Origin of the sequence: Pectobacterium carotovorum, assembly GCF_900129615.1 — a bacterium.
Taxonomy (GTDB): domain Bacteria; phylum Pseudomonadota; class Gammaproteobacteria; order Enterobacterales; family Enterobacteriaceae; genus Pectobacterium; species Pectobacterium carotovorum.
In genome coordinates, this window is record NZ_FQWI01000004.1 from 288,191 (window position 1) to 345,861 (window position 57,671).

Consider the following 57,671-nt stretch of genomic DNA (forward strand, 5'->3'; position numbering starts at 1 on the left):
TGCCTTAGCCTTGCGCAGGCGAGCCTGAATCAAGTAGGCATGAGGCGTAATCCCCACCACCGCTTTAAACTGTCGTAAGAAGTGCCACACACTGAGTTCAGCCAGCGCGGCTAATTCAACGAGAGCCAGTTCTCTCTCAGGATAGCTGTCCATAAACGCTTTAACGTTCAGTATATTTTGGGTCGCAACGGGCAGCATCTGTGGCGTCAGGCGCGTCTTGCTATAGCGCATCGTCAGCCAGGTTAATGACGACAACAGCAGCGTTTCTTTCAAGAGCATATTGCCCGGCTGAGCGAGCATATTGAACGTCATGAGCAGCTGATCCGACAGCCCAGGGTCGTGAACAACCGCGTCGGGAAACCACGGAATGGAATCCTTTGAGCGTTGAAGATCCTGATTAATCGAACGAAAAAGATCGGGATGCGGATAAATGGCGCGATAGGCCCAGCCTGTTTCTACTTCGGAGCTCCCCGTGTGTACATCGTCCGCGTTCACAAGAATGATGTCACCTTTGGGGGCAACATGCTCTGCACCAGAGCGATAAAAACGCTGAGCCCCCTGCTCAATCACGCTGATACAATACGTATCATGCACATGGCGAGGAAAGCGCTGCTGATAGTACTGCGCCTGCAACATATCCAGACCACCTAATGCTTCCAGATGCCTGAAATGTGTCTGCTCTTGCACTACCGGCTTTTTCTGCACGCGTTAACCCTCTTATCATTTGTACAAAATTGCTCTGGCGGAAACGACATCTGCGTACTTCTTTATAGATAGCCAGAAACAGCGTACCTGTTTCACTGATTCTATCAGAAGCGGATTCACATCCCCATGCTGGAAAAAACTGCAAAAAAAGCCAGCGACAAAGCCGCTGGCCATTGATGATACATTCTTGTCTTTTTACGGCTCTTGGCTTTTTACCAACCGGGTCACATCAGATGAAACCGGGACACGCCAAGATTCAATCGCTCGGCCTGCTGCTCCAGCGAGGCGGCAGACGAGGAAGCCTCTAGCACCAGCGTCGCGTTTTGTTGCGTAACCCGATCCATTTCTGATATCGCTAACGACACCTGATTGATACCGCTGCTCTGTTCATCAGACGCCAGCGCAATCTCATTCATGATGCGGGTGACGTTATTAATTTCAGCCACAATCTCGGCCATCGCTTTACCCGCTTCGGATGCCAGCGTCGTTCCCTCTGTCACTCTGGCTTCGGATTCTTTAATCAGTGCGGCAATTTCTGTTGCGGCGTTAGCCGAGCGCTGTGCCAGATTACGTACTTCTCCTGCCACCACCGCAAATCCTTTACCCTGCTCGCCCGCTCTCGCTGCTTCAACCGCCGCATTCAACGCCAGAATATTGGTCTGAAATGCAATCCCGTTAATGAGCGCGATAATCTCAGAAATCTTATCTGAACTCTTGGCGATATCCGCCATAGACCCCACAACCTGTTCAACAATGCTGCCACCGTTCACCGCTTTGGTTGAGGTCTCCGTCGCCACAACGCTTGCATGATGCGCATTATCGGTATTCTGCTTCACCGCAGCCGTAAGTTGCTCCATGCTGGCCGCCGTTTCCGCCAGCGCTGCGGCCTGCTGTTCAGTTCGTGCAGACAAATCCGTATTACCGACGGCAATTTTCGTCGAACTGCTGTGAATCGACTCTGCGCTGTCACGTACCGAGCCAACCGTTTCGGAGAGCGAGTCCTGCATTTGCTGGATGTTGTTCCCCAAAATACCGATTTCATTCCGCCCGACATCTACACTCGCGCGCGTTAAATCTCCGTGCGCGATTGCCTGTATGCGCGACACCCAATACTGCACTGGGTTAATAATGACTCGACGAATTAATAAGAACGTCATGCCCGTTAATACGATCGCCAGAATAAAGGCACCTATCATGAGCGTATAGCCCAGAGTGGAATTCCTTTCAGCCGTCACATTAATATTTTTTGCCATCTCAACCCGATAAAGATAGGACGCCTTCAACGGCACATCATATTCATCATCCAATTTAGACAGGGTCGTCGACTCAAACGCATTGAGTTCTTCCACATTGCCCTTCTTCGCTATGTCAAACATAGGTTTAATACCGCGTTCAACATAATCGCCATAGCGCGCTTTTAATTCGTTATCGCGGGCGAGTTCAACATCAGCGCGAACCGACCTATTTTGATAGCCATTAAACATTTGCTGAGACAGCGACAGGCGTTCTTCAGCCGCTTTCATACTCGCATTGTAGTTATCAGTAAGACCATTACGTAAGTGATTCACAGCATGTAGCAAATTCATACGCGCTGCACGCATATGATTAGCACTATCAACAAGTTCCATTCGAACATTCAATTCCAGCGTCGAACTATTTAACGACTGTTCAGCCTGCTTAAGAAAATAGGACGATGTGGAAACTGCCAAGGCAAAAAGTAGTAAAACACCAGAAAAAACAACGATAAAAAGGGGTGTCAGTTTGATGTTGTGCACGCCGGGTGCAGCGTGCCAAGGTTCTGGTTTTTCGTAAATCGCTATTGACTGATAAGGAACATCGCTCATTTTTACACCCGTCGAGTTATTCAAAAAATTGCTGTGAAGTAAATTGCTGGTAAGCAAGAAAAAATAAAACGCCGCTACATGTTACATAATATTTAAAGGTTGTAACAATGTGCGTTAAACACAAGATAAAAAAAAGTGGACTATAAAAAATAATTTTATTCATAGGACCGCCATCACAAAAAAACCGCCTATAATTTCAACTAAAATAGTTTCTCAAAAAAACAATTTAGAATGAAAACCATTACACTAAATTAGTGAATTATTTTAGTCATTATTCTTACATTAATATTAATTATAAGAGAAAAAACAGATTAACGGAGTCATTCTTTTTTATTGAAAATAAACACGCTTTAACATTCAACATTACTGATTGATTTATTATTTCGTCATTCGGAATATAAAAGCATCACGCTACGGCACGCCCGGATTAACGTTCACCTATGCCCTCGAGCTTCGGCACGCTGTCGCCCGTCTAAAACCGGTGGAGTAACCCGCCGTAAGCATGCCCGGTGTCTTTCTCTGCGGGCATGCTTCCTCTCCAGTCTTCTTCTTCAATTTGCTTTTGCGAAGCTGCGCGCAGGCCGCTCACGCCGTTTAAATGTCAGCTAAATAAGCAGGTATATTTCATTCTCGACTAGCGCTCATGTTGACATTTGTCAACGCATGAACATACCATGACCCTATATCGCGATGAAAAAACATCCAAATAAGCATATTCAGGCAGCCATTGAATACGCGTTAGCGCAGGGCTGGCATTTTTATCCCAGCAACGGGCATGCATTTGGCAGGCTTATCTGCGGCACGCCGGACCACAGTACCCATATGATGAGTATTTGGTCCACGCCATCAGTCCCGGAAAATCACGCAAAGCAGATCCGCCGCAACGTCGATAGCTGCCTGACCATGTTGAAACAATAGAAGATATATATGGCTTACCGAGGAATTTATGACAACGTATCACTTTTCTCTCACGCTATCGGGCGTTTCCGCAGACACCGCAGGACTGGAGGATGCGCTTTTTACCAGCGGCTGCGACGATGCCTTGATCTGCTTCTATGGCAGTGCCGTCTATCTCGAATTTGATCGAGAAAGCCCGCGTTTTTCTACCGCAGTCATTAGCGCTATTCATGATATTGAATCCGCGAGCATCAAAGCCAAAGTCCACTCCGTCGATGCAGCCTGGGTTGGGATCAGTGACATCGCGGCCTTGTCCGCGCTGTCTCGTCAGGCGATTGCGCTTCTCAAAGACGGAAAACGTGGTGCAGGTGATTTCCCCTCTCCGGTCCAGCGCTTACGCGGTACATCACCGCTGTGGGAATGGAGCGATGTTGCCGATTGGCTAGCCAAACAAAAAAAAATACCACAAGAATTAGCCGACAATGCTCAGGAACTTGCCACGATTAATCTAGCCTTGCAGATACGCAATACCCGTCAGCAGGACGAATTAGCACGTTATTGCGCATTGCTCAGCGAAGGTCTGCCATTACGTGAACAAAGCATCACGTAAACAACACCTCTGAGACCTACCTACCATGCAAACCACCCGCAGCAGCCAAAGCTAGCAGCAGGTAAACACCATAAAAAAAGCCAGCGAAAAAACTCGCTGGCTGGTGAAACGTCACCATTACTCAGAATTCTTTTTCTCACACCACCTAGAACCAATGACGATATTCGTCGTCGGACATGTCTTTCAGGTGCCACTGCGTCGCCTGCTGTAGTAATGCAATGCGCTGTTGGGTAGACATCCATCGCAACCACTTCGCTTTACAGGTCGATAAGTAGGCTCGATAGAACTGGGACAAACGGGAAATTGCCATAAGCCACCTCCTCTCTTTCCTTGTTAGAAAGTATCGACGTAATATAGGGAAAGATAAATTGATGACTTTAGTGCAGGGAGTTCCTCTTTTATGTCTTCTCCTCGATTGCAGCAACAGTTCATCCGCCTGTGGCAACATTTTCAGGGACAAACCACCGACACCACGCTGCAAGAGCTGACTGGTGTGTTGAATTGCTCACGCCGCCATATCCGTTCGCTGCTGAACGCGATGCAGCAAGAAGGCTGGCTGGTCTGGCAAGCCGAAGCCGGAAGAGGAAAACGCTCGCAGCTCTCCTTTGTGTATACCGGATTGGCGCTACAGCAACAGCGTGCCGAAGATTTGCTGGAACAGGATCGCATTGAACAACTGGTGCAGTTGGTGGGTGACAAGGAAGCAGTACGCCAGATGCTACTTGCCCACCTTGGGCGGAGCTTCCGGCAGGGAAAACACATTCTGCGTATCCTCTATTACCGTCCTTTACGCAATTTACTGCCCGGCTCGGCGCTACGGCGTTCAGAGATGCACATTGCCCGGCAAATTTTCAGCGGACTCACCAATATAAATGAGGAAAATGGGGAAATTGAACCCGACCTAGCTCACCATTGGCAGATGATCTCCCCCCTGCATTGGCGCTTTTATCTGCGCCCGGCTATCCGCTTTCATCATGGGCGCGAGCTCACAATGGATGACATCACCACGTCACTCTCTCGTCTTATTCCGCTTCCACTCTTTTCTCATATTGAAGCCGTAACGTCGCCGATGCCGTTCGTGATCGATATCCAGCTAAACAGCCCGGATAAATGGCTGCCGTGGCTATTAGGCAGCGTGCACGCCATGATTTTGCCGCAAGAGTGGAAAACGCTACCGGATTTTGCCCAACACCCAATTGGCACTGGCCCTTACGCCGTGGTGCGTAATAACAGCAATCAACTGAAGATCCGCGCCTTCGATGATTATTTTGGCTATCGAGCGTTGATTGATGAGGTCAATATCTGGGTCCTGCCGGACGAACCGGAGGAAATGCCGGTGTCCATCCAACTCCAGTCTGACAATTCTCGTCACGAACAGTTGGAAAGCCGGATGGAAGAAGGCGGCTATTTCCTGCTATTCGACAAGCGTTCGCCGTTAGCATCACGGCCAGAAGCTCAGCAGTGGCTCAGGCAGGTATGTAACCCGATTTCGCTACTCAACCACGCCAATACCAGCAATCAGCGTGACTGGTCACCGGCCTACAGCCTGCTCCCGCGCTGGCACCATCACCATCCCGATGTGCCGCAATCCCTTCCGAAAGGGCTGACGGAGGTCACACTCACGTTCTATCAGGCACACCCTGAATACCGGATATTAAGCGAGATTATGCGCACGCTACTGGCGCAGCACGGCGTCACGCTGCATATCCAGACGGTCAGCTACGAAGACTGGTATCAAGGCAATGCCGAGAGCGATATCTGGTTTAGCAGCGTGAACTGTTATTTGCCGCTCGAATTCTCCCTGTTCGCGATGATCTACGAGCTCCCGCTGGTGCAGCACTGTCTGGATGACGATCTGCATGCGGACGCGCAGCAGTGGCGCAATCACTCACTGCCGATGGCGGAATGGTGTGAAAAACTGATCGATAGCGGCCAACTGTATCCGCTGTTGCACCACTGGCTGCAACTTCAAGGGCAACGCAGTATGCGTGGCGTCAGGATGAATATGTTGGGCTGGTTTGATTTTAAATCAGCCTGGTTTGCACCGCCGGAACGCTGAGAGCCTTTCGCTGCCCGACTTAACCCTTTACAATGTGCCGTTCTCAACGGGGTGCGGAAAATTTTTCGCTGAGAAGATACCCGTCGAACCTGATCCGGTTAATACCGGCGAAGGGATTTGAGAGTGCGGCTTATTGCTGCCTCAAAGTCCTTTGCCACCCTATGATTCTCAGGAGTGCAAAGTGTTAAATCAATTACTACACCGTTCAGCCACCGCGCTGAAAATCAGCCTGCCTTGCCTGTTACTGCTCTCTGCTTCGGCTTTCGCCAAGCCTGCGCTTACCGTTTATACCTATGATTCATTCGCTTCCGAATGGGGTCCGGGCCCTGTCATCAAGACCGCATTTGAAAAAGAGTGCGAGTGCGAACTGAATTTTGTCGCACTGGAAGACGGTGCCTCGCTGCTGAACCGTCTGCGTATGGAAGGCAAAAACAGCAAAGCGGACATCATTCTGGGGCTGGACAACAATCTATTGCAGGCAGCAGAACAAACCGGCCTGTTTGCGCCACACGGTCAGGACACCCATGCCGTCACGGTGCCAGGCGGCTGGAGCAATAAGACGTTCGTTCCTTACGACTACGGCTACTTTGCATTTGTGTATAACAAAGACACGCTGAAAAACCCGCCGAAAAGCCTGCATGAGCTGGTGGACAGCAATGCACCGTGGAAAGTGATCTATCAGGATCCACGCACCAGCACGCCGGGACTGGGCTTACTGCTGTGGATGCAGAAAGTGTACGGCGACGATGCGCCGCAAGCGTGGCAGAAGCTGGCGAAGAAAACCGTTACCGTAACCAAAGGCTGGAGTGAAGCCTACGGTCTGTTCCTGAAAGGGGAAGCGGATCTGGTGCTGAGCTACACCACGTCACCGGCCTATCACATCATTGAAGAAAAGAAAGACAACTACGCGGCGGCCACCTTTAGCGAAGGGCACTATCTGCAAATTGAAATCGCCGGGCAGTTGGCTTCCAGCAAAAATCCCGAACTGGCAAAACGCTTTATGCAGTTCATCCTGAGCCCAACCTTCCAGCAGGCGATCCCTACCACAAACTGGATGTATCCAGCGGTTAAAACCGACCTGCCTGCGGGCTTCGCGGCGCTCGCGGTTCCTGAGAAAGCCATGCAGTTCAGCGCACAGGACGTTGCCGACCAAAGGACGCAGTGGATTCAGGCATGGCAACGCGCCGTCAGCCACTGATCGGCGGACGCCTGTGGCCGGGGCTACTGGCCACAACGCTGTTAATTTCCGTTGCCGTCCTGGCTTTCGGCGCGCTGTGGCTACAGGCGCCCGAAAGCCAGTGGCGCACGCTATGGCATGACAGCTATCTCTGGCATGTCATTCGGTTTACCTTCTGGCAGGCCTTTCTCTCTGCGCTGTTTTCTACCGTTCCGGCGATCTTCCTTGCCAGAGCGCTGTATCGACGGCGCTTTCCCGGCCATCGCTGGTTGCTACGCCTGTGCGCGATGACGCTGGTGCTGCCCGTGCTGGTAGCCGTTTTTGGCCTGCTCAGCGTTTATGGTCGGCAAGGCTGGCTGGCCTCTGCGCTGGGCTGGTTTGACCTGAAATACACGTTTTCGCCCTATGGGTTGCAGGGCATCCTGCTAGCGCACGTCTTCTTCAACCTGCCGCTGGCGACCCGATTGCTGTTGCAGTCGTTAGAAGGCATCGCTACCGAGCAGCGTCAGTTGGCAGCGAATTTGGGTATGAACAGCTGGCAGCATTTCCGTCTGCTGGAATGGCCTGCCCTGCGCCGGCAGATTTTACCCACTGGCGCACTGATTTTTATGCTCTGCTTCGCCAGCTTTGCTACGGTGCTGTCGCTGGGCGGTGGCCCGCAGGCGACCACAATTGAGCTGGCTATCTATCAGGCATTAAGTTTTGATTACGATCCGGGGCGCGCGGCACTGCTGGCGTTAATTCAGATGGTCTGCTGTCTTGGTTTGGTGCTGCTGAGCCAGCGGCTGGGGCGCATTCTGCCCGTCGGTAGCACGCAGCAACTTGCCTGGCGCAACCCGCAGGATAGCGCCTTAAGCCGCCTCACCGATGGCCTGCTGATTGGTGCGCTGTTGCTGCTGGTCGTCCCCCCTTTACTGGCCGTGGTGGTCGATGGTGTGAACCGATCGCTGGTTACCGTGCTGCAACAGCCTGTGCTCTGGCAAACGCTGTTTACCTCGCTGCGCATTGCCTTAGGCGCGGGACTCCTGTGTCTGGTGCTAACCATGATGCTGCTCTGGAGCAGCCGCGAGCTAAAATTACGCCAAAAACCACTGTACGGGCAGTTGATGAACCTGAGCGGTATGCTCATCCTCGCCATGCCGGGCATTGTGTTGGCAACCGGCTTTTTTCTGCTGCTGAATAACAGCATCGGGCTACCGCAATCCCCTTACGTGCTGGTGGTGTTCACCAACGCACTGATGGCAATTCCTTACGCGATCAAAGTGCTGGAAAACCCGATGCTGGACGTTGCCGAACGCTACAACCGACTCTGCACGTCGCTGGATATTCGCGGCTGGCAGCGGCTGAGACTGATCGAACTCGCCGCGCTGAAACAGCCGCTGGCGCAGGCGTTGGCTTTTGCCTGCGTGCTGTCGATCGGTGACTTCGGCGTCATCGCGCTGTTCGGTAATGAGCAGTTCCGCACGTTGCCATTCTATCTGTACCAGCAAATTGGTTCCTATCGCAGCGCCGACGGCGCAGTCACGGCGCTACTCTTAATGCTGCTGTGCTTTATGTTATTTACCCTGATTGAGAAACTGGCAGGCCGTCATGATCGCGCTTGAGAAATTAACCTACTTCTATCAACACTTGCCCATGCGTTTTGATTTCCACGTCAAACCGGGCGAGCGCATCGCCATCCTCGGCCCCAGCGGCGCAGGGAAAAGCACGCTGCTGAATCTGGTTGCTGGCTTCCTGATGGCAGACAGCGGGGAATTACGGCTTAACGGCACATCTCACCGCGAGACGCCTCCCGCTAAACGACCGGTTTCGATTCTGTTTCAGGAAAATAACCTGTTTCCTCATCTGACAATCGGGCAAAACATCGCGCTGGGGCTACACCCCGGCCTGCGGCTTAGTGCAGAACAGCGCGAGACGTTACGGCAGATTGCCGATCGGGTCGGTCTGGCCGATCTTCTGGATCGTCTACCCTCGCAGGTTTCCGGCGGACAGCGCCAGCGCGCAGCATTGGCACGCTGTCTGGTGCGCCATCAGCCGATTCTGCTATTGGATGAGCCGTTCTCGGCACTCGATCCCGCGCTGCGTCAGGAGATGCTCGATCTGGTTGAAAGCGTGTGTCAGGAACGTCAATTCACGCTGTTGATGGTATCCCACAATCTGGATGATGCCATGCGAATCGCAAAACGTACGGTGCTGATCGTAGACGGGCAGATTTATTATGATGGGCCGACTCAGGCGCTACAGGATGGCAGCGCCGAGGCGGCCGCCATCCTGGGAATTTCACGTCCGCCTTCGGATTGAAGAATTAAGGCAAAGCCTGATAGCGCAGGTTGCTAAACGTGACGTCGCCCTCGCCTGAAGCATACAGGGCAGGCCGCAGACTGAGGAAATCATACGCGACGTTGTGATGGTAGCCGGACACTTCCATCTGCACCGGATATTTCTTCCACGGTTCCTGATCCGAGGTGCGGGTGTAGAACGTCACAATGTGGCGATCGTTTTTCATCAGAATCTGCACCTCATTGCCCGTAATATGCGGCAGTTTCTTCTCCGCCCTTTCCAGTCCGTAGCGATGCATGACGGTGCCGTCCTGATTAAACGACAGCCCGACGTATAGCTTCGCGTTATAGAACAACAGCAACCCTGCCTGTGCGCCGGGGGAAAAATTCGCCGTAACCTCAATCTGATAAGCCTGATCGCCAGGAATCATCGTGAGCGGCGCGCTGTCCTTCGGCGACGTGCCTTTTGCCTTCAGGTGCAGCTTGCCGTCGCTAAGCGTGACCCGCTTCAGTTCCTCCGCATTGGCGCGGTAGAAATGCCAGCGAGCCGGAAATTTCTCGTCGGTAAAGCTATCAGACCAGCCGATGCCGTGAGGCACTGCCTCGCCGCCTTCCGGCTTGCGAATCGGTTTGCCGGTATCGAATCCAGCGGATGTAAACCAGCCATCATCACCCCAGACGATCGGCTCCAGCATCGCCTGCCGCCCCAGTGTCATAAAGCCGTTTTCATAACCGTGATACACCATGTACCAGTTTTTATCCGGCCCTTCGATCAGCGTCGCATGGCCGCGCGACCACCATTTTTCTGAACGATCCTGCGTGCGGATAATCGGGTTATGCGGCGAGTTTTCCCACGGTCCGTTGATCGATTTCGATCGGGCGGCAATCACCATGTGTCCGGTCGGAGGCCCAGCCGTTCCACCTTCCGCCAGCACCATGTAGAAGTAGTCACCGTGGCGCAGCATCTTCGGCCCTTCCTGCGAGAAGCTTTCCACATCCCACTCTTCCGGGTACTGCCATCCCTGATAGACCACCGCCATTTCACCGACCGTCGATAGCCCGTCGTCCGTCAATTGCACGCGGTTGCCGCCAGACATAAAGATGTAACGCTTACCGTCCTCGCCTACCACATGGCCTGGATCGCTGGCCGGATTTTTCAAGCCGGTATCTTTCGGCGGCGTCCACGGGCCATGAATATCATCGGCGGTAATCACATACAGCGTTTTCTTTTTCGTCCCTTTGGCGTCGATAATCCGGTTCGTGGTGAAGTAGATATAGTATTTGTCGTTGTGCTTCACCAAATCCGGCGCCCAGATGGCATCGACGGGCGTCGTGATCGCAGGACTCAGCGGCTCCCAGTTCACTAAATCACGCGAGTGCCAAATCAGCAGTCCGGGGATATCGTCAAATGACGAGAACGTCATGTAATAGTCATCTCCATCCTTGATAATCGTGGGGTCAGGATGATCGCCCGCAATAATCGGATTGAGATAACAGCCATTGCCCAAATCCGCCTGACGCTGCTGTTCAATACCCCGCATCCATTCATTGGCAGGGCCAGCCTGACAGGCTATCGCCTGACCAATACCCACTGCCATCAATAAGATACCGCTCAATACGCCTTTCCCTACCACTCGGGACACGCCCATTTGTCACCACCCACTATCCCAATGATTATTTTATAATTTATAACATTGAAACCCTGTTCCAATTGTGAAAGTAATCACGCTTCTCTCGGTTATACGGCGAAAAATCAAGCGGTGAAATTTTCAATATACTGTGACCAATTCGACATATTCAGTTTTTATCCCTTGTGGGTATTGTGTCTTTTTGTACTGCTGTGCTTATATGGATTGACGATTGATTACTCATTCGAACACAACACTCGACCGCAATTAGTTCGAACATAAATAACTCGAACATAACGAATATAAATAGGATTCCCGTGACACACTATTCTTCTTCCACTTCAGCACTACTACACACCGCGCATGTTGACGCGGTCGTCGTCGTGCGCGTGGTCGTCGTGGTCGTCGTCGGCAGCGCGCCGTAACGGGTTCCGAATCGAAGATTCTCAAACCCCGCCGGCGCAAGCCGAGCGGGGTTTCTTATTTCTACCCTCCCCGCTCCGACACCGCACCGGCCCTGATGAAGGATGTAAACATGCGTTATACAGGCGCTCAGTTAATTGTTCGGCTGCTCGAACAGCAGGGCATCACCACCGTAGCGGGTATTCCCGGCGGCGCGGCCCTGCCGTTATATGATGCACTGGGTCAAAGTAAGACGATTCGCCACGTTCTGGCTCGCCACGAGCAAGGCGCGGGATTTATGGCACAAGGCATGGCACGTGCCAGCGGACGCGCCGCAGTTTGTATGGCTTCCAGCGGACCGGGAGCGACCAACCTGCTCACCGCCATCGCCGATGCCAAACTGGATTCGATCCCGCTGGTGTGTATCACCGGTCAGGTGCCTTCCAGCATGATCGGTACCGATGCGTTTCAGGAAGTTGATACCTATGGCATTTCTATTCCCGTCACCAAACATAACTACCTGGTTCGCGACATCAACGAACTGCCGCGCGTGATCCCAGAAGCCTTTCGTATTGCGCAGTCGGGCCGTCCCGGCCCCGTATGGATCGATATTCCAAAAGACATTCAGAACGCAACCATTGAGCTGAGCGAACTGCCGGGTGTCTTTCCTCTCGATACGCCACCCGCCATTGCCCAGCAAGAAATCGAGCGTGCTGCGGCCATGATTAATGCGGCTCAGCGACCAGTGCTCTATCTGGGCGGTGGGATTATTAGCAGTGCCGCGCACGAACAAGCAGTTCAACTGGCGGAACGTTCTAGCCTGCCAACCACTATGACGCTGATGGCGCTGGGTACGATGCCTGTCGATCATCCCCTGTCGCTTGGGATGCTGGGCATGCACGCCGCACGATCAACCAATCTGATCTTACAGCAGGCAGATTTGTTAATTGTGCTGGGGGCACGTTTTGACGATCGCGCGATTGGTAAAGCGGAACAGTTTTGCCCGAATGCCAGCATCATTCATATCGATATCGATCCCGCCGAACTGGGCAAGATCCGACAGCCGCACGTGGCGATCAACGCGGATGTCGCGCAAGCGCTGGATCAGCTGCTGCCACAGATTACGCCGCAGCAGCGTGACGTATGGCGTACCACCGTCCGCGGGCTGCAACAGGAATTTCCGTTCAGCATGCCGGGCGCTGACGATCCATTGAGCCATTATGGTCTGGTTCAGGCGACGGCACAGGCGCTGACGGATGATGCCATCATCACGACCGATGTCGGCCAGCATCAGATGTGGGTCGCGCAGTCTTATCCTCTGCGTCGTCCACGCCAATGGCTGACATCCGGCGGGTTTGGGACGATGGGTTTTGGCCTGCCTGCGGCGATTGGCGCGGCGCTGGCTGAACCGAATCGCACCGTGGTGTGTTTCTCGGGTGATGGCAGCCTGATGATGAATATTCAGGAAATGGCAACCGCGGCAGAAGAAGGACTTAACGTAAAAATCGTCCTGATGAACAACCAGTCACTCGGTCTGGTTCACCAACAACAGGATATGTTTTTCCAGAAGCGTATCTTCGCGGCCGATTACCGCTACAGTGCGAATTTCCTCGCAATTGCCGCAGGTTTTGGCTTTGCAACCTGCGATCTGAACGCCGCTGCCGATCCACAGGCCGCGCTGCAAGAGATGCTCAACCAACCAGGCCCTGCGCTGATCCACGTACTTATTGACGCCAATGAAAAAGTGTTACCCATCGTGCCACCGGGCGCCGCGAACATCGATATGATCGGAGATTAATGACTATGTCAATTCAACCCACTTCGCCAACGCAAGCAACGTCAAATCAGGTCACGCTGGAACTCTCGGTGCGCAACCACCCCGGCGTCATGTCACACGTTTGTGGCCTATTTGCCCGCCGGGCATTTAACGTGGAAGGCATTCTATGTATGCCGCTGGCAAACGGCGAGGAAAGCCGGATCTGGCTACTGGTCAAAGATGACCAGCGGCTACAGCAAATGATCAGTCAGGTGGAAAAGCTGGAGGACGTCCTTCAGGTTCGCCGTCACGGTGAAGAAATGCGTATTTTCGAGCAGGTCGCTGAGTTTTACTGCTAAATGGCTTGGCCGGGTCTTTCCCGGCCTGCCCAACCTTAACCGTTTAACACCTGCCATAGCAGATGGCGGTAAACGGGCATCAGCGGGTGCTGTAGTAGTACGATCAGCAAGGCAACCGCCGCCACGGACATCACGGGCGCGACCCAACGCAGACGTCTGAGCGGCATCTTTCTGCTAAACCAGTCATGATGTTTACGTTTATCACTGCGCCACCAGCGCCAGTTTAGCCAGCCTGCGCCCCACACCATGATGGCAGTAATCAGCAGCAGCCACTTAAATCCTGCGCTATTCGTCCCCGCGGGAATATCAATCGCAACGCCAGCCAGAATGCCGGGTAAGAAATAGGCCGGCGGCCACAGCAGGCAGCCGATGATATTCGGCACGGCAAATTTATAAGGCGGTAACCCCAGCATCCCCGCCACCATCGGGATAAGCGGACGCGTCGGGCCGACAAAACGCCCGATCAGTATCGTCGGCATCGGGTGCTGATACAGGGCATATTCGGTTTTACTCAGCAACGCCTGATGCTTTTTCAGGAAAGACCAGTTATGCAGCGGTGCCTTAAAACGCATGCCAATGAAATAGGAAATCCAGTCCCCTAGCAGGCAACCGATAATCCCTGCCGCCCACACCGGGTAAAGCCCCATTTGTCCGCTGCCGATCAGTGCACCCAGCGTCGCCATCATCACCGTTCCCGGCAACAGCAGCCCTACTAAAGCCAGAGATTCGAGAAAGGCAACCAGCATGACGGCGATCAGTGAATACGCTAGCGATTGAGTAACCAGATGATCCAGCCACGCTTCCATAAAATCTACCCGTACGTTATAAAAATAAGGATTGTCTGGATCATAGCAGAAGCCGTCAACTCCTGATTTCACCCCATCATTCGATTGTGGCTACGGTAAAAATCAACACGACGTATTACCACACGATTTCGTCCCTCAGGCACGAGCGCCCCCGTCTGCTAGCACGAAACCCTGCAATATCCTACTGAAAATATGTAGCATAGTTTATCTATTCCGCGTTGAAGCGATCTCAGCTCGCAGGTATAGAGAGCGTGTACGTTCTGATAAATATCAACTATTCCCCTTATCAAAGTACACGCAATATCATTTTTCAATTCAAGCCGTTAGCCCCACTTCAGTAATGTAGTTTTATGGTCAATTCTTTTGCACCGACGGGCATCAACACTTATGATAGCGGTCATTTTTTACCACCGTGCCACGCTGCCACTATGTTTTTTAAACTACTCAACCATTTCGGATTACGACGTCTTATCCTACTCTTGGCAGTGGCGAGCGCCTTGGTAACACTGGCAAACAGTTTTTATGCCAGCTATCGCGTTCAGCGAGAGCTTCTGATTGATAACACCCTTGAAGCCAACCGTGTTTACGCCACCAAGCTTGCGGCGATGACCCATTCTTTCTTTAAAGAATCCCAGCAGCAGTTAGCCTACAGCGCCACTATCGTCGCTACCCAAATGGATGATAAGGCCAGTCTGTTTAAAGAAGCCGACCGCCTGCGGCTACAGACCAGCCATTTCAACTCAGTTGTCATTGCAGATGAAAAAGGGATCGTCAGAGCCACATCACCGGATACGTTCCAATTAATCGGGAGAAGCCTGACAACAGAAGGCGCTCTCGAAGCCCTGAAAGAAAAGCAGCCGCTTATCAGCCAGCCCTATGTCTCTGCCGCCAATAACCTCATTGTGCTGATATCTTCGCCGATCTTCACACGGGATGGCCGCTACAAAGGGTTTATCGGTGGATCCATCTATCTTAAGCAGCCCAGCGTTCTTAATACGCTCTTAGACAAACACTATTACCGCGATGGTTCTTACATTTATGTCACCGATAAGAACAAAAAAATGCTGTATCACCGTGACATGGAGCGTATTGGCAAAACAGAAACCAATAATCTGAAGATCGATGCGTATCACGAAAACAATGGCAGCCAGCATATGGTGAACTATCTGGGTGAAACCATGCTAGCGGGTTACGCCGTTGAAGCCACTTCACAGTGGCAGATTGTGGCGCTCCGCCCGATAGACATCACGCTGAAGCCTCTCGATAGTCTGATGCTGAACGTGCTGCGTCACACGCTCCCGCTCGCGCTTTTAACTATATTCTGCGTCTGGCTGCTTGCCCGCCTCATCGCCCAGCCGCTGTGGCTACTGGCACGCAGCGCCAATAAGATGGATGCGACGGACGTCTCAGACGACATCAGAAATATTCACTCCTGGTATTTCGAAGCCTCGCAGCTCAAACAGGCCATGCTGCTGGGTATCGATTTACTCCAGCGCAAAATTGGTAAGCTGCGTTCTGAAGCACACTCAGACCCGATGACCGAACTGCTCAATCGCCGTGGGTTAGATAGCGTGCTCCGCTACTGGCAAATGGGGCAGAAAAGCTTTGCCGTCATCGCGCTGGATATCGATCGCTTCAAGCGCATCAATGACACCCACGGCCACGATGTCGGCGACAACGTCATTCGCTATCTCTCACAGCTTATTCGCACCAGCTCACGCGATGCCGACATTCTGTGCCGCAGCGGCGGTGAAGAATTTTTGATTCTACTGCCGGAAACCAGTCTCGACGTCGCACTCAGCATCGCTGAACGGCTACGGCAGCGCGTACAGGAATCGACCATTCCTGTCGTGGGCAATATCACCATCTCACTAGGCGCTGCCCTGTGGGAACCAGGCGTCAGCGATATGCCAATCGATCGCACCTTCAAACTGGCAGATGAAGCCCTGTATCAAGCCAAGCAAGAAGGCCGCAACCGCGTGGTCTCTGCCTCCGGCAGCGAGCAGTAATCCATTTTCCCTTTCTTTTATATACCCTAAATAATTCGAGTTGCGTGAAGGCGGCAACTGCGCGACAAATCGGTTCCAGACCGATTTGAACAGCGCTAGCGCTGGCCCGCAGGGTGGGCCTCATTTATGAGGCTCATTAATCCCCAGGAGCTTACTCAAGTAAGTGACTGGGGTGAGCAAGAGCAGCCAACGCACAAGCAGCTTGAAGTATGACGGGTATACAGGTGATGTCGCTGGACATCACCTGTATAAATAACCATACTTACTCCTACCATCCTTCCCTATCTCGCTTGCTATAAAAGGCCGCTTAGTGACTCAGGTTCGTCAGGGGTTTCTACTGACCCGCCACTGGAATGACACACCAGCCGGCACGCAGGTTGAATTCTGGCTGGCCACCGATGAGGGCCCGCTGCTCGCACGGCTGCCAGTACAAGAAGCCGTTGCCTTTATTCCTGCACAACAGGAAGCCCGCGCAAGAATGCTTTTACAGCAGGAAAAACGCTGGCAGTTAAAGCCGCTCGCTATGCAGGATTTCCACCATCAGCCGCTACTGGGGCTGTATTGCCCGCAATACCGACAGCTACTGCGGCTGGAGAAATTGCTGCGTGAGGGAGGCGTTCAGGTCTACGAAGCGGATATTCGCCCAACGGAACGCTTTCTGATGGAGCGCTTTATCACCGCGCCCGTGTGGTTTAGCGGTAACCCAACGTCAGGTAGCCTGCTGACGGAAGCCCGCATGAAACCGAATCCCGATTACCGTCCGACGCTCAAACTGGTGTCGCTGGATATCGAGACCACCCGCCACGGCGAGCTTTACTGCATCGGACTGGAAGGCTGCGGACAGCGTCAGGTTTACATGCTCGGCCCGCCGAACGGCACGCCTGCCGAGCACGAAGATTTTAATCTTGAGTACGTCGCCAGCCGCCCGCTGCTGTTGGAAAAGCTGAATACCTGGATGCAGCAGCACGATCCCGATGCCATCATCGGCTGGAATCTGGTGCAGTTTGACCTACGCGTCTTGCAGAAACATGCCGAGCGCTACAACATTCCGCTCAAGCTAGGGCGCAATGGGCAGGCGTTAGAATGGCGGGAACACGGTTTTAAACAGGGGCATTTTTTTGCCAGTGCCACTGGCCGTTTGATTATTGACGGCATTGAAGCGCTCAAGTCTGCGACGTGGAATTTTGCCTCGTTTAGTCTGGAGTTTGTCGCGCAGTCGCTGCTGGGGGAAGGCAAAGCTATCGACACGCCCTATCAGCGAATGGATGAAATCGACCGCCGTTTTGCCGAAGATAAGCCCGCACTCGCTCGCTATAACCTGCAAGACTGCGAACTGGTCACGCGTATTTTCGACAAAACCGAACTGCTGCCTTTCTTACTAGAGCGCGCCAGCGTCACCGGTCTGGCAGCCGACCGCAGCGGCGGTTCCGTTGCGGCATTTTCCCACCTTTATTTACCGCGCATGCATCGCATGGGCTACGTTGCCCCAAATCTGGGTGACGTCGCGCTTGAAGCCAGCCCCGGCGGATTTGTGATGGATTCGCGTCCCGGTCTGTATGACTCGGTCTTAGTGCTGGATTACAAGAGCCTCTACCCTTCCATCATCCGCACGTTCCTGATCGATCCGGTCGGGCTAGCGGTAGGAACACAGAATCCTGACGCTCAGCACGCCGTCCCCGGTTTTCGCGGGGCATGGTTTTCCCGCGAACAGCACTGCCTGCCAGCGATTGTCGAGCAAATCTGGCAAGGGCGTGAAGCGGCGAAGCGTACCAATAATAAGCCACTGTCTCAGGCGCTAAAGATCATCATGAATGCCTTTTACGGCGTGCTGGGTGCGACAGGCTGCCGCTTCTTCGATCCGCGTCTCGCCTCCTCCATCACCCTACGCGGCCATGAAATCATGCGCAAAACGCGCGAACTGATCGAGGAACAGGGTTATCAGGTGATTTATGGCGATACCGACTCCACCTTTGTCTGGCTGAAGCACGCGCATAGCGAAGAAGAAGCAGCAAAGATTGGCAACGCGCTGGTGCAGCACGTTAACCAATGGTGGACACAGCACCTGCAAGACACTCAGCAGTTGACCAGCGCGCTGGAGCTGGAGTTTGAAACGCACTTTCGCCGCTTCCTGATGCCAACAATCCGCGGCGCGGAGCAAGGCAGTAAAAAGCGCTACGCCGGCATGATCGACACGCCACAAGGCGAAAAAATGGTGTTCAAAGGGCTGGAAACCGTGCGTACCGACTGGACACCGCTGGCGCAGCAGTTTCAACAGCAGCTCTATCTGCTTATTTTTCAACAACAGCCTTATCAGGAGTGGCTGCGGGATTATGTCGATCGTACCCTGAACGGTGATTTTGACGATCTGCTGATCTACCGTAAACGACTACGCCGTCGGCTCGATGATTACCAACGCAACGTACCGCCACACGCCAGAGCCGCGAAAATCGCCGATGACTATAACCGCCAGCAAGGACGGCCTTTGCAATACCAAAACGGCGGCTGGATCAGCTATGTGATGACCGTCAACGGCCCCGAACCATTGGAAACCCGGCATTCTCCGCTGGATTACCAGCATTATGTCGAACGTCAGCTCCAGCCCGTCGCGGACGCTATTCTGCCTTTCCTGCACGACGATTTTGCTACACTGGTGACAGGCCAGATGGGCTTGTTTTAAATGAAAGCTATTAATGCTTTAAATAGCAGATAATGTTTTAAATGGCAGATATTCATGTTTTTAGATGAAAGGGGTTAATTCGCGCGACAGCAAGTTTGAGGGGTGACGAACGCACCGTCATCCATTACCATAACGCCCTTTCTGAATTTGCATCAGCAGCATTATCGGCACCCGATAATGTAATCAGACATTCCTCCGACACAGACGAACATCGAGCTAAGAATTTATGCCTTTTACACTTGGTCAGCGCTGGATCAGCGATACGGAAAGCGAACTTGGACTGGGAACGGTTGTTGCCGTCGATACGCGTATGATTACGCTGCTTTTCCCTGCCAGCGGTGAAAACCGACTTTATTCCCGCAGCGACGCCCCCATCACCCGCGTGATGTTCAATCCCGGCGACACCGTCACCAGCCATGAAGGCTGGCAGCTCAAAGTTGATGACGTGCGAGAAGAAAAAGGGTTGCTGGTGTATTGCGGCCAACGCCTGGACGATGAAACGTCGGCGGAACTGCGTGAAGTCTTCCTCGACAGCAAACTGACGTTCAACAAACCGCAAGATCGCCTGTTCGCCGGGCAGATCGATCGTATGGATCGCTTTGCCCTGCGCTATCGCGCCCGCAAGCATCAGAACGAGCAGGCGCTACAACAATGGGGCGGATTGCGCGGTATGCGTGCCAGCCTTATCCCCCATCAGCTTCATATCGCTCACGAAGTCGGCCAACGCCACGCGCCACGCGTTTTGCTGGCGGACGAAGTCGGTCTGGGAAAAACCATTGAAGCAGGGATGATCATCCACCAGCAGTTGCTCGCGGGTCGTGCCAGCCGCGTGCTGATTGTCGTGCCGGAAACCCTGCAACACCAGTGGCTGGTCGAAATGCTGCGCCGCTTTAACCTGCTGTTCTCCCTGTTTGACGACGAGCGCTATGCCGAAGCCAAGCTGGACAGCAGCAATCCATTTGAAACCGAACAACTGGTGATCTGCTCACTGGGATTTGTTCAACGCAGCGCCCAGCGCTTTGCGCAGCTCGTCAACGCCGACTGGGATCTGCTGGTGGTGGATGAAGCCCACCATCTGGTCTGGAGCGAAGAGAGCCCTAGCCCGGAATATCAGGCCATTGAAACGCTGGCACGCGCCACGCCGGCCGTTTTGCTGTTAACCGCGACGCCGGAACAGCTCGGCCAACAGAGCCACTTTGCGCGCTTGCGCCTGCTCGATCCCAACCGTTTCCACGACTATCATGAATTCGTTGCTGAACAGCAGCAGTACCGCCCGGTTGCCGATGCCGTCACGCTGCTGTTAGCGGGCGAAAAAGCCCAAACGGCTGAACTGAATGCGCTGAGCGACCTGCTGGGCGAGCAGGACATTGAACCGCTGCTGAAAGCCATCAACAGCGACAGCGATGACAATCAGAAGGCGCGTCAGGAACTGATCACCATGCTGATGGATCGCCACGGCACCAGCCGTGTGCTGTTCCGTAACACGCGTCAGGGTGTTAAAGGCTTCCCGCAGCGTGTCCTGCATCAAATCCGTCTGCCGCTGCCAGCGCAGTACCAAACGGCGATTAAAGTGTCCGGCATTATGAACGCGAATAAGGCGCTGGAAGTCCGCGCTCGCGACATGCTGTACCCGGAACAAATTTATCAACAGCTCGAAGGGGACGATGCCACGTGGTGGAACTTCGATCCGCGCGTGGAATGGTTACTGAACTACCTGACCGCCAATCGTGATGAAAAAATCCTGGTGATCTGTGCACAGGCAGCCACCGCGCTACAGCTGGAACAAGTGCTGCGCACGCGTGAAGCCATCCGCGCCGCCGTCTTCCATGAAGGGCTGTCGATTCTGGAGCGTGACCGCGCCGCCGCCTATTTTGCTTCTGAAGAAGAAGGCGCACAGGTGCTGATCTGTTCAGAGATCGGTTCCGAAGGCCGTAACTTCCAGTTCGCCAGCCATTTAGTGATGTTCGATCTGCCGTTCAACCCCGACCTGCTGGAACAGCGTATTGGTCGTCTGGACCGTATCGGACAGGCCAAAGAAATTCAGATCATGGTGCCGTATCTGGAAAATACCGCACAGGCCTTGCTGGTACGTTGGTATCATGAAGGCTTGGACGCGTTTGAGCACACCTGCCCGACAGGTCGCACCATCTATGATGCGCACCACACGCAGCTGATCGAGCGACTGACGACCGTCGGTGAACAGCAGGGGCTGGATGAGTTTATTCATGTTTGCCGTCAACAGCACGACAGCCTGAAGCAACAGCTTGAACAAGGCCGCGATCGCCTGCTGGAAATGCATTCTAACGGTGGCGAACAGGCTCAGTTGTTGGCGCAGGCCATTGCCGAACAGGACAATGACGTCAATCTGGTGACGTTCGCCCTGAACCTGTTTGATATTGTTGGTATCAATCAGGAAGATCGCAGCGATAACCTGATCGTCCTGACGCCATCCGATCATATGCTGGTGCCGGATTTCCCGGGCCTGCCGCAGGACGGCTGTACGATCACCTTCGATCGCGATCAGGCGCTCTCTCGCGAAGACGCACAGTTTATCAGTTGGGAACATCCGCTCATCCGTAACGGACTCGATCTGGTGCTGTCCGGCGATACCGGAAGCTGCGCAGTGTCGCTGCTGAAAAATAAAGCGTTGCCGGTCGGCACGCTACTGGCTGAGTTGGTTTACGTTGTGGAAGCACAAGCACCGAAGCACCTGCAACTGACCCGCTTCCTGCCGCCAACTCCGGTTCGTCTGCTGATGGATCGTAAAGGCACCAATCTGGCGGCACAGGTTGAGTTTGAGAGCTTCAACCGCCAGCTCAACGCGGTAAACCGCCATACGTCCAGCAAGCTGGTGAATGCCGTACAGCCCGATGTTCACGCCATGCTGCAACAGGCGGAAGCGCTAGTCGAAACGCAGGCGCGCCAGCTCATCACCGAGGCTCAGGAGCAGGCTGACCTGCAATTGCGCCGCGAGCTGGAGCGTCTGGAAGCGCTGAAAGCCGTCAACCCCAACATTCGTGAAGATGAGCTGACCGCGCTGGAAAACCAGCGCGAGCAGGTGCTGAGCAACCTGCACGAAGCCAACTGGCGTCTCGATGCTATTCGTCTGGTTGTGGTGACACACCAGTAATGTGCTGCCCGTACTATGCCTTATCAGACCGTTGACAAACCTATTCGCCGAATGAAAACGGGAGTAACGGAATAGAAGAGTAAAGCGTTTGCGCCATGGATGGCGCAAGCCGAGCTTACATGGACGTACTTGCAGCGTCTTTACGATCTATCCGTTACCCCCGCTCTGCGGACTTTGTCAGCAACCTCTTATGCATATATGGGCAGTCAGACTTTTCAGCACACGGATAGCTGCATATTAGGGAAAGCACGGGGATGAGGTTTCCGCAGGAACACCTCGCCCCGTGATAAGCCCGTGTATCTCGGTCAAACAGCAACGACGTCCCTGTTTCTTGCCTATTTTTGGAGCGTGAATGGAACCCTATAATCCGCCTACCGATCCCTGGTTACATATTCTGTATCAGGATCAGCACATCATGGTGGTGAATAAACCCAGCGGTCTGCTGTCGGTTCCCGGCCGTGCGCCAGAACACAAAGACAGCGTCATGAACCGCATTCAGGCTGACTACCCGACGGCTGAATCTGTGCATCGTCTAGATATGGCAACGAGCGGCGTGATTGCCGTTGCACTCACGAAAGCCGCTGAACGCGAATTAAAGCGTCAGTTTCGCGAGCGCGAGCCCAAGAAATCCTACCTTGCCCGCGTCTGGGGACATATGGCGCAGGATGAAGGCGTCATCGACCTGCCACTGATCTGCGACTGGCCGAACCGCCCGAAACAGAAAGTCTGCTTTGAAACAGGAAAATCAGCACAGACGGAGTATCAGGTACTTTCGCGTGACGCTGACGGTACAACACGCGTCAAGCTGATGCCGATTACCGGTCGCTCTCATCAACTGCGAGTCCACCTGCTTGCGCTGGGTCACCCTATCCTCGGCGATGGCTTTTATGCGCATCCCGATGCCAAAGCGCTGGCCCCACGCCTGTTACTGCACGCACAAGAACTAGCCATCACCCACCCAGAGTTCAATACCCCGATGCACTTTCGTTGCGAAGCGGATTTCTGACGCAAACGCGCTGACAGTATTTTCAAATCGGATTTGGTGGAGCGGTAAAACGGGGAAGTAAGTAAGAAGAGAAAGGATGCGGATTATTTTGTCTGATTCGCGCTTTTCAACAGTTCATAGGCGGCCTGAATATCCTGCGCTTTGCGCTTGGCCATCTCCATCATCCTCGGCGAAAGCTTCTTGGCGACCAGCTTATCAGGATGATGTTCGCTCATGAGTTTGCGGTAGGCGCGCTTAATCGTCACGGCGTCATCGCTGCTGCGCACGCCCAGCGTACGACAGGCACTTTCGACCGTAGGCCCTCGCGGCGGTGAGGCCGGGCGTTGGCCACCATAAGAGTGCCCGTTAGAGTAGCCCCCGCTGGAATGGCCGTTACTACGTCGCTGATGCGATTTACCGTTCTGGCGTGACTGATTCTGCCGCGACTGCTGCCCCGTGGTACTTTCCATATTGCGCAGAAAGAACTCAAACTGCTCGCGCGTCACACCCAGCTCATCGGCAATCACGTACAACACGCGCCGTTCGTTCGGATGCAGAACGCCATCAACAAACGCGACCTGAAGCTGAATTTCCAGAAACATCTTAATTAAATCAAAACGTCCCAGACAGGCATCACGTAGCTTGCGTAATTTTATTCGCAGAGGGAAATGGCTGGTCTTTCCTTCACGGAAAGCCCGTTGAGCGGCGGTTCTGGCCTCACCAAACAGCTCAAGGCGATCCATCATTTTGGTCGCGATCTTGATATCGGCTTCCGTCACCCGACCTTTGGATTTAGTCAGGTGTCCCATGGCCTGGAAGGTCGTGAGAAAGAACAATGACTGACGGGTAGACTGAGCGGAGAAATAGTCACGGCGACGCGATGCCCGGGCTTTGTCAATCCAATGCCCCATCAGTAAGCCCATGATCATTCCCCAGATGCCAGCGCTTGAGACGATTCCCAGCGCCAACCCCAGCAACTTTCCCCAATACCGCATATACTCCTCAAATCCTCATGCCGTCAGCCAAAAATTGCTTTATCATACCTGTCATTTATCTTTGCACCTAACGGCGGTGCGTATAGGCGGTGGGGATTTAACACTGGCGCAACGCTAACGAGTGATATAGTCTCTGACCGTTTGCCGGCATGATGCCCCTGATGACGGAACACCTGATACCACGTATGAAAAAAAGTTTCCCAACTCTGCTGGCCACTCTGGTTTGGTCGGCGCTTTACAGTCAGCACGCGCTGGCCGATCTCGCTGAACAGTGCATGCTGGGTGTACCTACGTACAACAGACCGCTGGTAACAGGCGATCCTAATCAGCTGCCGGTCAATATTCAGGCCGACAAAACCGAAGCCAACTATCCCGACAACGCCAAATTCATCGGCAATGTTAACATCCAGCAGGGCAATAGCGTCATGACCGCCGAGCAGGTGGAACTGAACCAGCTGGATCCGGCAACGCAGGGTAGCACGCCAACGCGTACCATTACTGCGACGGGAAATGTCCACTACGACGACAATCAGGTTATCCTGAAAGGCCCTAAAGCCTGGGCCAACCTGAACACCAAAGATACCGACGTCTATGAAGGCGACTATCAGATGGTGGGCCGTCAAGGGCGTGGTTCCGCCGACAAAATGAAAATGCGTGACAGTAATCGCTACACCATTCTGGAAAACGGCTCCTTCACTTCCTGTCTGCCGGGAGATAATAGCTGGAGTGTCGTCGGTTCGGAAGTGATTCAAGATAGAGAAGAGCAGGTTGCTGAAATCTGGAACGCGCGTTTCAAGATTGCTGGCGTACCTGTGTTCTATAGCCCGTATTTACAGCTTCCTATCGGCGATAAACGACGCTCTGGCTTCCTGATCCCCAATGCGAAATATGGTAGCAGCAATGGCTTCGAACTGCTGACGCCCTATTATTGGAATATCGCCCCTAATTTTGACGCCACGATCACACCGCATCTGCAAACTCAACGTGGTATGCAGTGGCAGAACGAATTCCGCTACCTGACCACACCGGGCCTTGGTGTCATTCAGTTCGACTGGCTGCCCAGCGACAATGAATACGCCAAAATCTCCCCGCAAGATAGTAACGACAACCGCTGGCTGTTCCACTGGGGTCACAGCGGTGTGATGGATCAGGTGTGGCGTTTTAACGCGGACTACACAAAAGTCAGCGACGACCGCTACTTCACCGATCTGGAGTCGAATTACGGTTCAACGACCGATGGTTACGTCACTCAAAAATTCAGTGCGGGCTATGCGAACCAAAACTGGAACACCTCGCTGTCCACCAGACAATTCCAGGTCTTTTCCAATGCGACCAGCCGAGATGTCTACCGTGCTGAGCCGCAGCTCGATATCAATTATTACCAGAATGATATCGGCCCGATTGATATGCACCTTTATGGTCAGGCGGTAAAATTTACCAACGTCAACGACAATCGGCCGGAAGCCACTCGTCTGCATGCTGAGCCAACGCTAAATCTTCCGTTGGCAAACCGCTGGGCCAGCCTGAATACCGAAGCTAAGCTGTTAGCGACGCACTACCAGCAGGACAATCTGGATCGCTATCGTGCCGATCCTACCGTCAGCGACATCAATAAAAATGCACTCCAGAGTTCCGTTAACCGTGTCATGCCGCAATATAAAGTCGATGGCAAAATGGTCTTTGAACGCGAAATGGACTGGTCACAGGCCTATACCCAGACGCTGGAACCTCGCGCGCAATACCTGTATGTCCCTTATCGCGATCAGAGCGGCATCCATACCTATGATTCTACGCTGATGCAGACCGACTATTCCGGCCTGTTCCGCGATCGCAGCTACAGCGGCCTGGATCGCATCGCGTCCGCAAATCAGATTGCGACCGGTGTCACCACGCGTATTTATGATGATGCGTTGGTTGAACGTTTTAACGCTTCTATTGGTCAAATCTATTACTTCGATCGTCCGCGCACTGGCGACCGCAATACGTCGCTCGATAAAAGTGATAACAACGGCAGCCAGGTGTGGGCCGGTGATTCATTCCTGAAGATCGATGACAGATGGGGAGTTCGCGGAGGTCTGCAATATGACAATCGTCTGAACGAAGTCGCACTGGGTGATGCCGTGTTAGAATACCGTCGCGATGCAGAGCGTCTGGTGCAGTTAAACTACCGTTACGCCAGCCCTGAATATATTCGCGACATGCTGCCGAACGTAACAAACCAAGGCTCACAGCAAGGTATCTCGCAGGTCGGTGTCACCGCGAGCTGGCCTATCGTCGAACGTTGGGCGGTGGTTGGGGCTTATTATTACGACACCAAGGCTAATCAGCCGGCAAACCAGCTGATTGGTTTACAGTACAATACCTGTTGTTGGGCTGTGAGCGTCGGTTATGAACGTAAAATTACCGACTGGAACAGCGCCAGCCGCAGCAGCGAATACGACAACAAAGTGTCGTTTAATATCGAATTACGTGGTTTAAGCAGCAATTACAGCCTGGGTTCCGAAAAAATGCTTCGTTCGGGTATTTTGCCTTACCAGCGCGCATTCTGATGTCACCCAGAGTGCTTAGCCGATAAGGATGTAGCAAACAGGCTGTCTCGCTGAAATATTGGAACTTTTAACCCGCCTTGCGGATGAAATAATGGGAAAGGTATGAAGAACTGGAGAACGCTTATTCTCGGATTGGCACTGAGTGCCTCTACCGCGTTCGCAGCACCACAGGTGGTTGATAAAGTCGCAGCAGTGGTCGACAACAGCGTCGTGTTGGAAAGTGATGTAAACAGTCTTTTGCAGTCGGTAAAACTGAACGCCCAGCAGGCCGGGCAGCAGTTGCCGGATGACGCCACACTGCGTCATCAGATTACCGATCGCCTGATCATGGATAACATCATCCTGCAAATGGCGCAGAAGATGGGTATCCAGGTGACGGATGAGCAACTGGAGCAGGCAATTACCAATATTGCCGCTCAGAACCGGATGTCTCTGGACCAGCTAAAAAGCCAGCTGGCTTATGAAGGTCTGAACTACAACACCTACCGTAACCAGATTCGCAAAGAGATGCTGATTTCGGAAGTGCGTAACAACGAAGTCCGCCGTCGCATTACCGTGCTGCCACAGGAAGTCGATACGCTGGCTAAGCAAATCGCCACCCAGACCGGTGAAAACGATGAGCTGAATCTGAGCCACATTCTGATCCCATTACCGGAAAACCCGACTCAGCAGCAGGTTGATGAGGCGGAAAATCTGGCAACGTCGCTGGTGAAACAAATCAATGAAGGCGCGGATTTTGGCAAGTTGGCCATTACCTATTCCGCAGATTCTCAGGCGCTGAAAGGCGGCCAGATGGGCTGGGGCAAGTTGCAAGAGATCCCAACACTGTTTGCTGAACGCTTAACACAGGCGCAGAAAGGTCAGGTCGTTGGCCCGATCCGTTCTGGTGTGGGTTTCCACATTCTGAAAGTGAACGATATTCGCGGCGGTAACAAAAGCGTATCGGTAACCGAAACGCATGCTCGCCATATTCTGATCAAACCGTCTGTCGTCATGACGGACAGCCAGGCGCAAGCCAAACTGGCAGAAGTGGCACAGCAGATCAAAAACGGCAGCACTGATTTCGCTTCACAAGCCAAACTGCTCTCTCAGGATCCAGGTTCAGCAAATCAGGGCGGCGACCTTGGCTGGGCTTCTCCAGATATGTACGATCCGGCCTTCCGCGATGCGTTGCTGAAACTGAAGAAAGGCGAAATCAGTCAGCCTGTTCATTCCTCTTTTGGCTGGCACCTGATTCAGCTGCTGGATACCCGTCAGGTTGATAAAACCGACGCAGCGCAAAAAGAGCAAGCGTACCGTATGATCTTTAATCGTAAATTCGCTGAAGAAGCGCAAACCTGGATGCAGGAACAGCGTGCAGCGGCCTATGTCAAAGTGATTAATGGTGCCAGTAACTAATGCAGATTGAAACTCATGCAGACTGAGAGCAATACGCCACGCGTTGTGATCACCCCCGGCGAACCCGCCGGGATTGGCCCCGATCTGGTGATTGCTCTGGCTCAGCAGGCCTGGCCTGTAGAGCTCGTGATCTGTGCGGATCCTGACCTGTTATTCAGTCGCGCATTGCAGTTATCGATGCCGCTGACGCTGCGTGACTATCAACCCGGTCAGCCCGCACAGCCACAGCAGGCAGGTAGCCTGACCATTCTGCCGATCGCCGCATCAGCAACCATCATTCCAGGTGACTTAAATGTCGCTAACAGCGCTTATGTCGTTGAGACACTGGCGCGCGCGTGTGATGGCTGTCTGAACGGCGAATTCGCCGCGCTGATTACCGGCCCGGTACATAAAGGCATTATCAACGATGCTGGTGTCCCATTCAGCGGGCACACTGAATTTTTCGCCGATCGCAGCTGCTGTGACCGTGTCGTTATGATGCTGGCAACAGAAGAACTGCGTGTTGCCTTAGCGACCACGCATCTTCCGCTGGCCGCTGTTTCTGCAGCGATTACCCGTCAGAGCCTGCACGAAGTCATCACGATTTTGCACCATGATTTGCAGACAAAATTCGGCATCGCTCAACCGCAGATTTATGTGTGTGGGCTAAATCCCCATGCCGGTGAAGGCGGCCATATGGGCCGTGAAGAGCTGGATGTAATTAACCCCGCGCTGGACGAACTCCGGCAGCAGGGTATCACGCTGGTTGGGCCGTTGCCTGCCGACACGCTTTTCCAGCCCAAGTATCTGCAACACGCTGACGCCGTTTTGGCGATGTACCACGATCAAGGGCTCCCGGTTCTGAAATATCAGGGCTTCGGGCGCGCCGTTAATATCACGCTGGGGTTACCTTTTATTCGTACGTCGGTCGATCACGGTACAGCGCTTGAGCTGGCCGCAACCGGCAGCGCCGACCCCGGCAGCTTCATCACGGCATTAAATCTTGCCATTAAAATGATAAAACACAGTAATGAATAATCGCGTACACCAAGGTCACTTCGCCCGTAAACGTTTTGGGCAAAACTTTTTAAACGATCACTTCGTGATCGATAGCATCGTTTCGGCGATTCATCCTCAGCCAGGTCAAGCGATCGTTGAGATCGGTCCCGGCCTCGGCGCGTTGACCGCGCCCGTTGGCGATCGAATGGATCGTTTTACCGTTATTGAGCTGGATAGGGATCTGGCCGCGCGGTTGGAAACGCATCCGACGCTGAAAGACAAGCTGACGATTATTCAGCAAGATGCCATGACGATCGATTTCGCCGCGCTCGCGGAACAGGCTGGGCAACCGCTGCGTGTTTTTGGCAACCTGCCGTATAATATTTCCACACCGCTGATGTTCCACTTGTTCACCTATACTCAATCTATCCGCGACATGCACTTTATGTTGCAGAAAGAGGTGGTTAACCGCTTGGTGGCAGGACCGAACAGTAAAGCTTTTGGACGCCTGAGCGTCATGGCACAGTATTATTGTCAGATAATCCCAGTGCTTGAAGTACCACCAGAGGCATTCAAGCCCGCGCCTAAAGTTGACTCCGCCGTAGTGCGACTCGTTCCTCATGCCGAGATCCCCTACCCAGTCAGCGACATTCGCGTGCTGAGCCGCATCACGACGGAAGCGTTTAACCAGCGCCGTAAGACACTGCGTAACAGTCTGGGCAACCTGTTCACCCCGGACGTTCTCACGGAGTTGGGGATCGATGTCAGCAGCCGCGCAGAGAATGTGACGGTTGAGCAATATTGCCGACTGGCGAACTGGTTAAGCGAGCATCCTGCAAAACAGGAATAACTGGAGTTCATCATGATTAATGCGCCCCGTGTTTGTGTACAGGTTCAGAGCTTCTACGTGGAATCACAATCGGAGCCTGATGAAGAACGTTTCGTGTTTGCTTACACGATTACGGTTCGCAATCTGGGGCGTCATGAAGTCCAGCTTTTGGGACGTTATTGGCTGATCACCAACGGTAACGGTCGCCAGACTGAAGTTCAGGGTGAAGGCGTAGTCGGCGAACAGCCGATTATCCAGCCCGGTGGCGAATTCCACTATACCAGCGGTGCCGTCATAGAAACGCCTCTCGGCACGATGGAAGGCCACTACCATATGGTTGACCATCAGGGTAAAGCGTTTCAGGTTTCCATCCCCGTTTTCCGTCTGGCTATTCCTTCACTGATACATTAATTATGTCTACCTATTTAGTTGGCGATGTTCACGGCTGTTTCGTGGAACTTAATGCACTATTGGCGCAAGTTTCCTTTAATCCAGAGCAAGATACGCTTTGGTTAACGGGCGATTTAGTCGCACGCGGGCCGGATTCGCTTCAGGTTCTGCGCTTCGTTCGTTCCCTCGGTCCCTCTGTCCGCATGGTGCTTGGCAATCACGATCTGCACCTGTTGGCCGTTTATGCGGGTATCAGCCGCAATAAGCCGAAAGATCGACTCAATGAACTCTTCACCGCTCCCGATGCAGACGAGCTCATCAACTGGCTACGCCGCCAGCCGATCTTGCAGGTTGATGAAGATCTAAAGCTGGTGATGGCGCACGCGGGCATCACGCCGCAGTGGGATCTGCCGACGGCACTCATGTGCGCACGTGAAGTCGAATCGATCCTGAGCAGCGACAGCTACCCGCTTTTCCTCGATGCCATGTATGGTGATATGCCAAACCACTGGAGCCCAGAACTCAGCGGCCTGGCCCGTCTACGCTTTAGCACCAACGTCTTTACCCGTATGCGCTACTGCTTCTCTGGCGGGCAGTTGGATATGCTCTGCAAAGAGCCGCCGAGTCAGGCACCTTCTCTGCTAAAACCGTGGTTTGAGCTGCCAAGCCAGATTGCCGGAGAATACGCTATTGCATTCGGCCACTGGGCATCTCTGGAAGGGAAAGGCACGCCGGAAAACATTTACGCACTGGATACCGGGTGCTGTTGGGGGGGAGATTTGACCATGCTGCGTTGGGACGATAAGCGCTATTTCACGCAACCGTCACTCTCATCAAACACCGAACTCTCTGGCGATACCGCGCCCTTATCGGGTGAGTAAAGGCTCGAAAGTATTCACTCTATCGCCAGCCGTGCCCGTGTCATAGAAGTGGGAAGGCCGTCCCAGACTGAGCCTTTTGGGATGATGGCACAGCCAACTCCTCGGTGGGAATCGACCAGATTCCACCGCCAAGAAACCCAGCCAGACCAACGGCTTCTACGCCGCCTGACGGTAATTCACGGCGGCGTGGATCGCTCAAACGGTCAGTATTCAGATTACGGTTTCTATTCGTCATGCGTACAGTCTCCTATCTATCAAACACAGCGGCTTAACGACATCTCAATTGAACGACGGAAGCCGCTACCCGTTTTCATACTAGCGATGATAGATGACGGAAATGTGACCCATTCGCGCGACAAAATGGAGAGATAGCTTCCTTACTGTGGTTGATTATTAGTTTCAACGGCGGGTTTTGTCAGCGGTTGAGAAGCCGCAGAATATTGCACTACCAGCATCCCCATCACGATTAACGCGACACCCGCTATTCGCCCCAGCGTCGCAGGCTTTACCGCCAGTCCCATCAAACCAAAATGATCGATCATCAGCGATGCCACCACCTGACCAGCAATCACGCAGACAATAAAACCTGAGGCACCGAGCTTTGGCGTCAGCAATAACGCGGCGGTGATATAAGCCACACCCGCCACCCCGCCCAGCCAGATCCACCACGGCCCCTGCAAGGCATTACCAAGCGCTGGTGTGGGCACCCGAGCAGCAAACAGAATCGGCAGCAGCACGCAGATACTTACCAGCAGTGATACCAGCGTTGCCCAAAGCGGATGGCCTAACGATCGCCCCAGTGCCGCATTACTGGCAGCCTGAAAAGGCACAATGCTCCCAGCAAGTACTGCAATACCCAGCGGCAACAGCAATGAGAGAGAGAAAGAAGAGAATAACGACATGGAACCCCCGAGTTCACACTATAAAATTCACAACATAATTGGGATGTTCCAATATTCAATCATCCATTAAACTGATGGAAATTCGTAATTCATACGGAAGGTATTCATACAATGGATGATTTACGTCGTATCGACATGAATCTGCTGCTAACGCTTCACGCGCTGTTGACAGAAAAACACGTCACGCGAGCAGCGCTTCGCCTGCACCGCAGCCAGCCTGCGGTCAGCCATTCCTTATCACAGCTACGCCAGATTTTTAACGATCCGCTGTTAGTTCGGCGTGAGGCTGGTCTGACGCTAACGACCCGTGCTCAGGCGCTACTCGGCCCGCTGGAACAGACGCTTGATCAGTTGAACGAGCTTATCCAGGCACCGCAGTTCGATCCGCGTCATAGCACGCGACATTTCCGTTTGGCGCTCTCCGATTACGGTACGAATGCCGTCTTGCCAACGCTCATGCGGCATCTACGTATGCAGGCTCCCGGTATTTCGCTAGCCGTCAGCCATGCCGGCCGTGAAATGATGCTGGCACAGTTGATCGATGGAGAAATCGACTTAGGCCTTGGCGTGTTTCCTGAGCGCCCATCCGAGGTACACGCCGAGCTTCTCTTTGAAGAACAGTTCGCCTGTCTGGCCGACCGCACCACGCTGCCGGAAAACGGTACGCTGTCGTTTGAGACATGGCTGGAACGGCCACATGTTCTGGTCACGATGCATCCCGATTCTGCCAATGAAATTGACAGCGCGTTGGCTGCAAGCGGCCTAGCGCGCAATGTCGTGCTGACCCTGCCCCACTGGCATGCCGCCATCAATCTCATTGCCGATACTGATCTGATTCTAACCGCTGCACGGCGCAGCATGGCCCGCATCACTACGCCAGATTTGCACATTTTTCCGCCTCCATTCGTGATACCCGACTTTGCCTTCCAGCAGGTGTGGCATACGCGACGCGAGAGCGATCCTGCGCATCGCTGGCTGAGACACGCCATTTGGGAAAGCTGTCAGGCGGGGAAATAAAGCATCAGCTCAGAAACGAAAAAACCCGCAACAAGGCGGGTTTAGCTCTTCATCGTATTACCGACAGAATGTTATCGCAGGAAAGGTGCTTAGCGACGTTCCAGAATTTCGAAGCAGTAACTGTGTGAGTTACGCTCGTCAGCATCATGGAACTCGCTGAAAACAGACTGCCATTCATCCGGCTCATAGTCAGGGAAATGCGTGTCGCCTTCCACTTCGGCATCAATGTGCGTCAGATAGAGGCGGTTAGCCTGCGCCAGCATTTGCTGATAGATACTGCCGCCGCCAATCACCATCACTTCCTCGACGTCGCCCGCCGCCGCCAGCGCAGCGTCCAGCGAGGAGACCCAGGTCACACGATCGTCATCACCGGGATGATTGCTGACGACAATGTTCAGTCGGCCGGGCAGCGGCTGACCGATAGAACGGAAAGTGTTACGCCCCATAATAATCGGCTTATTAAGCGTATTACGCTTAAACCATGCCAGATCGGCTGGCAAATGCCACGGCATCGCGTTTTCCATACCAATCACGCGATCCACTGCCAGTGCAGCAATCAAACTAATAACCATGGTGAAAAAACCCTGTAGGTCAGAAAATTGCTGACACTATACGGAAAGCCCTTTCGCTCGTCGACATAGATACAAGACCGAAACGTAATATAAGAGTTTTATACTCCCGGTCGTTTACGGTAGAGCCAGATCCCCGGTAAAGACAGGCCGATAGAGAGCGCCCCGACGATAAAACTCGCCTTCAGGAAATTGCTCATCATGACGCTCATCAACGCTTCGCTATAGCCAAGATGCGAAATTTCTACCACCGAAATCATCGCCGTATAGGCAGAAATACCGGGAAACATTGGGATCACGGCCGCTACGGTAAAGACTTTCGGATGTGCCAGCAGCCAGCGCGACCAGCGAATACCGATGATGCCGATCAGGATCGCCGCCAGAAACGATGCCCACTCGATATTCATGCCGAAATGTATCGCCAGAAACCGTACACCATGCCCGACGCCACCCAGCAGCGCGCAGTAAGGCAGCACTTTCAGCGGTACGTTGAAGACCATCGCAAACCCCAACGCAGGGACTGCCGCCAGCACCATATCCTGCAACAGTGCCCACAGTAAACTTAAGCCCATCCGCGTAACCCCCACAGCGACATCGCCATCACGACCCCAATACAGGTTGCCAGCGTCAGTAAACTCGCAACCGTCCAGCGTGCCAGACCGGTATTTACGTGCCCTTTAAACATATCGGCCACGGCGTTAATCAGCGGGAAACCGGGAACCAGCAGCAGCACGCTCGCTGCCATCGCCACCGTCGAGGTCTGAGAAAAAGCAGGCAAACGCATCAACAAACCTGATGCCGACGTCGCCACAAACGCCGTAATACAGAAGTTGATCAACGGATTCAGATGTCGCGCCGTAAACACCTGTCGGACATACATCGCCAGTCCGCTGGCAATCAGCGTGACGATAAATGCATCCCACCCGCCTCCGTTCAAACGGCTGAAGCAGCCGCAGGAGAGCGCGACAACGGAAACCATCAGCCAGCGCGGATAGCGCAGCGGTTTGATATTTCCCAGACGCTTTTCTACGCCCGCTACATCCAGCAGTTTATGCTCGGCCATGATGACCGCATGCTGAACTTCAATGACGACGTGCATATTAATGCCTCGGTCCACATTCTTCCGCGTCGACGTCAGGCAATGCCCCTGCATAATGGTGGTCAGTACAATCGAATTAGCTGAGATGGAGCTCTCAACGCTATCAGCACCGAGCGCCATACCCAGCCGTGACGACAGCTGTTCTACCACCATACTCTCCGCGCCATGCTGTAACAGCAGCAGCGCACACTGGATGCACAGTCGGGTTATTTCCCGCTGCTGTGGCGCTTCACCCATCCGTTTCGCGCTACTTACTTGTTTTTCACCACTGAATAGTTCACGGTTCTCACATTCACTGACCATGTTGTTATCCCAACCCGCCCCTGAAATTAACCACAAAAAATGAAAGGACAATTGTTAACATATCGCCGCCAAATAACCAATAAGTGTGATGCGAATTCATTATTCTGGCGCTATCATTTCAACCGTTCTTACTATTTCACTCTCTGGGATGACCATGTTAGAAACATCGCTGTTTGTCGCCACTATCGCCACGCTGGGGATGCTCTCTCCCGGGCCCGACTTTTTTCTCGTCATCAAGAACGCGACACGCTACCCACGCGTTGCCGCACTGATGACCGCGGTTGGTGTAATCTGCGGCGTGGCAACTCACATGGCATACTGCGTCGCCGGGCTAGCCGTCGTCATCACCACTACCCCGTGGCTGTTTAATGTACTGAAATATGCGGGCGCCGCCTATCTGATCTGGATCGGTATTCAAGCATTATTATCGCGTGGCGGCAGCAAGATGGACGTTTCACATCAGGGGCAACAAAACGTCAGCCTGAAAAAAGCATTCCTGCAAGGCTATCTCTGCAATCTGCTTAACCCAAAAGCCACACTGTTCTTTCTGGCGATGTTTACACAGGTGCTGAACATTCACTCCGGCATCGGCGAAAAGCTGTGGTATGCCATGATCATCTGGCTGCTCTCTGTCGTCTGGTGGCCGCTGCTGGTGCTGCTTTTCCAAAGCGAGCCGGTACGACGTGGGCTGGCTAAAGCACAGAAACTGGTGGATAAACTGCTGGGCACGGTGTTGATCGCGTTGGGTATCAAAGTGGCGCTAGGTTAGGCTTGCGACGTACCTGCTAGCCTAAAGCGATTGGGTGCATGATGAACACCTTCCCAATTTCCACCGGGAAGGCGTGTTTGCACTTATTCCGAAGCGAGCTTAGTAGCTGGCATAATAAACCCGTATCCGATGTTGATCGGGATCGAGCGCCACAAACGTCAAACCGAAATCCATCTGGGTGATGTCCTGAATAAGGGCCATCCCCTGTTCCTTCCAGCTTTCATACATAGCGTTTAGTGCAGCCTCACTCTCGACACGAATGGCTAATTCGCTACCACCGCCCGCCAGTTGGGCCACCGGTTTAACCTCATGTTTAGACCACACCCCCAATAACAACCCGGAGTCAAAGGCAAACATGGCAAAGTTTTCCGACTTCTCAACAGGTTGCAAATCAAACCGTTCACGATAGAAACGCTCGCTGGCAACGGCATCTTCCACATATAAAATAATAAGATTTGGTGCGTTCATCAGAGATTCCCGGTAATCAGGTGAGTAATAAGCAGAAGGCTTCTGCTTGCCTGAATGCATCGTAGTACGCACTGCTGTCAATTTTTGTCAGTAGCCATTACTGCCGAGGAATGTCTTCTTTTTCATGCCACTCTTTTAATAACTGCTGGCGACGACGGGGATAACGCTGCTCCAAAACCGTCATGCTACGGATACGTTCAGCCCTGAAATGACGAAACTGCTGACGAAGCTCGCACCAGGCGGCAATCACGTGCGTTTGATCGAAAAATCCTAATGCGAACGGCCAGATAATGCGGAGAGACTCATCGCCCTGAAGGTCGCAATAAGCAATCTCCGTACGGCGCTCCGCCCGGATGGCGTGACGCAAAACGGATAAATCGATCACCACAGCGGGAGTAAATTCTGCCTTCCCCACTAATAGCCCAGAAGAATCAAGCTCGTGGCGCAACTCTGGCGGTAATACCGCAGCAATCTTCATCAATGCATTACGGGCCGCGCCCGCCAAACGCTCATCTGTTCTTCTGACGACCCAGCGCGAGCCCAACACCAATGCTTCAATTTCCTCTTCTGAAAACATCAGCGGGGGTAGCATGAACCCCGGGTGCAGGACATATCCTAACCCTGCCTCCCCCTCAATATGCGCGCCCTGCGATTGTAACGTGGCAATATCCCGGTAGAGGGTGCGTTGGCTTACGCCTAATTTTTCCGCAAGGTACGCTCCCGTCACAGGAAAACGGTGATGACGTAATAGCTGTAAAAGATCGAGTAAACGCTGCGTTCTGGACATAACACCTCTGGATTCACGGTACTCACGCGGTTTCAGCAAGAGAATATACGGCTACTCGCTGAAAACCAGCCCTGCTATCCGGGGATTTTCGAATTAAAAAAGCCAGCGCTGTTACCAACGCTGGCTTTTATTATCCGCTTACTGCCAACCGAAGTCGGTCAATCAGCCTTTAATCATCGCATGCATTTCCTGTACGGAAGTCACCTTCTCCGTCGGGTCTGCCGTCAACGACATTGCCGTGGCGAAACCACCGTTCAACGTGGTGTCGTAGTGCACCTTGTATTGCAGCGCGCTGCGGCGAATCAGCTTGGAGTCTTCAATCGCCTGACGTCCTGCGGTGGTGTTGACGATGTAGGTGTACTCACCGTTCTTGATGCGGTCCTGAATGTGCGGACGACCTTCATGCACCTTGTTCACCAGACGCGGATTAATACCCGCTTCGCCCAGCTCAATCGCCGTGCCGTGTGTCGCATCCAGCTCAAAACCGTGCTTCAACAACTTAGCCGCTAAATCGACCACGCGACCTTTATCGCCTTCACGTACCGACAGCAGCGCACGTCCGGTTTTCTTCATGTGCGAGTTACTGCCTAGCATCGCTTTAGCAAATGCTTCAGCAAACGTGCGGCCAACGCCCATCACTTCACCGGTCGAACGCATTTCTGGCCCCAGAATCGGGTCAACGCCAGGGAATTTGTTGAACGGCAGCACCACTTCTTTTACGGAGTAGTACGGCGGGATAATTTCTTTCGTGACGCCCTGCTCAGCCAGCGTTTTACCTGCCATCACGCGTGCCGCGACTTTCGCCAACGGAACACCGGTCGCTTTCGAAACAAACGGTACGGTACGCGCCGCACGTGGGTTCACTTCAATCAGATAAACTTCGTTATCTTTCACTGCGAACTGCACGTTCATCAGGCCGCGAACACAGAGTTCAAACGCCAGTTTTTCAACCTGCTGACGCATTACGTCCTGAATTTCTTTACTCAGCGTGTAAGCCGGCAGTGAACAAGCCGAGTCACCGGAGTGAACGCCCGCCTGCTCGATGTGCTCCATAATACCGCCAATCAGCACGCGTTCACCGTCGCAAATCGCATCAACGTCGACTTCGATGGCATCGTCAAGGAAGCGGTCTAACAGCACCGGCGCATCGTTAGATACGCTAACGGCGTTTTGGAAGTAGCGACGCAGATCAATTTCGTCGTACACGATTTCCATCGCGCGACCGCCCAGAACATAAGAAGGACGGACAACCAGCGGGTAACCGATGCCACGCGCTTTTTCTACCGCTTGCTCAATCGTTGCTACTGTGGCGTTAGCCGGTTGCTTCAGGCCCAGGCGATTAACAGCCTGTTGGAAGCGCTCACGGTCTTCTGCACGGTCAATGGCGTCCGGGCTGGTACCGATAACCGGCACACCCGCCGCTTCCAGCGCACGCGCCAGCTTCAGAGGCGTTTGGCCGCCGTACTGCACGATCACGCCTTTTGGCTTCTCGATGCGGACGATTTCCAGTACATCCTCAAACGTTACCGGCTCGAAGTACAGGCGGTCTGACGTATCGTAGTCTGTTGAAACGGTCTCTGGGTTGCAGTTAACCATGATGGTTTCATAACCATCTTCACGCAGCGCCAGTGAAGCGTGGACGCAGCAGTAGTCAAATTCGATCCCTTGACCAATACGGTTCGGCCCGCCGCCCAGTACCATGATTTTGTCACGATCCTGAGTCGGATTAGCTTCACACTCTTCTTCATACGTGGAGTACATGTAAGCCGTATCGGTCGCAAATTCTGCCGCACAGGTATCGACACGCTTATAGACCGGATGCAGGTCGAACTTATCGCGCAGTTTGCGAATTTCGCTTTCCGCCACGCCAGCCAGTTTCGCCAGACGCGCATCGGCAAAGCCTTTACGCTTCAACGTACGCAGGAAATCGGCATCCAGTGCGGTTGCGCCTTTTTCAGCGACCTGCTCTTCCAGACGCACCAGTTCTTCAATCTGCACCAGGAACCAGCGATCGACGTTGGTCAGGTTAAATACGCCGTCGACAGACATCCCCGCGCGGAAGGCATCAGCGATGTACCAGATACGCTCGGCACCGGCATCTTTCAGCTCGCGGCGGATTTTGGTCAGCGCTTCTGGGTCGTCCAGATCCACTTTCGGATCGAAGCCAGTCGCACCCACTTCCAGGCCACGCAGCGCTTTCTGCAAAGATTCCTGCTGCGTACGGCCAATCGCCATCACTTCGCCCACAGATTTCATCTGCGTGGTCAGACGGTCGTTGGCACCAGCGAATTTCTCGAAGTTGAAACGCGGAATCTTAGTGACAACGTAGTCGATAGCAGGTTCGAAGGACGCTGGCGTACGGCCACCAGTGATGTCGTTCATCAGCTCATCAAGCGTGTAACCTACAGCCAACTTAGCCGCGATTTTCGCAATCGGGAAGCCTGTCGCTTTAGATGCCAGCGCGGAAGAACGTGATACGCGCGGGTTCATTTCGATAACAATCAGACGGCCCGTTTTCGGGTTTACCGAGAACTGAACGTTAGAACCGCCCGTTTCTACGCCGATTTCACGCAGTACCGCCATCGAGGCGTTACGCATGATTTGATATTCTTTATCAGTCAGCGTTTGTGCAGGCGCAACGGTGATGGAGTCTCCAGTGTGGATCCCCATCGCATCGAAGTTTTCGATTGAGCAGACGATGATGCAGTTGTCGTTCTTATCACGCACCACTTCCATCTCATACTCTTTCCAACCAATCAGCGATTCATCGATCAACAGCTCTTTGGTTGGAGAAAGATCCAGCCCGCGCTCACAGATCTCTTCAAATTCTTCGCGGTTATAAGCAATACCGCCACCGGTGCCGCCCATCGTAAAGGAAGGACGGATAATGCACGGGAAGCCGACGTCAGCCGCAACGGCCAGTGCTTCTTCCATATTGTGTGCAATACCGGAACGCGCAGTATCCAGACCGATTTTCTTCATTGCCACGTCGAAGCGGCGGCGGTCTTCTGCTTTATCAATCGCATCAGCCGTTGCACCAATCATGGTGACGCCGAATTCAGCCAGCACGCCCTGACGTTCCAGCTCCAGCGCACAGTTCAGCGCAGTCTGGCCGCCCATCGTTGGCAGCACTGCATCTGGACGCTCTTTTTCAATGATTTTGCGTACCACTTCCCAGTGAATCGGCTCGATATAGGTCGCATCGGCCATTTCCGGGTCGGTCATGATGGTTGCCGGGTTGGAGTTCACCAGAATAACGCGGTAACCCTCTTCACGCAGCGCTTTACACGCCTGTGCACCCGAGTAGTCAAACTCACACGCCTGGCCGATAACAATCGGGCCGGCGCCCAGAATCAGGATGCTTTTAATATCTGTACGTTTTGGCATTTTCTCGCTCCTGATTATTTAGCTGAAGAACGGTAAGTCTGAATCAAGTCAATAAAGTGGTCGAACAGCGGCGCGGCATCATGCGGGCCGGGGCTTGCTTCCGGGTGTCCCTGGAAGCTGAACGCTGGCTTATCCGTGCGGTGAATCCCCTGAACCGTATGATCAAACAGGGATTTATGCGTAACGCGCAGCGTGGCAGGCAGATTATTTTCATCAACCGCAAAGCCGTGGTTCTGCGCGGTAATCATCACACAGTTGTTATCCAGATCTTTGACCGGATGGTTGCCACCGTGGTGACCCAGCTTCATTTTGATGGTCTTGGCACCGCTCGCCAGTGCCAGCAGTTGGTGACCCAGACAGATACCGAATACCGGAATATCCGTTTCCAGGAAGGTTTTGATCGCACGAATCGCGTAGTCGCACGGTTCCGGGTCGCCCGGGCCGTTAGAGAGGAAAATACCGTCTGGGTTCAGCTTCAGTACGTCCTCAGCAGGCGTCTGCGCAGGTACAACCGTCAGGCGACAGCCGCGATCCACCAGCATACGCAGAATGTTGCGTTTCACACCGTAGTCATAAGCGACAACGTGGTAAGGCAGCTCGCTTTCGTTTTTCGCCGCCGGCAATTCGCCTTCCAGCGTCCAGCTTCCCTGTAACCAGCTGTAGCTTTCTGCCGTCGTGACTTCTTTTGCCAGATCCATGCCCTTCAGCCCTGGGAAGGCTTTCGCTTTCTCCAGTGCGACGGCAGCATCCGGCGCATCGCCCGCGATGATGCAGCCATTCTGTGCGCCTTTCTCACGCAGCAGACGGGTCAGTTTACGGGTATCGATATCAGCAATGGCGACGATGTTGTTGCGTTTGAGGTATTCAGACAGGCTTTCTTCACTACGGTAGTTGCTGGCAATCAGAGGTAAATCGCGAATAACCAGACCTTGAGCCTGTACAGAGGGGGATTCTTCATCGTTGGCATTGGCGCCGACATTACCGATATGGGGATAAGTGAGAGTGACAATCTGGCGGGAATAGGAAGGATCAGTAAGGATTTCTTGATAACCGGTCATCGACGTATTGAAGACCACTTCCCCCACTGCCGACCCTTCTGCCCCAATGGCCCGACCGTGGAATTGGGTTCCGTCTTCCAGAACCAATAGCGCTGACTTAATCAAAACACCCTCCAAGGAATAAACAATCACGTTATTTGCATATTAATTCAGATTCGAGCCACTAAATCAATGCAAAAACTACCTGTAAGGCCAATTTTTGGCAAATTGGGCGCATTTTAATGATGGTCTTCCTGATTGTCTACCCAAACCGCTTTTTTTCTCTTATTTTTATGCTTTCCGAAATAAATAGTCGCCCACTGACGTAAAAAACCCTATCAACTGAGATAAGTAAACGGTTGCGAGACAACATTGCTAAAATAAGAGTAACAAATCACCAGCAAAGGACATTTTGGGAGTAAGGAGGGAAAATCATCACTAAAAAACAGAATAAAACACAAACAAATACCAATGATGATAGAAAAAACAATCCAAAAAGATAAAAATAAAGGTGAACGTAAAAACACCCACCTTTTTCAGTTAGATAAACTATTTATAAAAAAATAAAATACTACAAATCATCTAAAGAAAGCACATCTCTCATATCAAAAAGGCCACTTTCTTTCGCACTAATCCAGATTGCAGCTCTTACTGCACCATTAGCAAATGTCATGCGGCTGGATGCCTTGTGGGTAATCTCAACGCGCTCACCCACATCAGCAAACATCGCCGTATGTTCACCGACGATATCGCCCGCTCGCACGGTCGCAAAACCAATGCTTTTCGGATCGCGTTCACCAGTGTAGCCTTCACGCGCGTACACGGCACAGGACTTCAGATCGCGTCCCAGCGCATCAGCGATCGCTTCGCCCATCGCCAGTGCGGTACCCGATGGCGCATCCACTTTGTGGCGGTGGTGTGCTTCAATGATTTCGATATCAGTATAGTCGCCCATGACTTTGGCCGCTTTTTCCAGCAGCTTCAACATGACATTGACGCCAACGCTGAAGTTCGCCGCAAACACAATGCCGATATCCTGCGCAGCCTGCTTAATCGCCGCTTTCCCTGCGTCATCAAAGCCGGTTGTCCCAATAATCATGCCTTTACGGTGCTGACGACAAAATGCCAGATGCGCTAATGTGCCTTCTGGGCGGGTGAAGTCGATTAAAATATCGAAATCATTCTGCACGGCATCCAGGCTTTCATTCACGGTAATTCCGCTTTTCCCCAGCCCTGCGAGTTCACCGGCATCACTTCCTATCAGAGACGAACCAGAACGCTCCAGCGCCGCGCCCAATACCACGCCGTCCATTTGCTCGATAGCCTGAATCAGCTGGCGTCCCATACGGCCGCCCGCGCCTACAACCGCAATGCGGATGGATGAATCCTTCATAATGTCTCTCTCTTTTTGATCCTGACGACATAAAAATAACATCAGGTTAACGGGCGCTGCGCACTATCGCCAGCGGATTTACCGCCAGATTAGAAAATACTGTTTGAAGCCGCAGAAAATCAGCAAAACTGTCTAACCACAGACAGCAAAATGGCATATCAGAGCGATGAAAAACCGCAACGTATTTGAAGATAAGCAGAAGCGGTCAAAATTAAACCACATGGCATAACGCATAAAAATTCATTTTTATGCATTAACATTTTCATGAATGAATACAGGGGAGAAAACGAGAGGGTATAAAAGCGGTAAGGCCAAAGCCCTACCGCAGAAACAACATTAATCTATCTGTTTGACTTCAACACGCAGCTCTTTGGGCACTTCAAAGACGATGTTTTCTTCACGCCCTTGCATTTCAATCGCAACTTTGCCGCCCAATTCTTTCAGACGCTGGATCACCTGTTGTACCAGAATATCCGGTGCCGATGCGCCTGCGGTCACCCCAACATGCGAAGCGCCCGCTAACCATGACTCCTGGATATCCTCAGCGGCATCAATCAGATAAGCCGCTTTCCCCGCTCTTTGCGCCAATTCTGCAAGGCGGTTGGAGTTTGAAGAGTTTTTAGAGCCCACGACAAAAACCACATCCGCCTTATCTGATAAATGGCGAACGGCTTCCTGACGATTGGTCGTGGCATAGCAGATGTCATCTTTACGCGGGCCGACAATCTGCGGAAAACGCTCACGCAACGCATCAATCACCGCATAAGTATCATCAACAGAAAGCGTGGTTTGCGTCATAAAGCACAGATTGCTTTCGTCTTTTACCTGTAGCTGCCAGACATCCTCGGGGGACTCCACCAGATACATGCCACCATCCGCATTGCTGTACTGCCCCATCGTCCCTTCAACTTCAGGGTGTCCGGCATGCCCGATAAGAATCGCTTCTACGCCTTTCTTACTGGCTCTGGCCACTTCCATATGCACCTTGGTCACTAGCGGACAGGTTGCATCGAATACCGTCAGATCGCGGTTTTTGGCTTCATTACGTACCGCTTGTGAAACGCCATGTGCAGAGAAAATCAGAATCGCACCATCCGGCACGTCTTCAATCTGCTCAATAAAAATCGCGCCACGTTCGCGTAATCCGTTAACCACATAGCGGTTATGTACTACTTCATGACGGACGTAGATCGGCGTACCAAAAAGCTCCAGCGCACGTTCCACAATGCTGATAGCCCGATCGACACCGGCACAAAAGCCGCGCGGATTAGCCAGCAGGATCTGCATGTGTCACCTCCTGTTGTACGGGATCGATATCCAGCACTTCAAGATCGAAGGTAATCGCCTGGCCGGATAGGGGATGGTTGAAATCTACGGTGACCGATTCTTCGGTCACATCGCGGATAATCCCCGGCATATCATTTCCGGCAACGCCACTGAACAGCATGATGGTGCCAACATCCGGCACGCCAGTCTGGGCGAAATCACGGCGCAGGAAGAACTGGATCAGGTTCGGATTGGTCGGCCCAAAGGCCGACTCTGGCGGCAGCGTAAACTTGCGTTTATCACCACGCTGCAATCCCAACAGCTGTTGTTCCAACGCGTCAGACAGGCTGCCGTCGCCAAGGCGAAACAGCGCTGGCTTGCCGCGCTCACGCGTGGATTCGGCCGCAGAGCCATCCTCCAGCGTCAGGATAAAATGCACCAGCAGCGCGCTGTTATGCTGAACACTCTCGGACATCAGTGACCCTTTTGCTTAACGGTATCAGTATCATCATGCGTACTGAAAAACCCTTCCAGTACGATGAGCGCCGCACCAATACAGATAGCGGTATCGGCAAGGTTAAAGGTGGCGAAGTGCCAGTCACCGACATAGAAGTCGATGAAATCGACAACAAATCCGTGCCATGTCCGGTCGAACAGATTGCCCAATGCGCCACCGATAATCAGCGAATACGCAATGTTATTGAGCCGCTGTTTGACGCTGCCACGGTACATCATCACCAGCAGTGCAACCACGATAGCAATCGCGATGCCAGCAAAGAACCAGCGTTGCCAGCCGCCTTTATCCGCCAGGAAGCTGAATGCTGCGCCGTAGTTACGGGCGTAATGCAGATTCAGAGAAGGCATCACTGGCACCGTATCCCCCAGCGCAAAGTGGGCAAGGATCCACTGTTTGCTGCCAAGATCGACAATTAAAACCAGTATCGCCAGCCAAAGCCAGCGCAGTCCACTCGAACAGATCTTATTCATCAGACAAATTTACGCTCTTCGCCGTTACCGCCCACGTTAGTCGCACAGCGACCACACACTTCAGGATGCTCGGCATTGCTACCGATATCCGTCTCGTAATGCCAGCAGCGTGGACACTTGTGCCCTTCTGCCTCACTTAAGGCAATTTTCAGTCCGGTGAGTTCCGTTGCCTGCGCGCTATCCGGCGCATTTTCATAACGTTCCACCAGCGCTTTTGACGTCAACAGCGCGAAATGCAGTTCCTGACGCAGCTGGTTCAACTTGCCCGCCAGATTGGCATCGGCGTACAGCGTGACGGAAGCTTCCAGCGATCCACCGATGCGTTTGTCATTACGTGCCTGCTCGATGACTTTGTTCACTTCGCTACGCACTTTCAGGACATCCGCCCAGAACGCATCGTTCATGGTTTCTGCGCTATCCAGCGCGAACAGACCGTCATACCACTCTTCGGTAAAGACGTACTGCGCACGCTCGCCCGGTAGGTAGTTCCAGATCTCATCTGCGGTGAAGGACATAATCGGTGCCATCCAACGCACCAGCGCTTCTGAGATATGGTATAGCGCAGTCTGGCAGCTACGGCGTGCAACGCTGTCGCTTTTTGCCGTGTACTGACGATCTTTAATGATATCCAGATAGAACGAACCCATCTCGATCGAGCAGAACTGCATCAGACGCTGTACGACGCGGTGGAAATCATAGCTTTCATACGCTTCGAGGATCTCTTCCTGCGCGGCTTTCGCACAGCTAACCGCCCAGCGATCCAGCACAACCATGTCTTCTGGTTTCACACTATCTTTCTGTGGATCGAACCCGTTCAGGTTCGCCAACAGGAAACGCGCGGTGTTACGAATACGGCGGTAGGCATCGGCAGAACGCTTCAGGATCTCATCGGATACGGCTATTTCACCGGAGTAATCCGTTGAGCCGATCCACAGGCGCAGAATGTCAGCACCGAGCTTGTTCATTACGTCCTGCGGGCTGACGGTATTCCCGATCGATTTGGACATCTTGCGACCCTGACCATCAACGGTGAAACCGTGAGTCAGCACCTGACGGTAAGGCGCTTTGCCTTTGATCGCAGTGGAGATCATCAGGGAAGACATGAACCAACCACGATGCTGGTCGGAACCTTCCAAATACATATCCGCTTCATGACCGCCAAATTCAGGACGAACGTCTACCACGGACGCATGCGTCGATCCAGAATCGAACCACACGTCCAGCGTATCTGGTACTTTGACGTAGTTGTCAGCATCTGCGCCCAGCACGTCGGCCGGATCGAGATCCCACCATGCCTGAATGCCATCGGCTTCAACACGTTTCGCTACCGCTTCAATCAGCTCAGCGGTACGTGGATGCAGCTCTTCCGTCTCTTTGTGGACGAACAGCGACATCGGCACGCCCCAGGTACGCTGACGGGAGATACACCAGTCAGGACGGTTGGCGACCATCGCTTCGATACGCGCCTGACCCCAATCTGGGATCCACTGCACGCCTTTGATTTCAGACAGCGACTGCTTACGCAGGCCTTTCTGATCCATGCTGACAAACCATTGTGGCGTCGCACGGAAAATGATCGGCGACTTATGGCGCCAGCAGCACGGATAGCTGTGCTGCAATTTCTCTACGTGCAGCAACATGCCTTTTTCACGCAGAATTTCAACGATCAGATCGTTGGCTTTGAAAACGAATTTGCCATCCAGTTCAGGATAGGTGCCGCTCAGGTAGCAGCCGTTCGGCCCAACCGGGTTGGCGATTTCCAGATTGTATTGCTGGCTGATCACGTAGTCTTCAGGACCGTGACCACCGGCGGTATGTACCGCACCGGTACCCGCATCCAGCGTCACATGGTCGCCCAAAATGGCGGGTACATCGAAGCCCAGGAACGGATGTTTGAAACGTAGCAGCTCAAGTTCCGCGCCTTTGCAGTTGCCCAGCACTTGCCACTGGGCCACACCTGCGCGTTTCATCACGCTTTCAACCAAATCAGTCGCCAGAATCAGCGCCTGACCGTCAATCTGCACCAGCTGATAATCGAATTCCGCATTCAATGAGATCGCACGGTTTGCCGGCAGCGTCCACGGCGTCGTCGTCCAGATCACCAGCGAAACAGGGTCATCTACGCTGCTCACGCCAAATTTGGCTAGTACCGCTGCCACATCGCTGGCGTTAAACGCGACATCAATGGATGGAGAGGTTTTGTCGTAATACTCCACTTCCGCTTCCGCCAGCGCAGACCCACAGTCGGCACACCAGTGAACCGGCTTGGCACCTTTGTGTAGGTGGCCGTTTTCAATGATGCGACCCAGCGCACGAATGATGTTCGCTTCGGTTTTGAAATCCATCGTCAGGTAAGGACGATCCCAGTCGCCCAGCACGCCGAGACGAATAAAGTCGGCTTTCTGACCCGCAACCTGCTCTGCCGCATATTTACGACACTCAGCGCGGAATTCTGCGGCGCTGACTTTCTCGCCCGGCTTACCGATCAGTTGTTCTACTTTCAGTTCAATCGGCAGGCCGTGGCAGTCCCAGCCCGGCACATAGGGGGAATCGTAGCCAGACAGGCCTTTCGATTTAACGATAATATCTTTCAGAATCTTGTTAACTGAGTGACCAATGTGAATGCTGCCGTTCGCGTACGGAGGGCCATCGTGCAGAATGAAGGTCTTCTTTCCCTTCTTCGCATTGCGAATAATCCCGTACAGATCCTGCTCATACCAACGTTTCAGCATGTCAGGTTCGCGCTTGGCCAGATCGCCACGCATCGGGAACCCTGTTTCCGGCAAGTTCAGGGTAGTCTTATAGTCACTCATTAGATTCTCGATTTCGTTTCGGCTAGAAAAATTAAACCGGTGTCTTTAACCCGAAGAACGTTCGGGCTGTCACCACATCATCGGCGATTTGCTGTTTTAACGCGTCGAGCGAAGCAAAACGCTGTTCATTACGGATTTTTTTACGCAGTACGACTTCAATATGACGACCATAAAGGTTCATCGTCACGTCCAGCAAATGCACTTCAAGCTGCTGGCGTTTGTCACCGTTTACGGTTGGACGCGTGCCAATATTGGCAACGCCCGGTAGCAGTTCTTGCCCCAGTCCATAGACGCTGACGGCATATACGCCGCTGACAGGGGAAACCTGACGTTTCAGCGGCAGGTTGGCGGTAGGGAACCCAATGGTTCGCCCCAATTCTTTGCCATGTTCCACGCGCCCGGAAATGCTGTAAGGATGGCCCAGCAGGCTTTCTGCCAGCTCGAGTTCATCACGGCTGAGCGCTTCACGTACGGCAGTGCTGCTCACCCGTTTGCCGCCATTACAGAACGAATCGGTGCTGATGACATCAAATCCCGACTCACGCCCAGCCTTCTGTAATAACAGGAAATCTCCCTGACGACCAGCCCCGAAACGGAAGTCATCCCCCACCACCAGAAACTTCGCGCCCAATTTTTTCACCAGCAGGGAAGAAACGAACGTCTCAGCATCGTTGGCGGCAAAACGCGCATCGAATCTGACACAGAGCAGATAGTCCACGCCGGCCTGCGCCAGATATTTCACCTTGTCACGCAGACGCGTCAGACGGGCGGGCGCTTTTTCCGCAGCGAAGAGCTCCAGCGGCTGTGGTTCAAAAATCATAACCATCACCGGCAGCCCACGCGCGCGACCTTCCTGCTTCAGTCGTTCAAGCAGCATTTGGTGTCCGAGGTGCACGCCGTCAAAATTACCAATAGTGAGCACACAGCCGTAATGGTGTGCCCGAAGATTGTGTATACCGCGAATTAGCTGCATGGCTGGCCCAGAACAAAGGGTTAATATTATGGAAATCGGCGGATTATACCTTGTACAGCGAGTAAGGTTAACCCGCGATTCGCGCCTTTTGCAGCCACCTTGTAAATCGTGCCAGTATTTGCACGTTTTTTTAGCGGAATCATCGGTGGATGACGCCTATACGCAGAATATCCAGATGGCGGACAGCACATGCAATCCGACTTTACCGATGACAGACAGGGCTTTATCAAATTCAGGATGAATTTATGATGCGAAAAGCTGTATTCCACCGCGTGAAGCTGCTAAAATCCTGCGCCATCACAACGTAACAAGTGTCGACGTACAAACGACGCTTATTTGCACAAATCCATTGACAAACGAAGGCTAAACGAGCATATTCCACGGCCTTTGAATTGTCCTCGATTGAATATATTTGGGAGTTGGACCTTGGCTAATATCAAATCAGCTAAGAAACGCGCCGTACAATCTGAGAAGCGCCGTAAGCATAACGCAAGCCGTCGCTCAATGATGCGTACTTTCATCAAGAAAGTATACGCGGCGATCGCTGTTGGCGATAAAGAAGCGGCACAGAAAGCATTTAATGACATGCAACCGATCGTGGATCGCCAGGCTGGTAAAGGCCTGATCCACAAGAACAAAGCTGCACGTCATAAATCCAATCTGGTTGCGCGCATCAACGCCATGCAATAATCACGCATCTGCGTGTTGTTGCTAAGAAAAAACCGGCTTAGGCCGGTTTTTTTGTGTCTGTGGTATCACAGAAGAGCGCTGAAAAATCCGCGTTACAGACGCGCTGTACCGCCGGGTGTTGGATCATTCTGGCCGCAAAAATCGCATAATACTCGTCCTGAATGTTCTCGATCCTGCCGATCTCGACGATATCGCCCTGCTGGTAAATTTCATTGGCATACAGCGACGGTGCCACGAAAATCGCGTCGTTATTAATGCCAAACGCAGTCATCAGCGCCGCATCATCAAATTCGCCCAAAATAGTCGTCTGAATATTCTGCGCAGTAAACCAGTTCAGCAGTTTACGTCCTAGCATGGTTCGCCGCCCGGGAATCAACAGCTTACGTTGTTCAAGGCAGGCCGGGAAAGGCTGCTCAGGGTGCGGGCGTTTGCAATAAAAGCTCACACCACATTCGCCTAGTTTGATTGAAAACAGCCCTTCCTGCTGCGTTGAATCCACCGGGCAATCCGACAGAATCATATCCAGCTTATGCTGACTCAACTGCTCCAGCAGCATTTCGTGCGTCGACTCAAAACAGCGTAAATGAATATGTTCCTGTTCCGTCACGACCGTTTCGAGCACCCTGCTCACCAGCCGTTTGGACAGCGCATCGGCTACACCGACATCGAATAACAGGTTCGATTCTTTGCGGTAGTTCACAATATCCAACATTTCCTGGCTAAGCTGGAACATGCTATCTGCATAGCGAAAAACAAGCTGCCCCAGCTCCGTCGGTTCCAACCCGCGCCCCTTACGCTTGAAGAGCTTGCCCTGCAAACGCTCTTCCAGGCATTTGATTTGCCCGGTAATGGTCTGCGGCGTTAAGAACAGCGTCTCTGCCGCACCCGCAACGGATCCCGACTTATAAACCTGCCAGAAATAATAGAGATGGTTAAAATTCAAATGAGACACACCCGCCTCCTTTTCGCGCCTCCGGCATAGCATCAACCCTTACACGGCTGAACCGCCTTGTCCAGCGTAGGCAACACCCCGCGCAATGCCAGATAGCCAAGCAGCGCCGCCAGCCCTGACGCCAGTAAGATTCCCAGCTTGGCATAGGTAATCAATTCCGCATCGCCGCCAGAGAATGCCAGCAGCGTAATAAATATCGACATGGTAAAGCCGATACCGCACAGCACTGACACCGCCATGAGCTGGTTAAAGCGCACGCCAGCGGGCAGGCGAGCGTAACCCAGCCGGATGGTTAGCCAACTGAACAAGGTAATGCCCAGCGGTTTACCGATCAGCAGCCCGGCAGCGATGCCAAAGCTCAAAGGGGAAAACAGTTTTTCCAGCACAATCCCCTGTAGCACAATGCCTGCATTCGCGAAGGCAAACAGTGGAATAATCAGAAACGCGACCCACGTTTGTAAGCCATGTTCCAGCGTGGTTGCCGGAGAAGATTCCCCGTTGGACGTACGTAAAGGAATAAAGAATCCGACGATCACCCCAGCGAGCGTCGCATGAACGCCACATTTCAGAATGCAGACCCACAAGACGATCCCCACCAGCAAATAGGCGGACGTTTTACCAACCTGCTGCCTGTTCATATAGGCTAGCGTCGCAATCGCCAGCACCGCACCGCCCAGCGCAGGCCAAAAGATTTGCTGCGTATAAAACAGGGCGATGATCAGGATCGCCCCCAGATCGTCAATGATCGCCAGCGCCAGCAGAAAGACTTTCAGCCCGGCGGGAACGCGTTTGCCCAATAGCGTCAGCACCCCAACGGCGAACGCGATATCTGTCGCAGCGGGAATAGCCCAGCCAGCGCGCGTTGCCTCATCATTCGCGTTGAAAAGCAGAAAGAGCAAGGCAGGAAAAATCATTCCACCTACCGCAGCCGCCAGTGGCAACATCGCCTGTTGGCGGCTGGCTAACGTACCTTCGACTAACTCGCGCTTCACTTCCAGACCAATCAGCAGGAAGAAAATCGCCATCAGGCCGTCATTAATCCACAGCAGCAGATTCTTATTGATTTCCAGTGCGCCAAACCGCATTTCCACCGGCATCATCAGGAATTGTTGATAGCCAGTAGCAGTCACAGACCAATTGGCAAACGCGATCGCCAAAACCGTTGCCATCATTAGCATCACACCCGCGGCGGCATCCAATCGAGTAAAGCGACGAATCATTGTTATCATTGACTTAATCTCCCATCAGGTACGAACGCCAATACCGTACGCTCGCTTTCTTGCTGGCAAGATTACGTGACCTAACCACTCGTTAAAAGCAGATTAAAACTGGCTAAATCGTCGTAAAAAACGATCTATTGAATTGAGGCTATTTAGAGGAAGGTATTAAAAAACGTCAGGAGCGTTTTTCAACGTTGCGCAGCAACGGCCGCAGGGTGACGGACAGGGATGTCCGTCATAAAAAAACCGGCAGGTTTACCCCACCGGTTTCTTATCACGCGTTAACGACAAGCCATTAACGGGTCAAATCATCGAAAAATTTCTTCACGCCATCGAAAAAGTTTTTCGAACGCGGGCTGTTTCTCTCGCCAGACGGGCCACCGAAGCTCTCATCAAGCTCTTGCAGCAGTTGTCTTTGACGTTCGTTCAAATTAACCGGCGTTTCTACAACCACACGGCACAGCAGATCGCCCTGCGCACCGCCGCGTACCGATTTCACGCCTTTGCCACGCATACGGAACAGTTTCCCGGTTTGCGTTTCCGCAGGCACTTTCAGCTTCACGCGGCCATCCAGCGTCGGCACTTCAATCTCGCCGCCTAATGCTGCCATCGCAAAGTTGATCGGCACTTCGCAGTACAGATTGTTTTCTTCACGCTGGAAGATCGGGTGCGCTTTAACCTGCACCTGAACGTACAAATCACCTGACGGAGCGCCGTGTTCGCCCGCTTCGCCTTCACCAGACAAACGGATACGGTCGCCGGTGTCCACGCCCGCCGGAATTTTCACCGACAGCGTTTTGCTCTTCTCTACGCGACCATGACCGTGACATTTAACGCACGGATCTTTAATGATCTTACCGCGACCATGACAGTGCGGACACGCTTGCTGCACGGTAAAGAAGCCCTGACGCATCTGAACCTGACCATTACCATGACAGGTCGGACAGGTGATCGGGGAGCTACCCGGCTTCGCGCCGTTGCCGTGGCACACATCACACTCTTCGAGTGCGGGAATACGGATCTCTTTGGTGACGCCACGTACCGCTTCTTCCAGCGTCAACTCCATGTTGTAGCGTAAATCGGATCCACGGCTCGCGCGCTGACGGCGACCGCCGCCAAAGATGTCTCCGAACACGTCGCCAAAAATATCACCAAAATCGGCACCGCCGCCGCCAAAGCCACCGCCGCCTCCGCCCATACCGCCTTGCTCAAACGCCGCATGACCGTACTGATCGTAGGCTGCGCGTTTTTGCGAGTCGGTAAGGATCTCGTAGGCTTCTTTGATCTCTTTGAACTTGGCTTCTGCCGCGCTATCACCCTGATTACGATCCGGGTGGTACTTCATCGCCAGACGCTTGTACGCTTTCTTTATTTCGCGCTCATCCGCGTTTTTCGCAACGCCCAGGCTTTCGTAATAATCTTGCTTCGCCATTTCTTTTCCTGCCCCTCAACATGCGTGCACGGGCGCAGAGTTTCCCCGACGCCCGTGCTGATTGCCAGCAGTAGCCTTGTGGCTGCTACTGCGCCCGCTCAAGGGCGATTACTTTTTATCTTTTACTTCTTCAAACTCAGCATCAACGACATCGTCGTCGCGACGAGCAGAGGCATCATCAGCGGCACCTTCAGCACCTGGCTGTGGCTGAGACGCTTCCAGCAGCTTGCCAGAAACCTGAACCAGTGCCTGAATCTTCGCTTCGATTTCTGCTTTGTCTTCGCCTTTCAGCGCGCTTTCCAGCGCTTTCAGTGCATCGTCAATCGCAGTTTTATCATCAGCGGCCAGTTTGTCGCCCACTTCTTCCAGCTGCTTACGCGTGCTGTGCAGCAGGTGATCGCCCTGGTTACGAGCCTGAACCAGTTCTTCAAACTTACGGTCAGATTCCGCATTCGCTTCTGCGTCACGTACCATTTTCTGGATTTCTTCTTCGTTCAGACCAGAAGATGCCTTGATGGTGATTTTCTGCTCGCGGCCGCTGTTTTTGTCTTTCGCGGAAACGTGCAGGATACCGTCGGCATCGATGTCGAAGGTAACTTCGATCTGTGGCATACCGCGCGGCGCAGGCTGAATACCATCCAGGTTAAACTGACCCAGAGATTTGTTGTCATGCGCACGCTTACGCTCACCCTGCAGAACGTGAATCGTTACCGCAGACTGATTGTCTTCCGCCGTTGAGAACACTTGGCTGTGTTTCGTCGGGATCGTGGTGTTTTTAGCGATCAGCGCCGTCATCACGCCGCCCATGGTTTCGATACCCAGAGACAGAGGAGTTACGTCCAGCAGCAGAACGTCTTTCACGTCACCCGACAACACACCGCCCTGAACCGCAGCACCGATAGCAACAGCTTCGTCTGGGTTCACGTCTTTACGTGGCTCTTTACCGAAGAAGTCAGCGACTTTCTTCTGCACCAGAGGCATACGCGTCTGACCACCAACCAGAATCACGTCCTGAATTTCAGAAACGGACAGGCCAGCATCCTGCAATGCCACTTTCAGCGGCTCCAGAGAACGGTTCACCAGCTCTTCTACCAGTGATTCCAGTTTCGCACGCGTCACTTTGATGTTCAGGTGCTTAGGACCGGTCGCATCCGCCGTGATGTACGGCAGGTTAACGTCAGTCTGTTGTGCAGAAGACAGCTCGATCTTGGCTTTTTCTGCGGCTTCTTTCAGACGCTGCATTGCCAGCGGATCGTTGCGCAGGTCGAAACCTTGCTCTTTCTTAAATTCGTCAACCAGATAGTTGATCATGCGGCTATCGAAGTCTTCACCACCCAGGTGAGTGTCACCGTTGGTTGCCAGCACTTCGAAGGTTTTTTCGCCATCAACCTCGTCGATTTCGATGATGGAAATATCGAACGTACCGCCACCCAGGTCGTAAACCGCGATAGTACGGTTGCCAACTTCTTTATCCAGACCGTACGCCAGCGCAGCCGCTGTTGGTTCGTTGATGATACGTTTGACTTCCAGACCCGCGATACGGCCGGCATCTTTCGTTGCCTGACGCTGCGCATCGTTGAAGTAAGCTGGTACGGTGATAACCGCTTCGGTGATGGTCTCACCCAGATAGTCTTCCGCCGTTTTCTTCATTTTTTTCAGCACTTCAGCTGAAATCTGCGGCGGAGCCATTTTCTGATCTTTCACTTCCAGCCATGCATCGCCATTATCAGCCGCGATGATTTTGTACGGCATGATGTTGGCATCGCGCTGAACTTCTTCGTCTTTAAAACGACGGCCAATCAGACGCTTGATAGCAAACAGTGTATTTTTCGGGTTGGTCACTGCCTGACGTTTAGCCGGTTGGCCAACCAGAGTTTCACCGTCTTGCGTATAAGCAATGATTGAAGGCGTGGTGCGATCGCCTTCGCTATTTTCCAGTACTTTTACCTGAGTACCGTCAATAATCGCGACACAAGAGTTGGTTGTACCCAGGTCGATACCAATAATCTTACCCATCTAAACATCTCCACTAAAAAGTCATATTCGGTATGGTGGTTAAACCTACTGTGCGGGCGAAATGTCGTTTTTCAACAAGATTTCTCGTTTTCTAACAACACACCCTCGTTTTTCATCAGCAGCACACGTTTCATTTTCATGCTAACCACCGATGTAACGGCCCGACACACGCCTTTGCGGCAGGTCAAACTGTTTCGGTTGGAAATAAGATGGGGCCAACATTTCTATCATCAAGGGGGGAAGATGAAAAAAAATGACCTTTATCCCTCGTACGATCAAACTATTCTGCCTTCCCCATGTTGTGTCCGTTCCAAACGCCCGATATGATGCCGCGCCCGCCGCAGAAATAGGGACATTTCCCTACACAATGGCGGGCAATAACACCTAAACGACACCTATCCCAACGTGATTGGCGCATTCGCTAACCTTAATGCCGCGCCCGACGCGAAGGGACTATTAATAATCTGTTATTGCAGAGGATTTATGAGCACGAACACGTTGGCAAATCCTGGTCCATTAGGACTGATGGGCTTCGGGATGACCACTATTCTGTTGAACCTGCACAACGCAGGCTTTTTCCCACTTTCTTCCATCATTCTCAGCATGGGTATTTTCTACGGCGGTATTGCCCAGATTCTGGCTGGCCTGCTGGAATATAAAAAAGGGAATACGTTTGGCGTGACGGCGTTTACGTCTTATGGCGCATTCTGGCTGACGCTGGTTGCCATTCTCATGCTGCCAAAAATGGGTCTGGCGGAAGCCAGCGACGCTCAGTTCCTTGGCGTATTCCTTGGCCTGTGGGGCGTCTTCACACTGTTTATGTTCTTCGGCACCTTCGGTACCAACCGCGCACTGCAATTTGTCTTCGGCAGCCTGACCGTGCTGTTTGCTCTGCTGGCTGTGGGTAACTTTACCGGCAACCACGCCCTGCTGACCTTCGCGGGTTACGAAGGCATCATCTGTGGCGCTAGCGCGATTTATCTGGCAATGGCTGAAGTGCTGAACGAGAAGTTTGGCCGCACAGTACTTCCAATTGGTTCATGTGGTGCGTCTCACTAAGTTCTGACGCCATACCCGTACCGACCAATCCTGCGTTACATGCTAACGAGCCCTGTCAGATTGACAGGGCTCGTTTGTTTTTGATGATGCGCTATTTTTTGATAACAGCGTGCTTAAACTTCGACGGGCGAACGATCGCTCGCCTCGCTATCGGCCGAAACCTGCGAATCAGCATCCAGATCGCGTTGCAAATAAATACCCAACAGCAATCCCACCGCGGCCAGCGTCAGAACATAGAATGCGGGTGCCATCGGCGTCGCCTTCATAATCAGCGTCACGAAGACAGGCGTCAGGCCACCGAAAATGGCATAGGAAACGTTGTAGGAAAAAGAAATCCCTGAGAACCGCACCGCAGCCGGAAACGCTCGCACCATGACATAAGGCACGCCGCCCACCACACCCACGCTAAGCCCGACAATCGCATAGCTGACAAAGAGCAGCGTCGTACTGCTTGCTGCCGAGCTATAAAAGAACCAGCTACAGGCAGCTAGCGACAGACTACCCACAATAAATAGCTTGCTGGCACCGAAGCGGTCAACCAACAGCCCCGCGCCGACACAGCCCACCATCAGCGCAATCGTTGCCAGACAGTTCGCCTGCAATGCCAGTGCAGCAGGAATGCCGTGGACTTTTTGCAGATAGGTCGGAGCCATCAGAATAACGACGACGATGCACGCAGACAGCAGCCAGGTCAGCAGCATTGAAACCACAACCGCGCGTTTATGATTTAAGACGACAGATTTCAGCGGCAGCTCTTCTGCCAGCTTTTTCTGCTCACGCATTTCCATAAAAATGGGGGTTTCCTGCAACCAACGGCGCAGATACATGGCGATAAGGCCGAATACCCCGCCAATGAAGAACGGCAGACGCCAGCCGCCGCCAGACATCTGCTCTGGCGTCAGCACCGTGTTCAGCAACGTCGCGATCAGCGAACCCAACAGAATCCCCATTGTCAAGCCGGCAGTCAGCGTCCCGCAGGCAAACCCAATACGGGCGCGAGGCACATGCTCCGCAACGAAGACCCACGCACCGGGGACTTCGCCACCGATTGCCGCTCCTTGCAGCACACGCATTAACAGCAGTAAAAGCGGTGCCGCAATACCAATGGCTTCATAGGTCGGCAGCAAGCCCATTGCCAGCGTCGGTAACGCCATCAGCAATATGCTCAGACTGAACATTTTCTTACGTC

Annotated in this window: 49 protein-coding genes and 1 riboswitch (2 of these 50 running past the window's edge); of the genes, 23 read left to right on the plus strand and 26 right to left on the minus strand. The window is 53.1% G+C overall.

The window, feature by feature from the left end; all coding sequences use genetic code 11:
- On the minus strand, window positions 1-705 hold the 5' portion of the coding sequence (locus tag BUB06_RS10935) for an AraC family transcriptional regulator (RefSeq protein ID WP_039470032.1). Its footprint begins 132 nt before the window's first position; the window shows 705 of its 837 coding nt (coding positions 1-705); it begins with the start codon at window positions 703-705; the stop codon falls past the left edge of the window.
- A gap of 224 nt (window positions 706-929) precedes the next feature.
- Entirely contained in the window at window positions 930-2,549 is a 1,620-nt protein-coding gene (locus tag BUB06_RS10940; protein WP_039470031.1) for a methyl-accepting chemotaxis protein, read from the minus strand.
- Between the two features lie 690 nt (window positions 2,550-3,239).
- On the opposite strand from BUB06_RS10940, the gene BUB06_RS10945 reads away from it, so the two are divergent.
- Together BUB06_RS10945 and BUB06_RS10950 are read left to right on the plus strand one after the other, a co-directional pair.
- Window positions 3,240-3,467, plus strand: coding sequence for a hypothetical protein (locus tag BUB06_RS10945; RefSeq protein ID WP_039470030.1), 228 nt, complete (start codon window positions 3,240-3,242; stop codon window positions 3,465-3,467).
- Between the two features lie 28 nt (window positions 3,468-3,495).
- Window positions 3,496-4,056, plus strand: a complete 561-nt coding sequence (locus BUB06_RS10950; protein ID WP_039470029.1) for a helix-turn-helix transcriptional regulator — start codon at window positions 3,496-3,498, stop codon at window positions 4,054-4,056.
- Window positions 4,057-4,201: 145 nt separating this feature from the next.
- Here the strand turns inward: BUB06_RS10950 and sgrT are convergent, their stop codons facing one another.
- Window positions 4,202-4,366: a glucose uptake inhibitor SgrT gene (gene sgrT / locus BUB06_RS10955; RefSeq protein WP_010299720.1), complete on the minus strand. Its 165-nt coding sequence runs from the start codon at window positions 4,364-4,366 to the stop codon at window positions 4,202-4,204.
- A 90-nt stretch (window positions 4,367-4,456) separates the two neighbouring features.
- Here sgrT and sgrR point away from each other — a divergent pair, with 90 nt between their 5' ends.
- The 4 genes from sgrR to thiQ all read left to right on the plus strand — a co-directional run bounded on the left by sgrR (window position 4,457) and on the right by thiQ (window position 9,593).
- Window positions 4,457-6,115, plus strand: coding sequence for an HTH-type transcriptional regulator SgrR (gene sgrR, locus BUB06_RS10960; RefSeq protein WP_039470028.1), 1,659 nt, complete (start codon window positions 4,457-4,459; stop codon window positions 6,113-6,115).
- 37 nt (window positions 6,116-6,152) lie between these two features.
- Window positions 6,153-6,249: riboswitch (TPP riboswitch) on the plus strand.
- A gap of 83 nt (window positions 6,250-6,332) precedes the next feature.
- Window positions 6,333-7,313, plus strand: a complete 981-nt coding sequence (gene thiB / locus BUB06_RS10965; RefSeq protein ID WP_139294539.1) for a thiamine ABC transporter substrate binding subunit — start codon at window positions 6,333-6,335, stop codon at window positions 7,311-7,313.
- Window positions 7,289-8,896: a thiamine/thiamine pyrophosphate ABC transporter permease ThiP gene (gene thiP / locus BUB06_RS10970; protein WP_039470024.1), complete on the plus strand. Its 1,608-nt coding sequence runs from the start codon at window positions 7,289-7,291 to the stop codon at window positions 8,894-8,896. Before thiB ends, thiP begins: the two co-directional genes overlap by 25 nt.
- A complete protein-coding gene (gene thiQ / locus BUB06_RS10975; protein ID WP_039470021.1) occupies window positions 8,883-9,593 on the plus strand; it encodes a thiamine ABC transporter ATP-binding protein ThiQ in 711 nt (236 codons plus the stop codon). Before thiP ends, thiQ begins: the two co-directional genes overlap by 14 nt.
- A 4-nt stretch (window positions 9,594-9,597) precedes the next feature.
- On the opposite strand, the gene BUB06_RS10980 is transcribed toward thiQ, so the two are convergent.
- Window positions 9,598-11,220 (minus strand): family 43 glycosylhydrolase, encoded by a 1,623-nt coding sequence (locus BUB06_RS10980; RefSeq protein WP_039470020.1) that lies wholly within the window; start codon window positions 11,218-11,220, stop codon window positions 9,598-9,600.
- 296 nt (window positions 11,221-11,516) lie between these two features.
- On the opposite strand from BUB06_RS10980, the gene BUB06_RS22465 reads away from it, so the two are divergent.
- The 3 genes from BUB06_RS22465 (at window position 11,517) to ilvN (ending at window position 13,716) form a co-directional block, all read left to right on the plus strand.
- Window positions 11,517-11,624 (plus strand): ilvB operon leader peptide IvbL, encoded by a 108-nt coding sequence (locus tag BUB06_RS22465; protein ID WP_072012954.1) that lies wholly within the window; start codon window positions 11,517-11,519, stop codon window positions 11,622-11,624.
- Between the two features lie 110 nt (window positions 11,625-11,734).
- Window positions 11,735-13,399 carry an acetolactate synthase large subunit gene (gene ilvB, locus BUB06_RS10990; protein WP_039470018.1) on the plus strand — a complete coding sequence of 555 codons (1,665 nt, stop codon included), beginning with the start codon at window positions 11,735-11,737 and terminating at the stop codon, window positions 13,397-13,399.
- Between the two features lie 5 nt (window positions 13,400-13,404).
- Entirely contained in the window at window positions 13,405-13,716 is a 312-nt protein-coding gene (gene ilvN, locus BUB06_RS10995) for an acetolactate synthase small subunit (RefSeq protein WP_029368145.1), read from the plus strand.
- A 35-nt stretch (window positions 13,717-13,751) separates the two neighbouring features.
- Here the strand turns inward: ilvN and BUB06_RS11000 are convergent, their stop codons facing one another.
- A complete protein-coding gene (locus BUB06_RS11000; protein WP_039470016.1) occupies window positions 13,752-14,522 on the minus strand; it encodes a DedA family protein in 771 nt (256 codons plus the stop codon).
- A gap of 428 nt (window positions 14,523-14,950) precedes the next feature.
- On the opposite strand from BUB06_RS11000, the gene BUB06_RS11005 reads away from it, so the two are divergent.
- The 4 genes from BUB06_RS11005 (at window position 14,951) to rluA (ending at window position 23,344) form a co-directional block, all read left to right on the plus strand.
- On the plus strand, window positions 14,951-16,531 hold the full coding sequence (locus BUB06_RS11005; RefSeq protein WP_039470965.1) for a sensor domain-containing diguanylate cyclase: 1,581 nt from the start codon (window positions 14,951-14,953) through the stop codon (window positions 16,529-16,531).
- Window positions 16,532-16,841: 310 nt separating this feature from the next.
- Window positions 16,842-19,208: a DNA polymerase II gene (locus tag BUB06_RS11010; RefSeq protein ID WP_039470014.1), complete on the plus strand. Its 2,367-nt coding sequence runs from the start codon at window positions 16,842-16,844 to the stop codon at window positions 19,206-19,208.
- 226 nt (window positions 19,209-19,434) lie between these two features.
- On the plus strand, window positions 19,435-22,338 hold the full coding sequence (gene rapA, locus BUB06_RS11015) for an RNA polymerase-associated protein RapA (protein ID WP_039470012.1): 2,904 nt from the start codon (window positions 19,435-19,437) through the stop codon (window positions 22,336-22,338).
- Between the two features lie 352 nt (window positions 22,339-22,690).
- Entirely contained in the window at window positions 22,691-23,344 is a 654-nt protein-coding gene (gene rluA / locus BUB06_RS11020) for a bifunctional tRNA pseudouridine(32) synthase/23S rRNA pseudouridine(746) synthase RluA (protein ID WP_039470010.1), read from the plus strand.
- Window positions 23,345-23,427: 83 nt separating this feature from the next.
- Here rluA and djlA read toward each other — a convergent pair whose 3' ends face one another.
- Window positions 23,428-24,318, minus strand: a complete 891-nt coding sequence (djlA, locus tag BUB06_RS11025; RefSeq protein ID WP_039470008.1) for a co-chaperone DjlA — start codon at window positions 24,316-24,318, stop codon at window positions 23,428-23,430.
- A 185-nt stretch (window positions 24,319-24,503) separates the two neighbouring features.
- Between djlA and lptD the strand changes: the two genes are divergently transcribed.
- The 6 genes from lptD (at window position 24,504) to apaH (ending at window position 31,343) form a co-directional block, all read left to right on the plus strand.
- Window positions 24,504-26,867 (plus strand): LPS assembly protein LptD, encoded by a 2,364-nt coding sequence (gene lptD / locus BUB06_RS11030; RefSeq protein ID WP_039470961.1) that lies wholly within the window; start codon window positions 24,504-24,506, stop codon window positions 26,865-26,867.
- A 102-nt stretch (window positions 26,868-26,969) separates the two neighbouring features.
- Complete coding sequence (gene surA, locus BUB06_RS11035; protein WP_039470006.1) at window positions 26,970-28,265, plus strand: peptidylprolyl isomerase SurA; 1,296 nt, start codon at window positions 26,970-26,972, stop codon at window positions 28,263-28,265.
- Between the two features lie 15 nt (window positions 28,266-28,280).
- The gene (gene pdxA, locus BUB06_RS11040; RefSeq protein WP_039470005.1) at window positions 28,281-29,282 is read left to right on the plus strand and encodes a 4-hydroxythreonine-4-phosphate dehydrogenase PdxA; all 1,002 of its coding nucleotides are present in this window, start codon (window positions 28,281-28,283) and stop codon (window positions 29,280-29,282) included.
- Window positions 29,275-30,093 carry a 16S rRNA (adenine(1518)-N(6)/adenine(1519)-N(6))-dimethyltransferase RsmA gene (rsmA, locus tag BUB06_RS11045; RefSeq protein ID WP_039470003.1) on the plus strand — a complete coding sequence of 273 codons (819 nt, stop codon included), beginning with the start codon at window positions 29,275-29,277 and terminating at the stop codon, window positions 30,091-30,093. Before pdxA ends, rsmA begins: the two co-directional genes overlap by 8 nt.
- Window positions 30,094-30,105: 12 nt before the next feature.
- Window positions 30,106-30,483, plus strand: a complete 378-nt coding sequence (gene apaG, locus BUB06_RS11050; protein ID WP_010299764.1) for a Co2+/Mg2+ efflux protein ApaG — start codon at window positions 30,106-30,108, stop codon at window positions 30,481-30,483.
- A 2-nt stretch (window positions 30,484-30,485) separates the two neighbouring features.
- Window positions 30,486-31,343 carry a bis(5'-nucleosyl)-tetraphosphatase (symmetrical) ApaH gene (gene apaH, locus BUB06_RS11055; RefSeq protein WP_039470001.1) on the plus strand — a complete coding sequence of 286 codons (858 nt, stop codon included), beginning with the start codon at window positions 30,486-30,488 and terminating at the stop codon, window positions 31,341-31,343.
- A gap of 40 nt (window positions 31,344-31,383) precedes the next feature.
- On the opposite strand, the gene BUB06_RS11060 is transcribed toward apaH, so the two are convergent.
- Both BUB06_RS11060 and BUB06_RS11065 read right to left on the minus strand, forming a co-directional pair.
- Window positions 31,384-31,578 carry a hypothetical protein gene (locus BUB06_RS11060; RefSeq protein ID WP_072012953.1) on the minus strand — a complete coding sequence of 65 codons (195 nt, stop codon included), beginning with the start codon at window positions 31,576-31,578 and terminating at the stop codon, window positions 31,384-31,386.
- A 142-nt stretch (window positions 31,579-31,720) separates the two neighbouring features.
- Window positions 31,721-32,245 (minus strand): DMT family transporter, encoded by a 525-nt coding sequence (locus BUB06_RS11065; protein WP_010299768.1) that lies wholly within the window; start codon window positions 32,243-32,245, stop codon window positions 31,721-31,723.
- Between the two features lie 111 nt (window positions 32,246-32,356).
- Between BUB06_RS11065 and BUB06_RS11070 the strand changes: the two genes are divergently transcribed.
- A complete protein-coding gene (locus BUB06_RS11070; protein ID WP_039469999.1) occupies window positions 32,357-33,262 on the plus strand; it encodes a LysR family transcriptional regulator in 906 nt (301 codons plus the stop codon).
- Window positions 33,263-33,351: 89 nt separating this feature from the next.
- Here the strand turns inward: BUB06_RS11070 and folA are convergent, their stop codons facing one another.
- The 3 genes from folA to BUB06_RS11085 all read right to left on the minus strand — a co-directional run bounded on the left by folA (window position 33,352) and on the right by BUB06_RS11085 (window position 35,167).
- Entirely contained in the window at window positions 33,352-33,834 is a 483-nt protein-coding gene (folA, locus tag BUB06_RS11075; protein WP_010299774.1) for a type 3 dihydrofolate reductase, read from the minus strand.
- 98 nt (window positions 33,835-33,932) lie between these two features.
- Window positions 33,933-34,403: a threonine/serine exporter gene (locus BUB06_RS11080; RefSeq protein ID WP_010299776.1), complete on the minus strand. Its 471-nt coding sequence runs from the start codon at window positions 34,401-34,403 to the stop codon at window positions 33,933-33,935.
- Window positions 34,394-35,167, minus strand: a complete 774-nt coding sequence (locus BUB06_RS11085; RefSeq protein WP_095995308.1) for a threonine/serine exporter family protein — start codon at window positions 35,165-35,167, stop codon at window positions 34,394-34,396. The genes BUB06_RS11080 and BUB06_RS11085 overlap by 10 nt, the downstream gene beginning before the upstream one ends.
- Window positions 35,168-35,387: 220 nt before the next feature.
- Between BUB06_RS11085 and BUB06_RS11090 the strand changes: the two genes are divergently transcribed.
- Window positions 35,388-36,002, plus strand: coding sequence for a LysE family transporter (locus BUB06_RS11090; RefSeq protein WP_039469995.1), 615 nt, complete (start codon window positions 35,388-35,390; stop codon window positions 36,000-36,002).
- 99 nt (window positions 36,003-36,101) lie between these two features.
- On the opposite strand, the gene BUB06_RS11095 is transcribed toward BUB06_RS11090, so the two are convergent.
- From BUB06_RS11095 to ribF, 10 genes are all read right to left on the minus strand, one after another.
- Window positions 36,102-36,470 (minus strand): VOC family protein, encoded by a 369-nt coding sequence (locus BUB06_RS11095; protein ID WP_039469994.1) that lies wholly within the window; start codon window positions 36,468-36,470, stop codon window positions 36,102-36,104.
- Between the two features lie 97 nt (window positions 36,471-36,567).
- On the minus strand, window positions 36,568-37,257 hold the full coding sequence (locus BUB06_RS11100; RefSeq protein ID WP_039469992.1) for a helix-turn-helix transcriptional regulator: 690 nt from the start codon (window positions 37,255-37,257) through the stop codon (window positions 36,568-36,570).
- Between the two features lie 162 nt (window positions 37,258-37,419).
- Complete coding sequence (gene carB / locus BUB06_RS11105) at window positions 37,420-40,644, minus strand: carbamoyl-phosphate synthase large subunit (protein WP_039469990.1); 3,225 nt, start codon at window positions 40,642-40,644, stop codon at window positions 37,420-37,422.
- A 14-nt stretch (window positions 40,645-40,658) separates the two neighbouring features.
- The gene (carA, locus tag BUB06_RS11110; RefSeq protein ID WP_010306691.1) at window positions 40,659-41,807 is read right to left on the minus strand and encodes a glutamine-hydrolyzing carbamoyl-phosphate synthase small subunit; all 1,149 of its coding nucleotides are present in this window, start codon (window positions 41,805-41,807) and stop codon (window positions 40,659-40,661) included.
- 445 nt (window positions 41,808-42,252) lie between these two features.
- Window positions 42,253-43,074, minus strand: a complete 822-nt coding sequence (dapB, locus tag BUB06_RS11115; protein ID WP_010306698.1) for a 4-hydroxy-tetrahydrodipicolinate reductase — start codon at window positions 43,072-43,074, stop codon at window positions 42,253-42,255.
- Between the two features lie 336 nt (window positions 43,075-43,410).
- Window positions 43,411-44,361, minus strand: a complete 951-nt coding sequence (gene ispH, locus BUB06_RS11120; protein WP_039469988.1) for a 4-hydroxy-3-methylbut-2-enyl diphosphate reductase — start codon at window positions 44,359-44,361, stop codon at window positions 43,411-43,413.
- Window positions 44,342-44,815: an FKBP-type peptidyl-prolyl cis-trans isomerase gene (gene fkpB, locus BUB06_RS11125; RefSeq protein ID WP_010306705.1), complete on the minus strand. Its 474-nt coding sequence runs from the start codon at window positions 44,813-44,815 to the stop codon at window positions 44,342-44,344. The genes ispH and fkpB overlap by 20 nt, the downstream gene beginning before the upstream one ends.
- A complete protein-coding gene (gene lspA / locus BUB06_RS11130) occupies window positions 44,815-45,330 on the minus strand; it encodes a signal peptidase II (protein WP_094371036.1) in 516 nt (171 codons plus the stop codon). Before lspA ends, fkpB begins: the two co-directional genes overlap by 1 nt.
- Window positions 45,327-48,140, minus strand: coding sequence for an isoleucine--tRNA ligase (ileS, locus tag BUB06_RS11135; RefSeq protein ID WP_039469987.1), 2,814 nt, complete (start codon window positions 48,138-48,140; stop codon window positions 45,327-45,329). Before ileS ends, lspA begins: the two co-directional genes overlap by 4 nt.
- A 31-nt stretch (window positions 48,141-48,171) precedes the next feature.
- The gene (gene ribF / locus BUB06_RS11140) at window positions 48,172-49,113 is read right to left on the minus strand and encodes a bifunctional riboflavin kinase/FAD synthetase (protein WP_039469985.1); all 942 of its coding nucleotides are present in this window, start codon (window positions 49,111-49,113) and stop codon (window positions 48,172-48,174) included.
- Between the two features lie 426 nt (window positions 49,114-49,539).
- On the opposite strand from ribF, the gene rpsT reads away from it, so the two are divergent.
- A complete protein-coding gene (gene rpsT / locus BUB06_RS11145) occupies window positions 49,540-49,803 on the plus strand; it encodes a 30S ribosomal protein S20 (protein ID WP_010306720.1) in 264 nt (87 codons plus the stop codon).
- 37 nt (window positions 49,804-49,840) lie between these two features.
- On the opposite strand, the gene nhaR is transcribed toward rpsT, so the two are convergent.
- From nhaR to dnaK, 4 genes are all read right to left on the minus strand, one after another.
- Window positions 49,841-50,755 (minus strand): transcriptional activator NhaR, encoded by a 915-nt coding sequence (nhaR, locus tag BUB06_RS11150; RefSeq protein ID WP_039469983.1) that lies wholly within the window; start codon window positions 50,753-50,755, stop codon window positions 49,841-49,843.
- Between the two features lie 32 nt (window positions 50,756-50,787).
- Window positions 50,788-51,984 (minus strand): Na+/H+ antiporter NhaA, encoded by a 1,197-nt coding sequence (gene nhaA / locus BUB06_RS11155; protein WP_039469981.1) that lies wholly within the window; start codon window positions 51,982-51,984, stop codon window positions 50,788-50,790.
- 286 nt (window positions 51,985-52,270) lie between these two features.
- Window positions 52,271-53,407, minus strand: coding sequence for a molecular chaperone DnaJ (dnaJ, locus tag BUB06_RS11160; protein WP_039469979.1), 1,137 nt, complete (start codon window positions 53,405-53,407; stop codon window positions 52,271-52,273).
- 108 nt (window positions 53,408-53,515) lie between these two features.
- Window positions 53,516-55,423: a molecular chaperone DnaK gene (gene dnaK, locus BUB06_RS11165; RefSeq protein WP_039469977.1), complete on the minus strand. Its 1,908-nt coding sequence runs from the start codon at window positions 55,421-55,423 to the stop codon at window positions 53,516-53,518.
- Between the two features lie 483 nt (window positions 55,424-55,906).
- Between dnaK and satP the strand changes: the two genes are divergently transcribed.
- Window positions 55,907-56,482, plus strand: coding sequence for an acetate uptake transporter (gene satP / locus BUB06_RS11170; RefSeq protein ID WP_010300482.1), 576 nt, complete (start codon window positions 55,907-55,909; stop codon window positions 56,480-56,482).
- 113 nt (window positions 56,483-56,595) lie between these two features.
- Here satP and BUB06_RS11175 read toward each other — a convergent pair whose 3' ends face one another.
- Window positions 56,596-57,671, minus strand: partial view of an MFS transporter gene (locus tag BUB06_RS11175; protein ID WP_039469975.1) — the 3' portion only. 262 nt of this gene lie beyond the right edge of the window; only the last 1,076 of its 1,338 coding nucleotides appear in the window; the start codon falls outside the window, past its right edge; the stop codon is at window positions 56,596-56,598.

Bases quoted from the DNA above. Each gene is read 5' to 3' on its own strand.
- dapB (WP_010306698.1), bottom strand. From the start codon at position 43,074: ATGAAGGATTCATCCATCCGCATTGCGGTTGTAGGCGCGGGCGGCCGT.
- ileS (WP_039469987.1), bottom strand. From the start codon at position 48,140: ATGAGTGACTATAAGACTACCCTGAACTTGCCGGAAACAGGGTTCCCG.
- thiP (WP_039470024.1), top strand. From the start codon at position 7,289: ATGGCAACGCGCCGTCAGCCACTGATCGGCGGACGCCTGTGGCCGGGG.
- dnaK (WP_039469977.1), bottom strand. From the start codon at position 55,423: ATGGGTAAGATTATTGGTATCGACCTGGGTACAACCAACTCTTGTGTC.
- apaH (WP_039470001.1), top strand. From the start codon at position 30,486: ATGTCTACCTATTTAGTTGGCGATGTTCACGGCTGTTTCGTGGAACTT.
- BUB06_RS10980 (WP_039470020.1), bottom strand. From the start codon at position 11,220: ATGGGCGTGTCCCGAGTGGTAGGGAAAGGCGTATTGAGCGGTATCTTA.
- carB (WP_039469990.1), bottom strand. From the start codon at position 40,644: ATGCCAAAACGTACAGATATTAAAAGCATCCTGATTCTGGGCGCCGGC.
- nhaA (WP_039469981.1), bottom strand. From the start codon at position 51,984: ATGATAACAATGATTCGTCGCTTTACTCGATTGGATGCCGCCGCGGGT.
- BUB06_RS11085 (WP_095995308.1), bottom strand. From the start codon at position 35,167: ATGGGTGAAGCGCCACAGCAGCGGGAAATAACCCGACTGTGCATCCAG.
- apaG (WP_010299764.1), top strand. From the start codon at position 30,106: ATGATTAATGCGCCCCGTGTTTGTGTACAGGTTCAGAGCTTCTACGTG.
- thiQ (WP_039470021.1), top strand. From the start codon at position 8,883: ATGATCGCGCTTGAGAAATTAACCTACTTCTATCAACACTTGCCCATG.
- ilvB (WP_039470018.1), top strand. From the start codon at position 11,735: ATGCGTTATACAGGCGCTCAGTTAATTGTTCGGCTGCTCGAACAGCAG.
- fkpB (WP_010306705.1), bottom strand. From the start codon at position 44,815: ATGTCCGAGAGTGTTCAGCATAACAGCGCGCTGCTGGTGCATTTTATC.
- ilvN (WP_029368145.1), top strand. From the start codon at position 13,405: ATGTCAATTCAACCCACTTCGCCAACGCAAGCAACGTCAAATCAGGTC.
- BUB06_RS10940 (WP_039470031.1), bottom strand. From the start codon at position 2,549: ATGAGCGATGTTCCTTATCAGTCAATAGCGATTTACGAAAAACCAGAA.
- BUB06_RS10945 (WP_039470030.1), top strand. From the start codon at position 3,240: ATGAAAAAACATCCAAATAAGCATATTCAGGCAGCCATTGAATACGCG.
- BUB06_RS11060 (WP_072012953.1), bottom strand. From the start codon at position 31,578: ATGACGAATAGAAACCGTAATCTGAATACTGACCGTTTGAGCGATCCA.
- rluA (WP_039470010.1), top strand. From the start codon at position 22,691: ATGGAACCCTATAATCCGCCTACCGATCCCTGGTTACATATTCTGTAT.
- BUB06_RS11000 (WP_039470016.1), bottom strand. From the start codon at position 14,522: ATGGAAGCGTGGCTGGATCATCTGGTTACTCAATCGCTAGCGTATTCA.
- BUB06_RS11070 (WP_039469999.1), top strand. From the start codon at position 32,357: ATGGATGATTTACGTCGTATCGACATGAATCTGCTGCTAACGCTTCAC.
- BUB06_RS10950 (WP_039470029.1), top strand. From the start codon at position 3,496: ATGACAACGTATCACTTTTCTCTCACGCTATCGGGCGTTTCCGCAGAC.
- BUB06_RS11090 (WP_039469995.1), top strand. From the start codon at position 35,388: ATGTTAGAAACATCGCTGTTTGTCGCCACTATCGCCACGCTGGGGATG.
- folA (WP_010299774.1), bottom strand. From the start codon at position 33,834: ATGGTTATTAGTTTGATTGCTGCACTGGCAGTGGATCGCGTGATTGGT.
- ispH (WP_039469988.1), bottom strand. From the start codon at position 44,361: ATGCAGATCCTGCTGGCTAATCCGCGCGGCTTTTGTGCCGGTGTCGAT.
- rsmA (WP_039470003.1), top strand. From the start codon at position 29,275: ATGAATAATCGCGTACACCAAGGTCACTTCGCCCGTAAACGTTTTGGG.
- lptD (WP_039470961.1), top strand. From the start codon at position 24,504: ATGAAAAAAAGTTTCCCAACTCTGCTGGCCACTCTGGTTTGGTCGGCG.
- BUB06_RS11005 (WP_039470965.1), top strand. From the start codon at position 14,951: ATGTTTTTTAAACTACTCAACCATTTCGGATTACGACGTCTTATCCTA.
- rapA (WP_039470012.1), top strand. From the start codon at position 19,435: ATGCCTTTTACACTTGGTCAGCGCTGGATCAGCGATACGGAAAGCGAA.
- BUB06_RS11065 (WP_010299768.1), bottom strand. From the start codon at position 32,245: ATGTCGTTATTCTCTTCTTTCTCTCTCTCATTGCTGTTGCCGCTGGGT.
- BUB06_RS11100 (WP_039469992.1), bottom strand. From the start codon at position 37,257: ATGTCCAGAACGCAGCGTTTACTCGATCTTTTACAGCTATTACGTCAT.
- sgrR (WP_039470028.1), top strand. From the start codon at position 4,457: ATGTCTTCTCCTCGATTGCAGCAACAGTTCATCCGCCTGTGGCAACAT.
- satP (WP_010300482.1), top strand. From the start codon at position 55,907: ATGAGCACGAACACGTTGGCAAATCCTGGTCCATTAGGACTGATGGGC.
- djlA (WP_039470008.1), bottom strand. From the start codon at position 24,318: ATGCGGTATTGGGGAAAGTTGCTGGGGTTGGCGCTGGGAATCGTCTCA.
- ribF (WP_039469985.1), bottom strand. From the start codon at position 49,113: ATGCAGCTAATTCGCGGTATACACAATCTTCGGGCACACCATTACGGC.
- surA (WP_039470006.1), top strand. From the start codon at position 26,970: ATGAAGAACTGGAGAACGCTTATTCTCGGATTGGCACTGAGTGCCTCT.
- BUB06_RS11080 (WP_010299776.1), bottom strand. From the start codon at position 34,403: ATGGGCTTAAGTTTACTGTGGGCACTGTTGCAGGATATGGTGCTGGCG.
- sgrT (WP_010299720.1), bottom strand. From the start codon at position 4,366: ATGGCAATTTCCCGTTTGTCCCAGTTCTATCGAGCCTACTTATCGACC.
- BUB06_RS11095 (WP_039469994.1), bottom strand. From the start codon at position 36,470: ATGAACGCACCAAATCTTATTATTTTATATGTGGAAGATGCCGTTGCC.
- dnaJ (WP_039469979.1), bottom strand. From the start codon at position 53,407: ATGGCGAAGCAAGATTATTACGAAAGCCTGGGCGTTGCGAAAAACGCG.
- pdxA (WP_039470005.1), top strand. From the start codon at position 28,281: ATGCAGACTGAGAGCAATACGCCACGCGTTGTGATCACCCCCGGCGAA.